The sequence below is a fragment of the Streptomyces sp. NPDC045026 genome (assembly GCF_056432625.1).
Map to the genome: position 1 here is coordinate 165,856 of NZ_JBWKIS010000014.1, position 43,651 is coordinate 209,506.

Sequence of the window (43,651 nt, forward strand, 5' to 3'; positions counted from 1 at the left end):
GTTGGGGAGAAGCGGCGCCGGGAGGCCGTCGACAAGGTCACTGCCATGCAGTTCGACCGCCACGGCAACCGCGTCTGGCGCACGGCCAAGCAGCTCCTGGACTCCGAACACGCCCGCCGCGCGATCGGTGAAGTCGCCGTCCCCTACGGCGTCTGCACTGAGCCATCGAACGTCGCGGCCGGCGGCCACGACTGCCCGGTCCGTTTCCGTTGCGTTGGCTGCGGCCACTTCCGCACCGACGTCTCCTATCTGCCCGACCTGGAGGCCTACCTCGCGGATCTCTTGCGCACCCGCGAACGGTTGGCAGCCTTCGCTGACGCCGACGCCTGGGCGAAAGTGGAAGCAATGCCCTCGGACGAGGAAATCACCCGAGTTCGGCGCCTTGTCCAGCGCGTTCGCAACGACATGGGTGACCTCACGGACGAGGATCGCGCGCAGATCCAGGAGGCCATCAAGCTCGTCCGCCGCAGCCGCGGCGCGGTTTCGCTGGGCATGCCCCGAATCCGGCAGCCCCTTCCAGACATTCGGCCGGAGAGGTCAGCATGACGAACGACATGATCGACGGGCGGCGGGCGGACTCAGCTCGTCGCCGCCAGCGAGTCCTCTCCGCTCTCGATGTCGCACTGCGGGATGGGACGGACATCACCGTCGCGAGCGTCGCTCGGGCCGCCCGCGTTGACCGCACGTTCCTCTACCGGCACCGGGACCTGCTCGAACGTGTTCATGCGGCAGCATCCGCCCCACCCGCTGAGAGCCGCCAAGCCGCAGTCAGCCGAGCCTCTCTCCAAACAGATCTCGGCAACGCGTTGGAGCGAAACCGCCGCCTGACTGCGAGGGTCCGCCAGCTGGAGAAGCGGCTCTCAGAGTCGATGGGCGAGCAGGTCTGGGCCGACTCCGGTCTCAGCACGCCTGCCGACCTGGACCAACTTCAACGCCGGATCACCAACCTTGAGCAGGAAGTAGTCCACCTGCAAGCGCAGCTGAGTGAGCGCTCCGAGGAGCTGGAAGCGGCCCGGGGCGCGAATCGTGAGCTGACCCGAGCCCTGAACCACCGGGCTTGAACGCTTAGGCCACCGGCACGTCGGGCCCGGCGGCCTTCGGCCGCCGGGCCCGCACCACCTGCGACCGGGTTCTCCCGCCGGCTGCTGGACGCGTCCACGAGCGGCTTGCCTAGAATCCCGAAATGGCACCAACTAGTTATCTCTTGCAAGGGCCACGAGTGGCCATACGCCGCATCGACCGCCAGGACTACGCAGAGCTCAGCGTGCATCAACGGGAGAGTTCGGACATGCTCCGGCGCTGGTTGGGAGCTCGTGAGATGACCGTCGAGGCATTCGAGAGCTCCCTTGAGCGGTTCGAGCAGCCGACCCACGAGGGCTTCGTGATTTGCCTGCGTGACACCGGCGCAATCGTCGGTGGGGTCAACATCAACAACATTGTCCGAGGCACTCTCCAATGCGGGACCCTGGGTTATACGTCCTATGCGTCCACAACCGGCCGCGGTTACATGACCGAAGGTCTGGGGCTTGTGCTCCAGTTCGCCTTCGGCCATTTGGAACTGCACCGGCTGGAGGCGAATATCCAGCCGGACAACACCTCGTCACTGAACCTCATCAAGCGCCTGGGCTTCCAGCGCGAGGGCTACTCGGCCGCTTTCCAGTTCATCAACGACGAGTGGCAGGACCACGAGCGCTGGGCCATCACAGCTGAAGCGGACCAGACAACGAATCACCGGATCGAGCGATAGCACCACAGGTGTCGTGATGCATAGACTCAGCCACCAGGTCGCTGAGCTGCATCAACGTGAGACTAACTCCACGGCAACTCCTCCGACCCCCAGAGAACCCGCCAGGACCTCGACGACGACCAGGTCGTGCGGGACGGTGTTGTACGAGTCGCCCCCGGCGGTGTGAGCGCGGCGGGGCGGGCCGGAGCCGGCGAGCAGCGTTCCGAGGTGAGCGGCGAGCGGACCGGGCAGGGTCTGCGACAGGGCGATACGCCCGTCCGGCAGGCGCACGGCGAGCGCCCGCGGCCGCGACGCCGGGCCGGTGAAGCCGATGACCTCCGCATCGACGGTGTCGCTGTGCCGCAGCTTCAGCCACGACCTTTTCCCGCCCCGGTACGCCCCGTCGGCGCGCTTGCAGACGATTCCCTCAACACCTTGCTCGCGGAGCGCCTCGTACCAAAGCAGTGCAGTCTCCGGATCGTTCGTCCGTGGCGGGAAGCGGCTGGATCGGTGGGCCGATGCCCTCGAGGAGGTCCAGCATCAAAGCCCTGCGGTCGCTGTACGGGCGTGGGCGGACGTCGCCGAGGGTCGGATGCTGCAAGACGTCCCAGACCGCGTACGAAGCGGGCAGGCGGGCCGCCAACTCGCGTGCCCTGGCCGGGGATGAGGCGGCCCGGGACTGCGCCGCGGAAAAATCGATCCGGCCCTCGACCCACACCACGCATTCCCCGTCGAGGACCGTGCCGGGCGGCAGCGCCATCCCGGCGAGCGCAATGTCCATCCAGGCCGCGGTGACGGTGCGGCCTGAACGGGCCTGCAGGCGCACCGTATCGGCGTCGCGCCACAGGGCCGTTCTGTGGCCGTCCATTTTCGGCTCGTACCACCAGCCCTTGCCCGTCGGCAGGACCGTGACCGGCTGGGCCAGGGCGAGCTGCACCGGGAACTCCACGCCACCAGCCTCGGCACCCGGACGCCGCCGCGCGCGGTCGGCTGCGCCATCCGCCGCGAGACCGCCCCCGCCGGCCACTCGCCCCCGGGAAGCCTCCCCAGGCCGGGCCGTGTCCCGCTGGCCTGCACCGTTCCGGACGTAAGGGTTCCGCGGCCGCCAACCCGGCGACCCCACGCCACGGGCGGAAGGGAGCTGCGTGCAACCGCACGTCACCCAGGCACTCCACGACTGATACGGAGCTTGGACGGTCCACGAACGAGCCGCCCAAGCCGCCTTCACCGCGGCGTTCCCCGCCCTCACTCCCGCCGAGAAATGCCAGCGCTTCGGGCCGACCCTCCGCTGGGAGAAGGTCGGGGAGGGCACCGGCAAGGTCTGCTTGGACGACCACGGCCGCGCCACGATCGAGTTCGAGAAGGTCCCCAAGGCCGCGGTCGGCGCTGCCATGACCGAGTGCTGGGGGTCCGACTGGTTCGACGAAGGCGCGGGTGGATTCGCCGAGGCCGAGCCCGGCAGCTACCACTACGAGGACGAGCAGCCCTACGCGGGCCTGGTGCGCGAACAGTGCCCGGAGTTCCGCGAGCGTGACTTCCATTCGGCTTAGAGATCATCTCAATTGGTGAGTCTGCGGTAGCAGATGAGGGTGCAGGCGATGCTGGCGAAGGCCAGGAAGTGGATGGCTTGCCGCTCGTAGCGTCGGTGGAGACGTCGGCAGCCGGCGAGCCAAGCCATGGTGCGTTCGATGGTCCACCGGTGGCACCCCCCCCGCTTCTGTGACGTCTCAACTCCCTTGCGGGCGATGCGGGGTGTGATGTGGCGTAGGCGGAGCCATTGCCGCAGGTGACGGTTATCGTAGGCCTTGTCGGCGTGAAGCTTGGCGGGGCGTCGGCGGCGTGGACCGCGCCGGGATCTGATCGGTGGGATGCCGCGCACGAGTGGTTCGAGCGCCTGGCTGTCGTGGAGGTTGGCGCCGGAGATGCCGACGGAAAGCGGAAGCCCAGTCCGCTCAGTGATCAAGTGGATCTTCGAGCCATACTTGCCCCGATCTACAGGATTCGGACCCGTCAGGTCCCCTTTTTCAGGGCGCGCATATTCACCGAGTCGATCGCGCATCGCGACCAGTCCAGGTCGCCTCGAGCCCCCAGCTCGTCCAGGACCAGACGATGCAGTTTCGCCCAGACCCGTTGTCGGCTCACTCCATGAACCGGCGGTGAGCCGTGGCCCCCGACGGCCCGAACACCGGCGGGACCTGCGACCACGTACAACCGGTCGTGGCCACGAAGACAATGGCCGCCAACACCTCACGGTCCCCATGACGGCGCCGACCACCTCCTTGCGGACGCGTCGGCGCCTCCGGCACCACCCGCTGGAACAACTCCCACAACCCGTCAGGGACCAGACGCTCAGTCAGCAACACGTCACCAGGCTACCGGCATCTCCAATTGAGATGATCTCTTAGGTAGGCCGTTGTGGGTACGGGAGCTGCTTGGTGAGTATCCGCGGGCCTGTCTCCGACGTTGACCCTGGCATGACTTCCAATGATCACTCCACGGTCGGCGGGCTGATTGCGGCCCACGACGCCGACGCGCGCCGTCTGGAGATCCTCACGCTCGACGAGGCGCACGATCTACTGCGTCTGCTCCAGCTCATTTCTAGTGAGGGACAGGACGAGTTGTCGCAGGAGGCGCAGTGGTTCGCCTGCGAGATCGCGGCCCGTATTCCGTCGGAGAACTAAGCCGGCCGGAAGGTGCCGCTCCGCTGGGCCAGACGCCAAGCTGGAACGCTGCGGCGTCTACCGGCCGTGCCCCGAGCGGGGAGCGGCGGAGGTGCGCCCTGCCGTGTGGGTTTGGAGGGATGTCCACAGCAGAGCTGCGGCGTGGGCGCGGCAGGGCGCCCCGCGCGGCGGCATGTGATCCCGCGCCAGTGGTCAATGCACCAATGCGGCCTCATCGGAGAGCGCCCGGTCGATACAAAGTGCGCGCCGCGGGGACCAGACGGGATCGACCTAGCCTTCCCCCGCCTCGGTCGGGCGTACGCGGGGGGACGCACGTCAACGCGCAGCCGTCGAACCGCACCGCATCTGCGTATCCCCGAAGCTGCTGATGGCGGGACGGCCAGGTCTCACGGCTCGTGATCCGGGCCGCGGTTCGAGCCGGGCATGGAAACCGGCGACGGTTGTGGTCCGCCCATGTCGGCGGCCGCGTCCAGCACGGAGCGGGCTGGACCGGTGTTGCCGGGGTGCACTTCCAGGTCGTTCGCCCGGTTGACCAGTGCGCGCCGGCCTGGATAGGCCCGCTCGGCGGTAGCGATGTCTCGCTCGTCGAACTCACCGTAGGAGTACAGGACGCCGTCGATGAGTTCGGTTTTCCACGCGCCGGTGGGCCAGCGGGCCAGGAGTGCTTCCCTTCGACCACGAGCTCTACAAGGCCCGCAACGTCGTCGAACGCTGCTTCAGTCGGCTCAAGCAGTTTCGCGCCATCGCGACACGGTTCGACAAAATCGCCGCCCGTTACCGGGCCGGTCTCCACCTCGCAGCGCTCGTCCTCTGGCTCCGCGAACCAGCCAGATGATCATTACCAGCGGACTGCACTCAGCCCGTTGCCGAGATCCGTCACCTCCGCTCCAGCAAGAACAGCCGGGACGGCACTGAGCCGGTCCGTCCGGAACTGCACTCGGTCCGGGCGCGGACCCATCGGCAGCCGGCCATACAGGACCAGCGCGTCATCGTCCTCGTCCGCTGTTTCGCCGCCCAGATCGACGAGCAGCGCGACAGTCCTGTCCAACTCCCGCTGAACCAGCCGCTGAATGGCATCGGTTGCCTGCCCCCGCTCGTTCTCGGTCAACCCGCCTAGTACGAAGGTGAGGATCTGGGTGTCCGGCGCCACGTACCTGACATCGCACACCACGTCCGTGTCAGCCGACAGCCAGAACTGCATACAGAGCGGCCCGACCGACAGGCCGACAAGCTCCAGGATGCGCCGGGGGGGCAGCTCTACCTGTTCCCCCACGACGTCCAACAGCATCCCGCAGCCCAGTGTCGGGTGCTCGACGGTCAGCCCTGACTGGGCCAAGAGGTCGGTGACCGAGCGGAACTCGGACTCGTCCATCCGGCCCTCGCGGTACCAGGACAGGTAGGTCTCCAACACCGCTGACACTCCTCGTCGTCATTGCCTGACATTTTGGAGAAGAGACGCTCCCTGATACCGGCGACCCTCCCTCAACAAGCATCTGGCTTTTCGAGCCGCACAGGTGATCATTTATCAGACAAGGCCTAGGCGAAGCCGCCACGCGGGCAACCGGGAATGCATACGGCGAGGCTGAAGGCGCGCGTGCTTTTCGGTCACCTCTTCGCAACTCCAAACCTCTGTTCCCAGTGCCCTGACAAGGTGTCAGTGCGTGCCGTCATGCTGCTCACCAGTCCAGAGCCAGTCTGGCCGAGGCCGGCTGGCAGACGGAGCAGAACAGCAGGCTCGCGGAAAGGGACGACGCAGTGGCAGTGAAGGCGACCGAGGAACAGGCGGCAGCACGAGACAGCTTCGCTGCTGGCCATGATCTTGCCCTGGTGGCAGGCGCCGGGACAGGAAAGACATCGACACTGGTGATGATGGGTGCCGCAACCAGCCGCCGCGGTATGTACATCGCCTTCAACAAGCCCATCGCGCAGGAGGCCAAGGCCCGCTTCGGCGACAACGTGCGCTGCAGCACCTCCCACGGACTGGCCTACCGCGCGCTCGGGAGCCGCTTCAAGGCCCGCTTGGACGCCTCACAGCACATGCCCCTGTGGCGCACCGCCCAGCTCCTTGGCATCGACCGCGACGTCGCTGTCGGCGGGCGCCGGCTCAAGGCGACGACACTGGCTCACCTGGTGATGGAGATGGTCAAGCACTTCTGCTACTCCACCGAGGAGCAGGTCGCAGCGCGCCACCTGGGAACCGTCAACGGCCTCGACGACCATGGCCAGCAGTACGTTGCGCGGCTCCTGTTGCCCCGGGCTTGGTGGGCATGGGACGACATCTGCTCACCGAACGGCACACTGCCTTTCAAGCACGACCACTACCTCAAGATGTGGGCACTTACCCGACCCCGGCTGCGCGCCGACTACATCCTGCTGGACGAGGCACAGGACACGAACCCGGTCCTCGAGGAGATCTTCCTCGCGCAGGACGTCCAGCGCGTCTGTGTCGGCGACCCCTCCCAGCAGATCTACGAATGGCGTCACGCCAAGGACATCATGAGCGGGTTCCCCGGCATGCGGATGGAGCTCACCCAGTCCTTCCGCTTCGGGCCGGCCATCGCGGAGGTGGCTAACCACTGGCTGCGCGCGGCCACTTCGACGATGCAGCTCACCGGCCACGCCGCTGAACCATCCAAGCTAGCCGAGGTGGAAGTTCCCGACGCGGTGCTGTGCCGAGGTAACGCTGACGCCCTCGCCGAGGTCCTGCGCTTCTTGGACCAAGACGTGCCTGTCGCCCTGGTCGGCGGCGGGAAACCCCTGCTGAACATCGCGAAGGCAGCGATTGACCTGCAGGCCTGCCGCCGAACTTCACACCACGACCTTGCGCTCTTCGCCTCCTGGGGCGAGGTACAGGAGTACACCGAACAGGACTCCGCCGCCGCCGACCTCAAAGCCATCGTGGAACTCGTGGACACCTACGGCCCCCAGCAGATCATCCGCACAGTCCAGCGTATGACCGACGAGACACAGGCCCGCGTCGTCGTCTCCACCGTGCACAAAGCCAAGGGCCGCGAGTGGAATCGTGTACGAATCGGAGCAGGCTTCACTCCGCCCGACGAAAGCTCGCCGTCCGCCCTGCACCCAGCCGCCGCACGCCTCATCTACGTCGCCGTCACCCGGGCCCGCACCGAACTCGACACCACCGGCATCAAACAGCTACAGGCCCACTCCAGTGCAGCGACAGCGGACACCACACCCGAAGGCATCTCGCTGGCCCGGCTGCCGCTAACCGGACAGCTGAAGTACCCACGCTCCCCGATGTCCACATTCCTGGCCCGCCACCTTCCCCACCCCGAACGCGTCATCGCCTCCTACCTCCAGCACATCCGCGGCCTACCGCATCCCGTCCAGCCCCTGAACGAACGTCGCCCCGACTACGCCGCACTTGGCCACACCATCGACTACCGGCTGCGCCTGAGCCTCGGCTCCGACCCAGGGCCCGCCGCGATCGCCGGCGTCGAACTGCTCGGCAGCGACCTGCCCATCGCGGGAGCACCAGCACCCGCGGTGCGCGCAAACCTTCATATGATCGGAACCAGCGTTCTGGGCCGCCTCCACTCCCACCTGGCAGACCCTTCCCGCCTGCTCGACGACGACGAACTGACCAGGCTCTGCTTCGTCGCAGGCTTCTTCGAAGCCGTCTACCGAAACGGCGCCTTCCTCCGCAAGCGCAACCTCCTCGCCCAGGTAGACGAGCACACCACCGTCAACGGCGTGACCACTGCCGTGCCGAGCTACGTCCTCGACGACATCGATGAACAGATGAAGCTCGCAGAAGAGCCCTTCACCCCCCTGCGGGGCCTGCCTGCCCAGCAGCGCGTATGCGGGCCGGTTTTCTCAGGCAGCGCCGACGTGAAGGCCGACGCCGACTTCATCACCGACGGCTTCCTCATCGACTGCAAAGCCGTCACGCGGCCCCACCGCCTCGGACGGGACGAGGTACAACAGCTCGCTGGGTACCTTCTCCTCGACTACGACGACCGTTACGACATCCGTGAGGTCGGCTTCTACCTCGCCCGCCAAGGCGCCCTGATTCGCTGGACGGTCCCTGAGTTCCTCACCGCACTCGGCGCCCACGCCACACTCCCTCAGTTGCGCGCGGCGCTACGCGAGCACCTGGGCCGCAAACGCCTCGTGTAGGGCGCCACGAGCCCAGTGGGAGGCGGCGACGAGCTCGGGCACGGTCTCATCGCTACGCCCTGCCTGCCACCGTCCTCTGATCCGCTGCTGCTCGTGGTCCTCGTGGTGGTCGTTGGAGGGCCGCAGGGGTGACGTGGGCGCAGCAGCTGACGAGGGATTGGGGAGTACGACCGATCGCAAGGTACGAGGTTGAGTCGCTACGGTCGCTTGCGTCGCTCCGCCCGACCTGCCCGCGGCGCGGACAGCGGACCGGAGTGACCGTCTCAGCGACTGAAGCGACCCTGCGTCAGACACTGGGCTGCCGCGGACGGACGATCGCGCAGGTCGGACGCTGGGTCGCTTCAGTCGCTTGCGTCGCTGCACCCTGTCTCTGCTGCCGTCACGGTCGTGGCGGTGTAGCAGCGACTGAAGAGCCAGCGACTGAGTAAGCCGCTCAGTAGCTGCACCCTCATTGCCTGATTGCCCCAGGTCACAGGCGTGGAGCTCCCGAATCAGCGACTGAAGCGACCCGCGCTCGGGTATGTAGAGACATTCCCGAGCGCGCGCCTGCGTCATATATATAGAGCTTGAGTCGCTTCAGTCGCTGATCTGTGCTTGCAGTTGCCTCTGACCTGGGGTTTTGTCGAGCGACCGGGGTGAGCGACCGAAGCCACTCGGGTCGCTGGGTAGCTTCTTGAGTCACTGGCCCATGGCCGCGCGTTGGTCTCATCATCAACACGGCCGACGGTAATTCGCAGGGCTCCCAGCCTCTGCGGTGATCCTTCGCTAATCTATGTCCGTCGTTGAGTCGCTTCGGTCGCTGATGGGGGAAGAGGATGCCTGCTGAGCTGCGGTTTTCTCGTAGCGACTCAGAGCATCTGTCCCTGGACTCCTCAGTCGCTGTGCAGCCGCTGACCACAGCGAGGGAATGCGCAGCGCGGGGCTGGCCCGTTCACCCACTGTCGCAGCGACGGAAGACCCCGGCTGGGAACTGTGAGCGCTGCCGGCAGCCTGGTCACTCTCGTACCGGTTGCCCTTGCCTGTCCGCGGGGCGCTGGTGCCACGGCTTCCATGCCGCCACGCTCGATCCGCAACGCATCACCCAGTGGTGGGGGCCCCGGCCCGAGCTCGGTGTCGGGGTGGCATGCGGCCGGGCGGGGCTGGTCGTCATCGATATCGACGCCCACCAGGCCCAAGTACCTGCCCGGGACCGAATCTTGCCAGGCATCCATATCGGTGAGCACATCGACCTCACCGGCTTGGCGAGCGGCTTTCACACCCTGGCTGTTCTCGCCGCGCTGCGCGGCATGCCGAACCCGGCGACCGATCCGTCCACACTGCGTGTACGGACGCCCTCGGGCGGGCTCCATGTCTGGTACCGGGCCGATCCTGCCGTCGGGTGGCAGTGCTCGACCGGCTCCGGCCGCGGCCGCGCACTGGCCTGGCAGGTGGACGTCCGTGCTCACGGCGGTTACATCATCGCCCCGCACACCACCACCGCTTCGGGTACCTACGCCCCGCTCGAAGGAGCCCAGGAACCGGCCGAACTCCCTCCATGGCTGGCCCATGAGCTCGAGCGCACCGGGCACAGGCCAACGCCGGTAGTACCGGCACCCCGGCCTGTCCCTCCGCGCGCCCGTCAGGCGGTCCTGGCCGCCGGCGGCGGCCGCGACTGGACCCAACGAACTCTCACCTCGGCCCTCGCCGATGTCGCGGCCTGCGGCCAAGTCACCGAAGGCGCTGGATTAGCGGACCGGCTCAACAGGGCCGCCTACACCCTCGGAGGGCTCATCGCAGCCGGCTGCCTGCCCCACGACGCCACGGAGCGCGCCCTGTTCGACACCGCGGCTGCGGCCCGCCCGGGACAGGGCCACCGGGCAGCACAGATCATCCGCAGCGGGCTGAGCGCCGGCATGCAGCGTCCCCTTCACCCGGGAAGGCGCCCGTGACCTACCCCGACGAGCCCAGCGTGCTGTTCGACTTCGACCCCGAAGCCGTCGCCGCGCAGATCCGCGCCCAGGCTGCCCCCGCGACTCTGCCTGCTCAAGTCACCAGCCCGGCAGCTCCTGCCGTGGCCGGAGGAGCGACGCCGGCCGGACTCCTGCCGGACACGCTCACCGACCGCGGCAACGCAAAACTGTTTGTCCGGCTCTATGGCAGCGACTACCGCCATGTCCCGGGCCTGGGCTGGTACCGCTGGCAGGGCACCCGCTGGCAGTTCGACGAGGACGACACCGTCATGTGGGCCGCCGGCGACCTCGCAGAGGCTTTCGCGACCACCGACCCGCGGGGCGTGTTCACGGCCTCGGCGCTCAACCAGCACCTGAAGCGGTCCATGAGCACCTCCGGCATCAACGCCATGCTCACGCAGGCCAAAGCCGCCCCGGGCATGGTCCTCAACGCCACCGCCCTGGACGCCGACCCCTACGTGCTGTGCACCCCGGAAGGCGTCGTCGACCTGCGGACCGGCCTGCTGCGCGCCCCGGACCCGAACAAGGACTTCCACTCCCGCTCCACCACGGTGGGCCCCCAGCAGACACCGACACCGCGCTGGCAGCGCTTCCTTACCGACACCTTCGGCAGCGACCCCGAAGACCAGGAAATGATCGGCTTCCTGCAGCTGCTGCTCGGCTACTCCGTCACCGGTGACGTCGGCGGCCAGGTCATGCCCTTCCTGTTCGGCTCCGGCAAGAACGGCAAGAGTGTCCTCCTGGACGTGCTGATGAAGCTGCTGGGCGACTACGCGGATGCGGCCCCGCCCGGTTTCCTCATGGCCCGCCCCTTCGAAGGCCACCCCACTGACCTTGCCGAGCTCCACGGCCGCCGGGTCATCGTGTGCTCCGAGGTCAAGCCCGGCGATAAGTTCGACGAGGCCCGCGTCAAGCTCCTGACCGGTGGCGACCGCATCAAGGCCCGCCGCATGCGCCAGGACTTCTTCAGCTTCGAACCCACCCACAAACTCTGGCTCCTGGCCAACCACCGCCCCGAAGTCGGCACCGGCGGCTTCGCATTCTGGCGCCGCATGCGCCTGATCCCCTTCGAACGCGTCGTCTCCGACGACCGCAAGATCGACAACCTGGCCGACATCCTCGTCACCGAGGAAGGCCCAGGCATCCTGGGCTGGCTCATCGAAGGAGCCCGCCGCTACCTCGCCGGCGACAAAGACCTCACCGGCCCCGCCCGCGTACGCATCGCGACCACCGCCTACGCGGAGACCGAAGACCACATCGGCCGCTTCTTCGACGAATGCTGCCTCCTCAGCCCCGACTCCCGGGCCGAACAGGCACGCCTGTATGCCGAGTACAAGACCTGGTGCCAAAATGAGGGCGCACCCGTCATCTCCTCCCGCGCGTTCGCCGCACGCGCCCGCGAGCTGGTCGGACTGGCCTCGCCCAAGGAGATGATCCTGTCCAACTCGCGGAAGTACTACCCGGGCATCGGACTGCTCGCCGACGAGGAGAGAGCATGAGCTCCCTGATCACCAAAGACGAGATCCGACACGAGAGCGACCTCGTCTGGCTCGAGGACATCACCGACCTCGACTACGTACGCCAGAGCCTGGACCGGCTGCCCACCCGCCGTGGCAAACCGGCCTACCACCGCGACGGACGCATGGTCGGCTACGCGACCCTTGCCCCCCAGGCCAAGGCCTCCCGCTCATCAGGCACCTTCCGCCGCCGCGTGTTCTGGCTGCTGCCCCATGACCGTGACACCCAGCCCGAGGGCCTGTACGAAACCGGTGCCCCTGCAGAAGCCGTCGACCCGCGCACCCTCGCCGCTGGCACCAAGGGCTACAAGACGGAACGCTCCGAAGGCGGACCGCCCTCCACGGCGATGCGGGAGCTGGGCATAACGCTTCCTCTGTGAGCGAGGGCGGCGTTCGCGGGCGTCCCGCCGGCACCCTGGAAGAGGACCTGGTCGACGAACACCGCTGTCGGCACGGCTGAGCCGGGAGATCCACGTCGGGCGACGTTGGCCAGGTCTTCCCCAACCCCGCTGCCCTCGACCGGCTCGCCGCCGCGGTCCTGCCCGAAGTCCCTTCAGCTCTTGATGGGGCCGGTGCCAGCTGCGCGGCCGTCCTCACCGTCGGGTCCGTCTTCGGCAGCGTCCTCAAGGGACAGTTGACCGTCGAGGTCGTGTTCCTTGGCCTCTTCGTCATCGCTGGCAGTTCCAGTGATTCCAGCGCTGTTGGCGAAATCGATACGCGGCAACAGTGCGGCGATGTCCAGTTTGGGCAGAGCCTCGCTGATGCTTGTCCTCAGCGGACCACTGAAGTCGATCTTCGGCATCATCTCCTCGGCCAGGCTTCGGTTCAGGCCGGTGAAGCTAACTGTCGCAGGGCGCATAGCGGCCTTGAGCGCTTCCCGAAGTTCCCTGGAGATCACGCCTTCCGTCGCAGAAGTCGCGGGGAACAACTCCCTCAAGGCCCGTCGCGTCACCCCCGCGGCGCGGTTCTTCAGGCGCTTGAGGATCTCGATGCTGGCTGGATCGGAGGTGTCGGGAGCTTCGGGTTCCTTCGGAGCGAGGAGGGTGGGTGTTTCGTCTCCGTCTCGCGCGGAGAACAGAACCCGCGTCTCCCACACACAGGCTGTATGGATTGGCCTCGATTCGTCGCCTTCGAGGGCCAGTCCGTAGAGCAGCCACCGGGCATCGGCTGTGTACCAGACGTCCCCTTCGATCTCGTGACCTGTGACCTTCGTGACGGTGAGCAGTTCGACCTCGGGTGACGCGAGCCATTCACGCCACTGCACGGCGTCGTCGGCAGCCCCCAGGCCGACGAACCCGGACGTCGAAGCGAGGACCTCCACCGCAGTCTGGGCAACGCGGGACCGTACGGGGAGAGACCGCAGGAGTTCGTCCGCGACAATCTCGGCGTCCTTGCCGGATACGGTCTTCGTGAAGCTGGAGACGACCTCATCGAAGTCGCTCAGCCGCGTGATGCGATCCTTCAGACCCACCACGTCCTCGTCCATCGGATAGGGGTAGTGGACGCCGTCACCGAAGTCCTTGGTGTTGTTCGTGACGAAGCAGACCTGCTCCTCCGGGTTCTCCTTGAGGAACTCAAGGATGGAGAACCAGATCGCCACGTCACGGGCACCCTCCGAGTGGTCCCCAGCCCGCTTGGCCGGCGGAAGAGCCAGCGCCTCACGAGCGAGAGCCCGCCGTGCGACCTCTCCGCTTGTCTCGATCACCTCGAAAATCTCGCCGTAGAGCGCCCGCCAGTGGTTCACCAGCCGCTCCACGTCGAGCGGCTCAAGTGTGCTCTTCAGCTCCCAAGGAAGCCCTTCGCGCAGCTTGTTCAAGGCCTTCACGACTGACTGGTACTTGGCGGGATAGTGCTTCGCTTGGTGCGCGGCCATCTCCTCCAGCACCATCCACGGCACCGCGACCCGGTGATGGCCGGACTGCCGCAGCTTTCGGATGATGTCTGCCCGCGGACCGTCGTGCGGCAGAAGGTTCACCGCGTTCGTATCGAAAATGATCAACTTCGCCTCCGCGCCGTGATGAGTGATATTTTCACCCGGCTTCGGTGGTCCGTGTGAGCGTTATGCGGGCTCATCCACCTGTGTCATGCAGCCGCTGCCGATTCCCTGCGCTGCCGAGCGGATCCCGGACGCAACCGGACTGGATGCCTTCAACACTGCGTGCAGGGCGGCCAGAGAACACTCCTCTGCCGGCCCCGTCGACTTCGTGCTGCACGACGTGGACAGCGAGGTACGGGCGCGTGGCTACTGACGGGCAGAGGCCTGTTCGTCGTTGGCCGTGACGGTTGCGGGCTTGCCGTCCTGTAGCTGCTGGAGGCGTTTGAGCGTGGCGGAGAGCATCGCCTGTGTCCCCGACGCATCGCCTGCGGTGCCGCCTTCGATACGGACGCGGATGTTGGCCTTGCCTGATCGGACGTATCCGTAGACGGCGTCGTCTGCGGCGCCGGGGTTGATGACGAGGTTGTTCTCGTCGCCGACCGGCTTCTTCGGGGTCTGCTGCTTGCTCGTCTCGGTGCCCTTCCACGCCGTGTACTGGCGGTGCGCGGCGTCGGCCGAGTCGAAGAGGCAGATGTCCACGTACGCCATGTTGATCGTGGAGTGGTTGTACTCGTACGACGAGTCGCCGCCACGGACCCACCCCGGCGGCGTGGAGTCGGCGTCCTTGGAGCCGTTGCAGTACTGCCCGTCCGTCACCGACTTGTCGCCGTGCAAGGACCAGCCGGGAAGACTCTCACCGTCGCCGAGCAGGGCCTGCGTGAGTTGGGCCTGGGTGAGGTCCTTCGTGATCGGTTCCGGCGCGCGGGCGGCTGCGGGCTTGTCCGCCTTCTGGGTGCCATCGCCGGAGCCGGCCTTGCCGCTGCTAGGGGAACAGGCAGTGAGCGCAGCCATTCCGGCGAGGGCGGCAACGAGGGTGACGCGTACACGTGACATGGACACAGCCTATCCATTCATGATCATGGTGCGCCCCGGCAGTCTCGCCGTGTACCAGAGTGACTGGCGCTGCTCGCGATGACGCAGACGGCCCCGCGCCCAGCGCAGGACATCAGGCATCCGCACGATCTGGACCCGCTACAAACGCATTGCGTCACAGCGAGAGCCAGGCCCAGCAGGGTACCTCTCGTCACTCACGTTGACCTGCAACGATTGATTGCCAGGTACCTGGACGATATCCTCCAGGCATGCCTGCCTTGAATGTGGAGTTCAGCGAGGAGGAGCTCGACGAGCTCCGCGAACTGGCGCGAGAGCAGGGGGTCACCCTCAAGGCCCTGGTACGCGCCTCGACCGCCGACCAGATCGCCCGCCACCGTGCGCTGAAGGAAGGCGCCGAGGTCTTCGCCCGCGTCTTCCGCGATCCGGCCCTCGCCGAGGCCATCGCGGCAGCGGGCCTCGATGACGGCCCGGCAGTCAAGGCAGCTGCGCGGGCCGCCTGACCGATGCCGCCTGTCATCCATGTCGACATGAGGTGGCTCCTGCAGCAGCAGGAGACCGCCCTGCCCGAACACCCGACCGTCAGCGACTTCTCGGCGCTGATGGCCGGCGTGGCACGCCACCGCGTCGACCCGCCCCGAGCCGGCACCGACTCCGACGCGTCCTGGCGCGCGGCAGCCCTGCTGCACACCTTCCTGCTCCTCAAGCCGCTGCCCGCATACAACATCCGCTTCGCCTGCGCCGTGACGATCGCCTACATGCACGCCAGCGGCGAAGGCATCGACGCCCCCTACGGCGAACTCGTCGACCTCGCAGGCGAACTGCTCTCCGGGAAGGCCGACGTGTTCACGGCGGCCGACCGCATCCGCGCCTGGCGCCTGTAACCGGGACTGAACCGCGGACCCCTGCGGCCGGGCACTGGCAGTGGAGTTGAAGCCTCGCAGCGGTTGGTCCGTCACCGTTGGAGTCCTCCATCGACTGCGGCTCAGGGCATTTGCCGATGTGTGACCGTCCAACCCTTCACCGGGCTGTGCGTGACTCCCAAATACCGGCCGGCCAATCAACAGCTCGGCAGCGATCGAGACTCGCGGCGATCAACTCACCGGCTCGGGCTCCATCCTCACCACGCGGAGGCATGGCACCGTGGGCCGGCGCGTTGCTGCGCTGATTGCGCGCAGCGAACGGGTAGCTGAGCGCACTGGGCAATCCGCGGCAATCACTCCCCGCCCGGCAGGCCGGCGCCGCATGCTGGACACCCAACCGGCGCAGACGGAGGACGATATGACGCTGCGGTTCATCGGCACCACCAGCGACGACGGCGACTGCCCCACCCTGTACGAGATCCCCGAGACCGACGAGTACCTCGTGCAAGGCGACCGCGAGACCGACCCCCAGCACCTCGTTGCCCTCCGCGACGTGAAGCCAAGTGAGACGTTCGTCCGCGTACCCCGCTCGCTCCTCACCCGCTACGCCCCTCGCACCCCTGCGCCCGAGCTGGTGCCGTTCTCCGACATCGCCCCGCTCTTCCGCGAGTTCCGCCACACTGCGTGGCGTCTGGAGACCCGCCGCGGCTACGCCTCCGACCGCAACAGCCCCAAGTGGGCGCGCTTCATCGCGGGCGAGGACATCACGCAGGACCCGGACAACTCGTGGCGCGAGAACGTCCGGGCCCAGACCGCGCAGGGCAAGCGCTTCGAGCGCGTCCGTCTCCTCGACGAGCCCGCCACGCAGGGCCAGGAGTTCCTCCTCGCCAGCGGACTCGGGAACGTCGCCGCGGGCGAGGACATCCGCCACTTGACCCGCACCGAGGCCGAACGTCTGCGGCTGCCGGACTACGACTTCTGGCTCTTCGACTCCCGCGTCGTCGCCCGCTTCGCGTTCGACGAGGACGACACCACCCTTGGTGTGTACGTCACTGAGGACCCCGCCGAAGTCCTCGCCGCCTGCCAGGCCCGTGATGCCGCATGGCACCACGCCACCCGTACCGAAGACGTCGTTGGGCAGGTACGTTCCACCGTGTGAGCACGGACTTTCAAACGGCACGAGAGGCCCTCGGCGTGCGGCTGCGTGAGCTGCGCGCCGATGCCTGTCTGGAGGGCAAAGACCTCGCCGCGCAACTGGGCTGGCAGCCCTCGAAGGTCTCCCGCCTACAGGGCGGCAAGCAGACCCCCAGCACCGAGGACCTCACTGCGTGGGCCGAGGGAGTCGGCAGGCCGGACGTCGCCCATGAACTGCACGGGCTGCTCGCCGGCCTGGAGATGAAACACCGCTCGCTGCGGCGCACGCTGTCGGCCGGCCAGCACGCGAGGCAGGAACTCGCGATCGCCGAGACGTCCGCCACGCGGGACATCCGGGCGTTCGAAGTCGCCCGCATACCCGGTCTGTTGCAGACCCCGGAGTACGCGCGCTCCGTGTTCGAGGCGAACGCCGAGTTCCGGCAGATCCCACGGTCGATCGATGAGGCGGTCGCAACCCGCATCCGGCGGCAGGAGGCGCTGTACGAGCCGGGGAAGTCGTTCACCTTCTTCGTCTCCGAGGGCGCCCTGTTCATGCGGCTGTGCTCGCTGGAGGTGATGGCCGCCCAGCTCGACCGGCTGTACAACCTCATCGGGATGGCGTCCGTCGAGCTCGGTGTGATCCCTCTGGGAGCGCAGCTCCGGCGTACCCCGGCGCACGGCTTCTGGATCTATGACCGGCGCCTCGTCATCGTCGAGACGATCAGCGAGGAACTGTGGCTCGACGGCAGCGCGGACATCAGTCTCTATGAGCGGGCGTGGGACTGGCTCACCGAAGCTGCGGCCTACGGCCGCGATGCGCGACGCCTCATCGGGCGGGCTCGGGCCTCGCTGGAATCCCCGTAAGCAATCCGCTGCAAGCGCGGATCGGGCTCACGCAATCCCGCGCAATCGATCAACGCAGGTGCCGGGCGCTCTCCTACGGTCCTGGTCATGGCCGCACCTACGCGCACCACCACACCCGCGCGGGAGGCAGGTGACACCTGGCTCGCCAACTGCACCCGACGCCCAGAACTCACTTTCGAGGTATGGGACATGGACGGCCTCGCGCCGATCCACTGCACCCACTGGCTCGCCGCACAGGCACAGCTCAGCGTCGCCCTCAAGGCACTCAGACGCATCCCGCAACGACACCGCGGGCCGCTCCTCCTCGACCCCGACCTCGACACCGCATGGTGGCTGGTCGCCCCGGACGCCGCCGAGGAGCTGGCCGACGTCCGCCTCCTCACCGTGCACCCGGCCGGCTGGCCCCTGCACTGCCCGCCCACGCTGCGCCCCGCGGCCGGCCGGTTCTGGTTCCACGCGCCCGACGGCCGCGGTCGGCTCACCGACCCCGTGCATCTCGCCTCCGCGCTCGGCCCCGGCGGGCCCCGCATCCTTGCGGAGGCGTTCGGATGACGGTTCTCACAGGCACTGCGTTGCCGGCGCCCACGGCAGACGAGGTGATCAGGGCGGCGCTATCCGCGCCGCGTGACTACCCCGGCCCTGACCGGCTGCGGTATCTGTACGCGGCGGCACGGCAGATGATCCAGGTACGGCTGCCGGTCGTGGCCGCTCAGGTCGAGGACACGCCCGGCGGGCCGGAGCGCGCATCACGGGAGCGCGCCGTGGACGAGGCGGAAGCGATCCTGTGTGACGGTTTGAGCCCGAGTTGCCTCGCTGCGTCCCTCACGGTGAGCGCACTGGGGCGCGCACTGCTCGGCCTCGAACAGTTCGCGGGAGACGGCCGATGAGCCCGAAGCGCACCGCCACAGCCGAGCACATCGAGATCCCCAGCATCTGCTTCATCCGCCAGCCCGAAGGAACACGGCGCTGCACCCTCTCGGCCGGCCACCACGGCGAGCACCGGCACTTCTACAGCGGCGAGCTCCGCAACGGCTTCCGCGTCGGCACGAGCTGGCCGAGTAGGCCCGGCGAGACGCAGGCCGACTGAAGACTCCCGCCGCCGGATGCTTGGAGGTGACCGGCGGCGGGGCGGGGGCGGCCGCTCGATGGCGGCGTTGGTGTCTCCTGCGCCCAGCTGACCTCGTCGTCCTGGACGTGGACGCCCATTCCGTGCAGGTCCCCGACCGGGGCCGCCTCCTGCCCGGTGTCCCGATCGGTCCCCACGTCAATCTTGCAGGCCTCGCTACCGGGTTCGACACCCTCGCGCTCCTGGCTGCGCTCCGCAACGAACCCAACCCGGCCGACGACGAGAACACGCTGCGCGTACAGACGCCCTCCGGGGGAGTGCACGGACAGTTCGTCCGCGGCCTGGAGCCGGCCCGCGAGTTCCAGGCGCTCGGACCAGGCCCGCCGGGTGAGCGGCAGCGTCAGACGTTCCCCCACGCATCGCACGCGACTGGTCTGTTCGCTCTCCCCGTGAGCAGCCTCTGCTGGGAGCCACCCGCCCCGAACTCCGTGGTAGCTGCAGTGAAGGTGCTGTCTGGCTGTTTCGGCGGCAGTGATGTCACCTCTCGCGGCGTCTGGTGAGGAAGTGGAAAACAGGGACGGGGCCGCAGAGGAAGACGGCGCTGGCCAGCAGATACCAGCCACCACCCATTGTGGTCACCGCCCAGGCTAGTACTGCGACCAGGCTGCACAGCGCACCGGCGAGCAGCCAGAAGAGTCCCTTCAGGATGGTCGTGCCGCGTGTTCGGCGCTGTTCAGTTCCAGCCAGTAGCGGCTCTCCGGGCTGATCTTCTTCCTGGGCAAGCCCACGCCCGGGAGCGGCAGACTCGCTTATCCGGTTGGTCGGGATGGTTTTGTCTCGCATATCTGAGATACCCCCGTGCGGCGATGCGAATATTTGCTGCAGTAACTGATGGTGTACCGGCTCCGCCAGAGCGCACGTGCCGAATGCCCCTGCCTGCGGTTGTCGCCAGCCCATCGAGATGACCGGCGGACTAGGTCGGCGGTCATCTTGGCACGGCTTCAATTGGCGACTGCATGGTCGATTCCATTCGGGGAGTTGGGTCGATGATGAGCACTTCCGCCGACTTTGGGTCTAGACCACTCCCAGTCGGCGCAGGCCAGAGATGGCCAACTCGCCTTCCTTTACTGTCTCTTGGTTGTTGGTGGCCTGTCACTGGCAGTTAGCTCCATGTTGCTTCCTGTGTGGAACTTGTGAACCTGGGGTGGGGCTGTGGTTTCAGCAAGGTGGAAACGCCGTGACGGCGCATGGCGAAGATCGAGTGGTCTACGCGCGACAACTCTGGTCACGACTGGCGCTGTGCTGGCTTCATTCGTGCCTGTTTTGGGAATGTCTGTGGCATCTGCGGCTGCGAAGATCGCGAACGTGGATTCGCCGCGGTCAGCCTCTGCGCGGGCAGCAGCCACCGGAAAACCGGTCGAGGTGGTGTCCGAGCGGAGTGCCTACACGCAGACCATGGCGAACCCGGACGGCACCTACACCCTGACGCAGTCGACGACTCCGCAGCGGGCAAAGGCACACGACGGCAGCTGGCGGGACATCGATATCACCCTGGAACGCCGTCCGGACGGCAGCGTCGGACCCAGATCCGCAGTGGTTGACCTGGCGTTCTCCGGCGGAGGCAGCGGCAAAAACCTCATCCGCGTCGGCAACGAGCGGGGCGCACTGAAACTCGGTTGGCCGGACCGTCTACCGGAGCCACACCTGGACGGCGCCACGGCCACATACCCGGAGATCTTCAAGGGCGTTGACCTCGAGCTGACCGCCACAGCCGAGGGCTACCGCGAGGTGCTTGTCGTCAAGTCGCCCCAGGCAGCGGCAAATACGAGGCTCGACGAGGTCAAGCTCACCATCCAGGGGAATGGGCTGCAGGTCATCCCCGGCAGGGACGGCGGCTTCCGGGCCGTCGACGAGGACGGCAACGACGTCTTCAAGGGGCCGGCCGGAGTGATGTGGGACGCGGCCAGCGACAAGGCATCCGCTACCGAGCCGAGCGCCAGGACCGCGCCCGCGCCTGCGGCCGAACCCGGAGCACCCGCCGAGCAGAACCGCACGCAGCCGAGCGCAGGCGATTCCAGCGCCAGGATGCCGGTCACAGTCGAGCCCGGTGCCATTAGCGTGAAGCCGGACCTGAAGCTGCTGCGTGGCAAGGACACCGTCTACCCGGTGCGCATCGACCCCTCCATCGGTTTGGGCGCTTCGGAGCGCACCGTGCTCTCCGATGACACTGACGTGTTCTGGCAGTTCGACGGTGACATGGGGGTCGGCAACTGCAGCCGGCTCGGCCCGTATTACTGCGACAAGGACCACACCAACCGGATGTACTTCGAGTTCGGCCCCTCGAAGTTGTCCGGCAAGCAGGTCATCGACGCTACCTTCCGGGCGAAGGAGACCTGGTCGTTCACCTGCGATGCGAAGTGGGTGGACCTGGAGCGTACGGACAACATTTCCAAGACTAAAAAGTGGCCGGGCCCCACGCAGCGGGATCAGATGGGCGACCGGTACGTCTCGGCGGGCCGCGGGGACTTGTGCAGTCCCGACCAGCCGGATGAGTGGATCGAGTTCAACGACAACCCGGACGAGCCGGATGAGAACCTCACCTCGTCCGTACGCAACCTCGCCTCGGGCAAGTTCAGCGCCCTGACTTTGATGCTGCGCGCTCACGATGAGGGCGACCCGGCCGCCTGGAAGCGGTTCGATGACAACGCCGAACTCCAGGTGATCTACGTGCCAAAGCCGGGCACCCCGTCCTCGGTGGGCCTGATCCCGGGCAATGGGAGTACCGCCTACTGCGCCAAGTCCTCTTCGAGCCCGACCATCGTCACCCGTCTGGACCCGATGGCGCAGGCACGGGTCCAGACGCAGGTCAAGCCGAAGGCCGACGAGGAGAAGGGGGAGCTGCAGGCGGAGTTCGTCGTCCAGCGGGGCGACGATGCCGACTGGCACCAGGTTTGGTCTGATTACCGGCCCAAACCCGGCTGGGTCAAGGACGGCACCCTGCAGAGCGCGCGGATGGACAACCGGGCCGACGGCGGTCTGTACCGGATGAGGGCGCGCACCCAGTCGCACTGGACGTACGGCACGAAGTCCGGTGACCTGTGGTCGTCGTACTCCTCCTGGTGCTACTTCAAGATCGACTCTACGGCGCCCAAGGCCCCGCAGATCACCCCGACCGGCACCTACACCGAGTGCAGCGCCGATCTCTGCGAGGGCAAGGGCGGACCGGGCATCGCGGGCGCCTTCCAGATCAAGCCGAACGCCGCGGACACGGACGTCACCGCCTACCGGTGGCGCCTGCTGACGCAGAAGAGCGCCACGACAACCACCGGCTCGACCATCACCATCAACCCAGTGCCCTCCTTGTCCGGCCTACAGGTACTCACCGTCGAGGCCAAGGACGTCCGCGAGCGCTGGGGCACGCCCAGCGAGTTCGCCTTCAAGGTCGCCCCCGCAGCAGGCCCCATCGGCACCTGGCACTTCGATGACGCCGCACCGGGATCCACGGTGACCACCGCCAAGGACAGCGCGAGCGAGGGCACACGGCACGATGCCACGCTGCATCCGCAGACTGACGGCACCGCCGCCTCCTGGTCAGTGCTGGGCCGGCGCGGCACGAACGATTACTCCCTGCGCCTCAACGACGACGTGAGCGACACGGCCAAGCAGACGGGCTACGCCTCTACGACCGCACCCGCGGTGAACACCGGAGACTCCTTCACTCTATCCACCTGGGCGCTGCTAACGGATGATTCGGCGAACCGAGTCGTCGCAGCCGCCCCCGGTACGAATGGTTCGGCGTTCACGCTGTACTACTCCTCGACCTACAAAAAGTGGATCTTCAACCGCACTGCAGCCGACGTGAAGACCAGCCCCGTCTACATCCGCTCCATGGCCGACATCGCCAGCCCCACCAAGGAAGTGTGGACCCACCTCGCAGGGGTCTTCGACACCAAGGGCGACACTGACAAGACCAACGACACCATCCAGCTGTTCGTCAACGGCCGCCCGCAGGGCCAGCCCGTCAAGCTGTACGCCACCTCCACCGCCTACATGCCCTGGACGTCGACCGAAGGTCTGCTGATGGGTCGCTCCAAGGTTGGCGGCTCCTACGGCGAGTACTTCCAGGGCCGGGTGGACGAACTCAGCCTGTGGCAGCGGGCGCTGACCGCGGACGAGATCCGTCAGGGCGCCCGTCTGGAGACCGACAGCGTCCCGGCCACCGAACTGGTCGCCTACTGGGACTCCGCCACTGCGGAGAACGGCAAGGTCGCCGAGTTCACGTCATACGCACTCGGTTCGATGGACATCTCCGCTACCGGGGCGAGCGCCGACCCGGATGACAATGAGCTCGAACTGGACGGCACCTCCGGCTACATGGCCACCACAGGGCCGGCCGTGGACGAGACGGGATCCTTCACGGTGACCGCCGACGTCAAGCTGGACGGGGCCAAATTCGCCGCACTGAAGGTCGGCGACCGGGCGCAGGTCTTCGGGCAGGCCACCCCGGATGGCAAGGAGTCCTCCTGGGCCCTGTGGGTGGAGAAGGTCTCTGACGATGGCTATTTGTGGCGCTTCGGCCGTACCGCCACCGACGCCACAGGCAAGGTCCTCGCCAGCGCATCGGTCCCCTCCGAGACCTCGGCCGAGATGGACACCTGGGTCCAGGTGACCGGCGTCTACGACGCTACCGAGGACGTCGGCGGCGGCTACGGCAACACCCACTTGTATGTCAGTGAGTCCGAGCAGGCCCAGGAGGGCGGCGCCGCCTTCACTGCACTGGAGCAGGGCGGTGGCGAGATCGCCGCGGGCCGCGGCCCCGCCGGCGGCGCCGGCGGACACTACCTGCCCGCCTCTCTCGACGAGGTACGGGTGTGGGCCGGTGCGATGACCGCCGACCAGGTCCGCTCCAAGGCGCTGGGCGCACCAGGCGACGAGTAGGCGAACCCGGCCGGGTGGCAGCTTGCTTCTGCCGCCCGGCCCGGCACAAATGCCGATTCACACATCCACTACCCAGGTGCACAAGCACGGCTGGGCGTTCGGCACCCCCAGGTGGCGGTGCTTAGGGGAGCGGGGAACATGAGGTTTGCACCAGGCACCACACTGGGCAGCAGATGGGGACGGCGGCTTGCCGCCACTGTGGGCCTCGCCCTCCTGTCGGGGACGCTGACCCCTGTCGCCTTCGCCGCGGACACCGGGCCACTGGGCCAGCCGCACCTGAAGGCAGCGCCGTCAGCCAAGGTCTCGCCCTTCACCGCCCAGAACACCAAAAAGACCGCCGCCCGGGTCAAGAAGGCAGACGAGGCTGACCGCGCCTCCGCAGCGCGTGCTGCCACCGACCAGCACCGCCGCGTCACCTGGCCGGCACACGCTACCGCCAGGCTGAACGTGCCGGCGAAAGGCACAGCCAGAGCCACGCCAGGCTCGCTTCCCCTCAGTGTCTCGCCGCCCCGCACAGGCAAGGCGGCACAGTCACTCACGGTCAAGGTCCTGGACCACAAGAGCGCCGGCAAACTGGGCGTCAAGGGCGTCGCCCTCCAGGTCAGCGGGCCCAAGGGCGGCGGCAAGGCCCGCTTTGCCCTGAACTACTCCGCGTTCGCCGCCGCCTACGGCGGCGACTGGTCCGGGCGACTACAACTGGTGCGCCTGACCAACTGCCCCTCCCCGACGACCTGCCACACCCGCGTACCCCTCGACTTCACTAACCACCGCACAGAGCAGAGCCTTTCGGCCCCCCTGGCACTCCCCGCCAGCGGGGCACCCATGACTCTGGCCGCGGTCGCATCCACCCAGTCCGGATCCGGCGACTACAAAGCCACACCACTGTCCGCAGCTTCCACCTGGGAAGCGGGCGGCTCCTCCGGCAGCTTCACCTGGTCCTACCCCCTGCGCATGCCCCCAGCCGCGGCCGGCCCCAAACCAGACCTGTCGATCGCCTACGACTCCGGCGCGATCGACGGGCAGACAGCCTCAACGAACAACCAGGGCACCAGCATCGGCACAGGCTTCAGCCTCACGTCGTCCTACATTGAACGCAAGTACGGCTCCTGTGACGACGACGGGCAGGACGGCAAGTACGACCTGTGCTGGAAATACGACAACGCCTCACTCGTCCTCAACGGCAAAGCGACCGAACTCGTCAAGGACGACACCAGCGGAAAGTGGCGGCTCAAGAACGACGACGCCAGCACCGTCACCCACTCCACCGGCGCAGAAAACGGCGACGACAACGGCGAATACTGGACCGTCACCGCCGGCGACGGCACCGTCTACACCTTCGGTCTGAACAAGCTGGACGGCGCCGGCACAGCTGACCGCACCGACTCGGTATGGACCGTCCCGGTCTTCGGAGACGACTCCGGCGAGCCGGGCTACGCGGACGGCACCAGCTTCTCCGACCGGGACAAGAATCAGGCCTGGCGCTGGAACCTCGACATGGTCCAGGACACCCACGACAACGCCATGTCCTACTGGTACACCGCCGAGCACAACAACTACGACAAGCTCGGAGACGACAACACCGGCACCGACTACACCCGCGGCGGCTACCTCAAGGAAATCCGCTACGGCCAGCGCGCCAACTCCCTCTTCTCCGCCACGCCAGCCGCCTCGGACAAAGTGACCTTCACCTACGCCGAACGTTGCCTGGCAGCCGGCACCGGCTGTGACTCGCTGACTGAGGACACCCGCGACAACTGGCCCGACGTCCCCTTCGACACCGTGTGCAAAGACGGTGACAAATGCACAGGCATGAACGGGCCGTCGTTCTTCACCCGCAAGCGCCTGACCGACATCACCACCTACGCCTGGGACGCGGCCGCAGCCACCCCCGGATTCTCAGCCGCTGACGCATGGTCCCTCAAGCAGCAGTACCTCGACCCCGGTGACACCGGTGACTCCTCGGACCAGTCACTGTGGCTGGACGAGATCAAGCACACCGGCAAGCGAGGCACCGACCTGGCCCTGGACCCGGTGAAGTTCACACACGTCATGCGCCCAAACCGGGTCGACGGCACGGCCGACAACATCCTCCCACTGAACAGACCTCGCCTGTACACGATCACATCCGAGGCAGGCGCAGTCACAACGGTCAACTACGCGGACCAGGAGTGCGCCGCGGGCGGGGCCAAACCGAAACTGGACGAGAACACCAAGCGCTGCTACCCGGTGTACTGGTCACCCAACGGCGAGAAAGACCCGGTCCTGGACTGGTTCCAGAAGTACCCCGTCACGTCCGTGTCCACCTCGGACCAGACCGGCGGCTCGGAAGCAGTACAGGACACATACCAGTACTCCGGCGGCGGAGCCTGGCACTACAACGACGACCCGATGACTCCTGCCAAGGAGCGCACCTGGTCCATATGGCGGGGCTACGGCAAGGTCACCCACCTCGCCGGCCTTGCCGGGCACACTCAGTCCAAGACGGTCACCGTCTACCTGCGAGGCATGAACGGCGACCGTGTACTCGGCACGGACGGCAAGAGCCCCGACCCGGACAAACGCAGCACAGTCAAGGTCACCGGCATGAAGGCCGGCGAAGTCACCGACTCCGACCAGTACGCCGGCTTCACCCGCGAGTCCGTCACCTACAACGGAACCGACGAGATCTCCGGACAGATCACCGATCCCTGGTCGAAGAAGACAGCAACCCAGCACAAGTCGTACGCGGACACCGAGGCCTACTACGTGCGCCCCGCCGCGACACACGCCCGCACCAACATCACAAGCAAGCTCACCCCGTACGACCGGGTGCGCACGGTCAAGACGACCTACGACGACTACGGCATGGCCGAAACCATCGAGGACGACGGTGACGACGCCGTCCAGGGCGATGAGACATGCACCCGGACCTGGTACGCACGCAACGACGACAAGGGCATCAACTCCCTCACCTCACGCGCCCGAACAGTCGCCAAGCCCTGCACCGTCACCGACAGCGCACTAGACCTCCCCTCCGACGCCGGACGACCAGGCGACGTCATCACAGACACCGCAGCCGCCTATGACGACACCACCGCGACCTCGTGGTCCACAGCGCAGAAGCCGACCAAGGGCGACGTGACGTGGACAGGCCGGGCCAAGAGCTACGGCAGCGACGACACCCCGGCATGGCAGAAGACCGCCAGTTCCACCTACGACAGCCTCGGCCGCCCGCTCACCGCTGCGGACACCAACGGCCTTACCACCCTGGCTACTGCCTACACCCCTACAGCTTCCGGACCCCTGACCTCCAGCAGCGTCACTGACGCCAAGCAATACAAGACCACCACCACGGTGGACTTCGCCACCGGCTCCCCGCTGAAGATCACCGACCCCAACAACAAGATCACGGAAACCGAGTACGACAGCCTCGGACGCACCACCAAGGTCTGGCTGCCCAACCGGTCCCATTCCCTCGGCAAGACGCCCAACTATGTCTACGACTACAAGCTCAGCAGCTCAGCCATGTCCTGGGTCTCCACCAGCACCCTCACCGGCGACGGCGCCGGCTACAACACCGCCTACGCCTTCTACGACTCACTGCTGCGCTCCCGCCAGGCCCAGACACCGGCACCGACCGGTGGCCGGAACATCTCCCTGACCCTGTACGACGACCGAGGTCTCGCCGTCAGCACACAGGGTGACATCTGGGACGAGACCTCCGCTCCGTCCGGTACACCGGTGCAGACGGACGGCGACCAGGCCCCCATCCAGACGGACACCGTCTACGACGGCGCGGCTCGCCCCGTCACACAGACCACCACGTCACGTGACCTGTCGACTGCCGACAAGAAGATCCTGCACACCTGGACCACGGACACCACATACACCGGCGACACCGTTGCCACCTCCGGTGTGAGCGGCGGACAGGCTGCCGCGGTCGTCAGCAATGCGCTCGGACAGACAACCCAGCGCCGCGAGTACGGCGGCCCCGAGCCGACCGGCACCAACTTCACCACAATCGACTACACCTACACGCCCGGCGGGCAGCAGAAGAGCGTCACGGGCCCCGATCAGTCGAAGTGGAGCTACGAATTCGACCTATTCGGCCGTCAGACCAGCGCGACAGACCCTGACAAGGGCAGGACCGTCACGCAGTATGACGCACTGGACCGCGTCGACTACACCAAGGACGCCGAAGACAGGACTCTTCTCTACGGCTACGACGTCCTGAACCGTAAGACGGACCTGTGGCAGACCTCAAGAACAGACGCCAACAAGCTCGCAGCCTGGACATTCGACACCCTTGCCAAGGGACAGTCGGACACCGCCGTGCGCTACGACGGCGGTATCAACGGCAACGCCTACACACAGAAGGTGAACTCGTACGACAGCCTGTACCAGGTCACCGCCAGCCAGCTGACCCTGCCCGACAGCGACCCGCTCGTCAAAGCAGGAGTCCCGAAGACTCTGGCCACATCGACCGGCTACAACCTGGACGGCACCGTCAAACAGGCCACCCAGCCAGCCGTGGGCGGCCTCGCCTCCGAGACGATCCAGTACACGTACAACACAACAGGCCAACAGGTGAAAGCCACCGGAGCAACCGGCTATCTCCAAGGCGCCTTGTTCTCCCCCCAAGGAGACCTGAGACAACTCCGGCTGGGCACCGACGGCACCTCCTCGGCGAAACTCGCCTACATCACCAACGACTACGAGCCCGGCACCCATCGCCTGACCCGCTCCTACGTCACCGACGACGTGCACGGCTACATGCCGCAAGAGCTCAAGTTCACCCAGGACGAAGCAGGCAACGTCACCTCGATCTTCGACGCCACCACCCAAGGCGGCACAACGAAGCCGGACTACCAGTGCTTCACCTACGACGGCCACAGCCGCCTCTCCGAAGCATGGACTCCGAAGACGGCAGACTGCGCGGCCGCAGGCCGTGCCCAGTCCAACATCGACGGTCAAGCCCTGTACTGGAGTTCGTACACCTACAACGACGCCGGCCAGCGCAAAACAGAAACCCAACACACCAGCACCGGCGCCCCCACCACCAACTACACATACGGCACCACGAACGGCCAGCCACACCCACTGACCAGCACCACCGGCCCCAAAACCAACACCTACGAATACGACAAAACCGGCAACACTGAATCCCGCCCCGGCCCGGCAGGACAACAGAGCCTGACCTGGAGCAGCGACGGCAGACTCGCCACCACCACCGACACGAAAACAGACACCGGATACCTCTACAACGCGGACGGCGATCTCCTGATCCGCCGCGCCAAGGGCGACGGCGACACGGTGCTGTACCTCGGCTCCAGCGAAGTGCGCCTGACAGTCAAAGGCACCGCCAAAACTCTGTCCGGCACGCGCTACTACCCAGCCAACGGCCAAACCATCGCGGTGCGCACCGCGGCCGCCGGCACTACCAAACTCAGCTTCCTGGCGGCCGACCACCACGGCACCTCCACCCTGTCCCTGGAGGCCACTACCTACGCAGTCACCAAGCGCTACACCAGCCCATTCGGCGCAGAACGTGGGCAGAAGGCGACCAACTGGCCTGACGACAAGGGGTTTCTGGGCAAGCCAGCGGACACTTCCACTGGCCTGACCCACGTAGGGGCCCGTGAATACGACCCTGATACCGGCCAGTTTCTCAGCGTTGACCCCGTACTGTCCGTCGACGAAGTCCAGTCTCTCAGCGGCTACAGCTACGCCAACAACACTCCGGTAACCGAGAGCGACCCCACCGGCCTGGACCCGTGCGGCGGTCTCACGTGCGGCCACCCTGGAGACAAGTGCAGCGACCCGGACATCTACTGCTACGGCTCGAAAGATGACGGAACTGCCGACATCACCGGCGTCGTCCCGACGGGTGGCACCGCATCCACTAACAGCTCCGGTCACACCGGCGGACACGGTATTGCAAGCCGCCTCATCGACCTGGGGCCGAAGACAGACGACCAAAACACTCTCATTCGGTACTACTACACCTATAGCAACGGAAGCAACGGGACAGGCGACTTCTGGGATACCCACGTCGGCGAAGGTGACCGCCTCTCCATGGCCTGCTACGGCCGGGACGGGTGCCAGAAGGCGTATGCGTATCTCCTGGATACCGGTGACACCGAGGGTGCCAAGCGCATCGCGGCTACCTACTGCCTAGACCACGCCAAACGCTGTGCGTCGAACGCCAGCAACGAGAAGCTGACGTCCGACCTCATGCAGGAAGCGCTAGGGCTCATCGCGCTCGGCATGGGCGGAGGCAAGTACGGCTGCAACTGCTTCCTGGCCGGCACGGACGTCCTCATGGCGGACGGTACGTCCAAGGACATCGAAGACGTCAAGCTCGGAGACAAAGTACAGGCGACTGACCCTGAAACCGGCAAGTCCAAGGCGCGAAAAGTAACCCGTCTGATTCGAACGCAAGGCGACAAGTACTTCAACAAGCTGTCCATCGCCACCGTCGATGGTATCGAATCGCTGACAGCAACGCACGAACACCCCTTCTGGTCGCCGTCCGAGCACCACTGGATCGAAGCGGGCGACCTTAAGCCCGGGATGACCCTGCTGAGCAACGATGGATCCACTGTCATCGTCACAGCCAACCACGCTTTCAGCAGGCACACGCGCACCTATAACCTCACCATCGAGAACGTTCACACCTACTATGTACTTGCTGGAAAAACAGCAGTACTGGTGCACAACTCAACGTGTACTACTGTCCTCGGCACGAAGGGGGCGATCGAAAAATATATGGAGGACAATCCCGGAGGCAATCACACCGCAGACTTCCTGAACATTCGCGGCACAATGGCGGATGGGAGAAAGGGGGTTGGGGGGTGGAACTGGACTCGAAACAAGCGTTTTATAGATAAAGCCCTGGAGGGCGGTACTCCGGTGCGCCTGGTTACCGACCCGAATGTCCCACTCTATAAAAAAGGGAACACCTATCAAAGGGAGCTCAAGTACCTTAAGGATAAGGGGTATTCTTGGCGGGAGGATGGAGAGTACTGGGTAGTGTATAAGGTTCGGCCATAATGTCGACTGAAGTATTCGCCCAGGAGGAATGATGATTCCAGTCGCAAAAGTCTTCTTCATGGAGGTCCGTGCGGCCTACGCAGAAACGGTGGCAAGCCTGCAACTGGCTGGCCCAGTCGAAAGTGATGTGGTCGGACCGAAATCCGTCTACAAAGGGGGGCGGGTCAAGTATTCTGTCTTCTTTGACAAATCGGACGGCATGATGGAATGTGAAGTCGTGTTCGATGCGGGATCGGCGGAGCTTCGCGCGGACCTTGAAAAGGTGGCTGTTGCGTCGGGGGCCGTAGAAAGAAGTGGAGGGCTTTCGGACAGTGCGCGTAGCCTGAAGCAGATGAAGAAGTCCCTGGCGGGTCAGGCCGAATACGTTCGGCTGGTGCACCCATTGCTGGCCGGTGATGGTGCAGCAGGTATTATGCGTGCAGCGGGCGCACGTGAATGGGATAAAGGTGCTTAGCGGCGGCACGTGCCACCGTGGTCGCCGGCGGCGCCTGCGGGCCCGGGATGCTGAAGGTTCTCGGTCGGCCGCCCTTGTACTTCGGGTAGAGCGAGTCGAAGCCGTCGGCGTTGAGGTTGTGGATCACGTCCCGGATCCGGTCCGGGCTGGTGAACGTCACCTCGGCGACCTTTGCCACGGGCATGCCCTGATCCCGTCGCCCCCGCGCCCGCGGGGATGGTCCCCAGAGCATGGCCACGTTCGGCGGTCTTCTGCGGTCGCCGCCGGTCCCAGGGGAAGAAGTGGGCCGACGTAGTAGGGCCTGCTGTACGAGATCGGGTCGATGTCCTGCCCAGGCACGAAGCCGAGTACCTCCACGACGTGTCTGGTCGCAAGGGGCAGACGCTCCAGGTCCTGATCGGTCAGCGGCACCAGCTGCCCGTCGGGCAGCTCCCAGCCGCGCCCGACCTCCTCGTACGGGATCTCACGGTCTTCGGCCTCACAGAACCGCCGGTGCTGCACCCTGCCGCTGTCCGCGGCATGGATCTCCTGCAGCCGGACTTTGTGTTCCTCGGTCGCCGAGAACAGCTTCACGGGCAGCACGACCAGCCCGAACTGGATCACGCCGGACCACAGGGCCCTCATGCCTCCAGCGTCCATCGCCACCGCTCAGGGTGCACCTTGGCCAAGTGGGACGGCCCACTGAGCCTGCCCAGCCGATGGGTGACACCGGGCTCTGTCGTTCGTTGATTCCACATGGCTTGTACTGCCGTCACCGGAAGAGATCGCCGCCGCCCGTAGGTCCAAGGGAGCGTGGATCATGAGCCGTACGAGACGCCCAAAACTTTGTAAACCGCCCTCAGCGGCGGCTCGCTGCGTCGATGTACATCTTGGTGACGTCGGTGATGAAGTCACGGCTGTTGTCGGGGCTGAGGGCCTGGGCCTGGAGGTGGTCGTACATCACGCTGTAGTGCTGCACGTCGGACGGCTTCTCCAGGTAGAGATCGCTGGAGAAGCGTTCCAGGTACACCACTCTCTCGGGGCTGTCGGCGCACTTCAGGATGGAAAACTGCCCTGCTAGGCCCGGGTGGGCGCCCGCGGTATAGGGGAGGATCTGCACGGTGATGTGGGGCTCGGTGCCGAGTGCGTTCAGGTGCTCCAGTTGTTCGCGCATGATGTCTGGGCTGCCGACGACGCGGTGCAGTGCCGATTCGTCCAGGACGACCCACAGGCGCAGGGGGCAGGTCGGATCGTAGATCCGGTGCTGACGGCGTAGCCGCACCTTGAGGCGGGTGGCGGCCTGTTCGGTAGTGAGCAGAGGGATCGTTTCCTCGATGACGGCGTGGGCGTAGGTGGGGGTCTGTAGCAGGCCGGGGATCACCAGGGGTTCGTAGGTGTGGATGGTGGCGGCGTTCGCCTCCAGGCCGATGTAGACGCTCTGGGGAATGTCCCCGTAGACGTTCCACCAACCGAGCTGTCCGGATTCCTTGGCCATCTGCATGAGCGCCTCGATGACCTGCTGGTCCGTCACTCCGTAGATCACGCATAGATCGCGTACGTCGCGGGGGCTGATGGCGCGGCGGCCGTTCTCCATGAGACTGATCTTGGGCTGCGAGACCATGAGCCGCTCGGCCGCTTCTGTGCTCTTCAGCCCGCTGGCCAGGCGGAGCCGGCGGAGCTCGGCTCCCAGGCGGCGCCTTCGGACGGTGGGGTTGTTGTTCGCCACCACGAGCGGTGTACCTCCGGCTCCAAGTCATTGTTCCGGCCCGCAGGTTGCCATGGAGCAGGGCTTGTTGATCAAAGGCCGTGCCGTCGTGTTCCTGGGCAGCTGAAACGGACGGTTACGTTGGCAATTGCCCCAAGGCAGGAACCGTCAGGCGTCTACCGGGAGCGATAAGGAACAGGCGCTGAAAGGCACACACGCGTGTCCGAACTCGGCAACCACCGCCACGCCGACTACCACCTTGAGGGCGATACCTGCCGCTACGGGGCAGACCTGAAGCCCGGCGACAAGATCGGTCTCGTGACCGGTGCGCAAGCGGTCGTCCGCGATGCCCGCCTTCCCGGACGCCCCCACACGCATCGCTTCCGACGCGATCCTTCCGGTACGCCCCGCCGACGGCCTGGCCTCGAAAAGGGGCTGCGTGGGCATCGACAGCGATGACCGGCCCTGCCGCTCACGTTCGGCCTTCGCAGTCACCGCGCCCGCGAAACCCGAGGCGCTCGCCTGTGAGTGGCACGTCCCCGATCTGCTACACGCCATGACCGGTCCGGAGCGCGTCACCGCCACGATCACGGCGTACGAGGGGGCCTGATCGAACGAAACACATATCCGCAGCAACGAAACACATATCCGCAGCGTCGAAGGTACATGAATGCATCGCGCCGAGTCGCTGTCCTGCTCTTGAGCGCCGGGCTGTTGCTCTCCGGCTGCTCGTCCTCGTCCGACAACCCGGGCGACGAGGGGTACACCGTCCCCACTCTGCCCGCCCGCACCGCCACGATGGACAAGTGGCAGGAAGGGCCAACAGAGCCCAAGCAGCACAAGCCGTATCCGTACGACATCTATACGCACTGCGGGATCAAGTGGGTTAAGTTCGGCGGCCGGTGGTGGGTCCTCGACTCCGTGTTCCCCGGTGTCGAGCAGGTCAAGGGGGAGCCCTCGCAGGACAGCCAGATGCTCGCCGGCTACATGACCCTGATCGGCCCGGACACTGCCAACTTCGACGCCGCCGGGATGCCCACGATGCAATTCGTACCGACCAAGGACGAACCGCCGGGCTGCGAATAGAAGGGCGTCCGCCCGCAGGCCACACCCGCGACTGACATCCACGGCTGACATCAACGAAGCCGGACAGTTGCGCACACCAGCGTCCCCGTTCAGCCGCCGCATCACTCACCCAGGGCCGCCAAGTCAAGCCCCGCTAGATCTAGCCGGTCAGATGTCGTCTGGGGCAGACGTTTGCCTGTCAGCTCACGAACGCGTGCTGCGCGGACGTAATCCGTGACCAGCACACCGGTGTGGTGACTCAGGCCGTGGCCGGATCTGGTCTTTGAGAACCACAACTCACCACAATTCCTGATGTGTTGTCAGTGGTGGCTGCTTTCCTGGTGGGTCCGGTGCGCACAGGAGCGCACCGAGTCTGGACGGGGGAGTAGCCGGTGGTGCGTGGGAGGGAGTACGTACGCGCAAACGGCACGAGGGTCCGGGCGCACTCGCGATGGGCGGCCGGCGCGCGGCGGGAGATGAGTGTCCTGGCCGTCATCGCTCTGGTGGTCGTCGGCTTCGCCGGCACCACAGGGAGCGGCAGCGCGGAGGGCTCCGGGAAGAAGGTGCCCCGGCCTCGCTCGACCGCCGTGTATCCGGTGAAGTTCCCGGACTGGGACAAGCCTCGGCCCCGGCCGACGCCGACGGTCTCGTACCCGATCCCGTGGGACCGGAGCCACTGAGCGACACGTGGAGGCATCCCACGGGTGACCTCAGCCGGATGTGCGCGTTAGAAGTGTGTGACCACGACGACCCGGCCCGCTCCGGTCATTGGCCGCGAGGAAACGGTTCCGCCTTCGTCTGGTGAGCCGATTTTCGCGGCGGTGGCCGCCCGCTGGAGTGAGCAGGGGCGTGTCGTGCCGGGGCAGGTGGACCGGGAGTGGGTCAGGCAGGCGGGCAGCTGTCCGTGGCCCACCCGATAGGCCAGCGTGGTGCGGGTCCCTTTCCCCCCATCCCCGCACCCGCTGTACCGGCCGGCAGCCTCGCCGACCTGCCCGGTTCCGAGGCTGCTGGACCGGCTGGTCAGGTTGGGCCCCTCCCGGTCCGGCAACCCCACCCCAGGCCTCTAGGCGGTGTTTGCGATGAACAGGTGCTGGGCCTGCGTGGTGGCTCCGGTCAGGCTGAGGGGGATGTCGAGGTTCTTGCACATGCGGTGGGCGCGGACGACGACGCTGAGGGTGGCGGGCGTGGGTTCCCCTGTGGTGACCTGGACGGTGACGTGGCGGGGCGTGTGGGTGTGGACGAGGGCCTCGATCTCTGCGGCGGCTGCGGCCCGGGTGTGGACGTCGAGGCTGTGGTGCAGGGTCAGGCGCAGGGTGTCGCCGTCGACGCTGTGACTGATCAGCATGATGGCCTCCGCTCGCCGTGTCTTTGGGCCGTACTCCTTCCGGCGGGCTGGAGGGACGGAGTACGGCCCTTAAGGATGGCAGTTGGGCGGCGTTGTCGCAGCTCACGGCCGCTCTCGGCAGGTCGCGTCGCACTCCCGGGCCGCGCCGAGGCCGGTGATCCGGACGCCGAGGGGCGGCTGTTCAGGTTGGGTGCGCGGCGTTAGCCGTCCGCGCGGTGCGGGCGTGGCCCCCACCGCGCCCGCACCGCCCCCCGTGGAGCTGCGAGGCGCCCGTCGGCGCCGCGCTCCAGGCTGCACGTTGGCGGCACCGGGGTTGGGGCCCCGCCGCTGCGGCAGCCCCATCAGTTCATCATCTCGGCCGGTTCGCCAGAACACCGCCCCCACCACAAAACCCCGGCCATGGACACGCTCCGTGCCACCGAACGGCGCCTGCGTCCGTCTCCTGGGAGGATGCTTGGCATGGAGCCGCTGCCGACGCCGTGTCCCGCGGACCTGATCCCGGACGCGACCGGTCTGGAAGCGTTCGAGGCCGCCTGTCAGGCGGCCAGGGATCAGCGCGTCGTTTTCATCGCGGTCGAGCAAGTGGGCGGGCCCGGCCCGCGGTGGACGGTCAAGGCCGACGCGCTCACCGCCCCGCAGCACACCATCGACCCCACCCTGTGCAACGCGGTGCGCGAGGCCGTCGCCCTCCTCATCAGAACCCGGGAGATCCGCCCCGATTCCTCCGCCGGCCCCGTCGACTTCGTGCTGCACGACGTGGGCAGCGAACTGCGGGCACGCGAACTGGCCGCCGCTCTGCACGCCGCCCTCTACGGCGACCTCAACCCCCTGACCCGCGCCGTGCCCCCAACTACCTGACGACGCACCCGCGCCCGGGCGCGGGTGCCGGCACGCACCCGATCCTGTGCGAACGGGCCGGTGCCGAACCAGCTGGTTCCCCGACGGGCCGCCGCAGGGTGCGCACGCCCGCCCTGGAAGACCCCTCTGAATGGCCCTGGGCATGGAGATGCCCCCTCCGGAGAGGGGGCATCTCCATGAGGCCGACCATGGTGTTTTCGCTGTTCAGAGCATCGTACGCGTGTGCCGCTACTCTCTTAGAGGTCCTAACGAAATGATCTTCGAGGTGGTTGGATCACTCCGGGACCGTTGATCCGGGGGTGTGGGGTGGCTCGGCCAAAGCCGTGGCATGTTGATGACGAGCTGTGGGCGGTGATCGAGCCGCTCTTGCCGAAGGTGGAGCGGCGGACGCAGCATTCCGGGCGTAAGCGTCTTCCGGAGCGACTGGTGTTCCAGGGCATCCTGTTCGTGCTGCATACCGGGATCGCCTGGGAACACCTGCCGCAGGAGCTCGGCTTCGGCTCGGGCATGACGTGTTGGCGCCGCCTGGCCGAATGGACCGAGGCCGGAGTGTGGCCCCGGCTCCACGAGGTCCTCCTGGCCAAACTCCGCAGCGCGAACGTGCTGGACTTCTCCCGTGCTGCGGTCGACGGCTCCCACATTCGGGCATTAAAGGGGGCCCCAAGACGGGACGAAGCCCTGTCGACCGGGGCAGGGCGGGCAGCAAGCACCATCTGATCACCGACGCTACCGGCATCCCGCTCGCCGTCACCCTGACCGGCGGCAACCGCAACGACGTCACGCAACTCATCCCGCTCCTCGAAGCGGTGCCGCCTGTGCGGGGCAAACGCGGCCGGCCCCGGCGGCGCCCAGGCGTTGTACTCGGTGACCGCGGCTACGACCACGACAAGTACCGCCGCCTCGTCTGGAACCTCGGTGTGAAACCGGTGATCGCCCGCCGGGGCACCGAGCACGGCTCCGGCCTCGGCACTCAACGCTGGGTCGTCGAGCGCGCCTTTGCCCACCTGCACTGGTTCCGCCGCTTGCGGATCCGCTGGGAGATCCGCGATGACATCCACGAAGCCTTCCTCGTTCTCGGATGCGCACTCATCTGCTGGCGGCGTTTGAACTCATCCCGATGAAAGTGCGTCAACGCGTGCAGGGGAGGTCACGGGCTGGGAGCTCACCCGCCCATTCGTTCCCGGGCGGCCATGACCTCATCGCCGTGCTCGAAGGCCCACGCGCCGAATGCGTCGATCGGGCCGAGCAGCGTCCGTCCCAGAGCGGTGAGTTCGTACTCGACACGGGGCGGCGCTTCGGCATAGGCGTTCCGTGTCACCAGCCCGTTGAACTCCAGCCGCCGCAGCGTCTCGGTCAGGACCTTGGGGCTGATGCCGCCGATGCGCTCGCGTAGTTCGCCGGGGCGCCTGGGACCGTCCCGCAGGACCCAGATCAGCACGGCGTTCCAGGTGTTGGAGAGGAGGTCGAAGGCGAGGCGGGCGCGGCAGTCGGCGAGGTAGGCGTCGGTCGTCACGTACCAAATGGTGCCTGACGGGTTTCCTAGTGTCGTCCCGAAAGTGGTTGGAGCAGATACGGAGAGGGGCGGATCGATGAAGATCGGTGTGCTGGGAACGGGGAACATGGCGGATGCACTGGCCACGCAGTGGGTGCGAGCCGGGCACGAGGTGTTCGTCGGAGGCCGGGACGAGCAGAAGGCCCAGCGGCTCGCGACGCGTATCGGGGGCGGTGCGGGGCACGGGAGTCTGCAGGCGGCGGCCGGCTTCGGCGAGGCGGTGCTGGCCGCACTGCCGTACGGCGCGGGAGCGGACATCGTCAGGGAGCTTCAGCCGGCGCTGAAAGGGAAGGTCCTGCTCGACTGCGCCAATCCGGTCGGGCCCGGCTTCCGGCTGCTGACGGAAGGCGGCCCCTCGGCGGCGCGCCGACTGGCTGCGGCGGTACCGGGCGTGCACGTCGTCAAAGCATTCAACCTCTGTCACGAGGGCGTGTGGCGGATGACCCCGCCGATCTTCGACGGTCAGCGCCTGACCGTTCCGATCTGCGGGGACGACGAGGCGGCACTCGCGCTGGCACGTAAGTTGGTGCGGGACATGGGCTGCGAGCCGGTGGCCGGGGGCGGGCTGGACCGCGCCGGACTGCTGGAGGCGACCGCCGCGCTGTTCATCGGGCTGTGGGTGGCGGAGCGGGCGGACGTACGGGCGATCGTCCCGCCGCTGGCCTATGCAACAGGTCCACGAGCCGAGAGTGCGTGAGGCATCCAGGGCATTTCGTTAGGAGTTCTTAGGCTACCTCTGGCGAGGAGCACGCGCAGAGCGACTACGCGCGCCTTTCGACCCCTCCCGTCAGGTCAGGCGCCGCGGGCGCGAGGCTCAGACCGTGTCCGCACCGGCACACAATCCGTTCCGCGAGAGCCAACTGCGTAGATAGCAGTGGGTGATTGATCGAGATGCAGAGGGTGACGATGCCTGTTTCGCTGGTGTGGCCCGCTCTTCCTCGTCACCCTAGGAGTGATCATGAGTGCTGCAGGCGAGTCCGGTCGTGCCCAGCAGAAGCAGATGCGTGCTCGGGCTGCGGACCTGGAACAGGCCGCGGAACGTGCCACTGACCCGCAGGAGCGTCAGCGCCTGAAGGACAAGGCCCGCCAGCTCAAGGAACAGAGCGAGCACGCAGGCGGCACGGGCAAGCCGGACATCGACCCGATGTAGTCCCGGCAGTACCCGGCAGTTCCGGGCATAGACACCGGCCGGTGGCCGGCCTCCGTGACTTCCCATCCGGCACGCGAGAGGCCCCCGGCCGGTCACCGCTGTCGCCACCGGCAACATCTTCCGCACAGAAGCACACCGGTCAGTCCTGGGTGGCTTTGTTCATGAGAATGGCCATTCTCATGAACAAAGCCAGTCCTGGCGACCCTCGGGAAAGCTGAACTCCATGAGGAGGTTCTCGGCTTCGCTCGATACCTGCCGGAAGCCGGCCTTCTCCCAGGCGCGCACTGCCCGCACGTTCTGTCTCGCGGGATCGACTGTCACGCGCCGCCATCCAAGATTCCCGCCCAAGTGCGCAAGGAGCGCGCGAGCCGCATCCGGCCCCAAGCCCCGGCCGCGCGCCTGCGGTCCCAACACCATGTCGATGCCACCTTCAGCCGCGCCGGCGTGCCAGTACTGCGCGTAGCCCACCGGTGTGTTCTGTGCCAGTACAAGGAAGGACTCCACACGCGGGCGGCGCCGCCCGACGTACTTGTCGGCCACCTCGTCACGCGATATCGGTACGCCGCCCCAGTGCTCGACGAAGTCCGGGGAAGCGAACCATTGGGCCAGCAGGTCCACATCATCCTCGGCCGTCGGGACAAGACGGGTCAGCACCCCGTCGAGAACCACTCCGTCGGCCATCAGTCACTCTCCCATTCGACTTGCAAGCGCAGGCATGACACGACATCACGGAAGTTGACCGGAACCTGTTCTCGTAAACAGAGCCAGCCGCGCTGTCCCGCCAACTACTCAGCCCCCGTGGTGCGCGTGTGCGGCTCGTACCGATTCCTCCAGTGCGGCCATCAGGTCCACCGCGGGCCCGGGCTCGGTTGGCGTGGCCGGCTGGCCGCCGGACACCTTGGCCTCGACCAGTTGCTCGAGTGCGTGACGGTACTCGTCCCTCAGCTGGTCGACCTCGACACCCGGGAGTTCGCGCATGAGTGCCTCGGCGAGTTCCAGTTCCCGGTCGGTGACTGGTGCGGACGGGGCGAGGTCTCCGGGATCGCGTAGTTCGTCCTGCCAGAGCAGCGTCTGGAGGATGAGGATGCCGTGGCGTGGCCGCAGCAGTGCGATCCGTTCCCGGGAGCGGATGGCGACCTTGCACACGCGTGCTGCACCCGGCCGCTGTCCGCGGCATGGATCTCCCGCAGCCGGACTTTGTGTTCCTCGGTCGCCGAGAACAGCTTCACGGGCAGCACGACCAGCCCGAACTGGATCACGCCGGACCACAGGGCCCTCATGCCTTAAGCGTCCATCGCCACCGCTGCGGATGCACCTCGGCCAAGCTGATCACTGCGACCTGATCTAGCCGGTCAGATGTCGTCCGGGGCAGACGTTTGCCTGTCAGCTCACGAACGCGTGCTGCGCGGACGTAATCCCTGACCAGCACACCGGTGCACCGGTGCGGGGGCTCAGGCCGTGACCAGATCTGGCCCCTGAGAACCACACCCACGATTCCTGATGTGTTGTCGGTGGTGGCTGCTTTCCTGGTGGGTCCCGTGCGCGCAGGGGCGCACCGGGCCTGGACCGGGGGAGCAGCCAGTGGTGCGTGTGAGGGAGTACGTACGCGCGGACGGCACGATTCCGGGAGCACTCGCGATGGGCGGCCGGCGCGCGGCGGGAGATGACCGTTCTGGCCGTCATCGCTCTGGTGGTGGTCGGTTTTGCCGGCATCACGGGGAGCGGCAGCGCGGAGGGCTCCGGGAAGCAGACGCCCCGGCCTGGGTCGACTGCCGTGTATCCGGTGAGGTTCCCGGACTGGGACAGGCCGCGGCCGAGGCCGACGCCGAGGGCCTCGTACCCGGTCCCGTGGGACCGCGGGCGTTGAGGGCCTGGGATACACAGGCGCCCGCCCCTGGAATCGCCGTTCGGGGGCGGGCGCCGGGTGTGAGTGGGCGGTCGGGGAGGAGGCCGGCTGCCGCGCTCACGGGTATCGCGGGTGCAGCTCCCCGTTGGTTGGAGGGGCTGTCCGGGATGTGGGTGTCACTTGTTGACGCAGGTGTTGCCGAAGGTCGGGTTGAGCAGGCCGATGACGTTGACGGTGTTGCCGCACGCGTTGATCGGGATGTGGAGCGGGGCCTGAACCAGGTTGCCCGAGAGCACGCCGGGGGAGTGCGCGGCAACACCGTGGGCGCCGGAGTCGGCCGCGGCCAGGCCCGCGCCGCACAGGACGACGGTGGCCGTGGTGGCGGCGATGGCGAAGCTCTTCTTCACTGCGGACATGAGGTGCTCCTAGAACATGCGGGAGGGGTGGGATCCCCGCCCCTGGGGGCAGGGCAACGGGTGCCGTCCCCGGGCGCAGCTGCCCGCCTCGCCCGGGGACTCAACCGACTCCCCTGCAACGCGCACCACCGGCTCTGGGACACGGCCACTCGCCCGGCCGTGTGGACCGCACGCCGAAGCGATCGACGGGGCGGTTGCTCACCCGTTCGAGTGACCTTGAGGTCCTGGTGTCCGGGTAGCTGCGGGAAGTGACCGTGTTACCTGGACCGGGGGATGCCGCCGGACCGCTGATCGAGCAGATCGTGTCGGCTGTCCGTGAGGGAGACGACACCGGCTTGCCCGCCCTGCTCGGCCGCTTCGCACGCGAGGCCGATGTGGGTGCAGCGTTCGCACTGCGGGAACGGCTGCTGGGGGACCTGCCGGACGAACCGCAACCTACGTGGGCCGCCGACCGCGCCGGCGTCGCTAGATCGGCAAGGCGGTAGGTGGCATTCCCCACCTACCGCCCTTGGGGTAAGGGCCCAGCATGTAATCCGTGCGCGGATCAAGTGTCGGCTGGCAGGGCCATGTGCGCCCTGCTACACCAGAGGGATGGGAGGTGTGCATGCCTCGTGATCTGATCAGGTGGCTGACCGCGCTCCTTGCGGCAGCGGCGGTCCCGCTCGCCGTTTGTCTGCTCCTGATACCCGTCCGAGAAGCCCTGTCCGACACCAACGTGGCCCTGATCCTGATGTTGGTCGTCGCGGTGGTGGCCGCCTCTGGCAACCGGGGGGCCGCGGTCTTTGCGGCCCTGTCCGCCGCCGTGTGGTTCGTGTTCTTCTTCGCCACTCCGTACGGAAGTTTTATCCACATACAAGACAGGGACGAGGCCATCATCGCCGGGTTGCTGCTCGTCGTCGGCCTTGCGGTCTCTCAGCTGGCTCGCCGCTACAGCCGTGAGCACGCCATCGCCACCACGTTGCAGCGCAGCCTGCTGCCCCGAGTGCTGCCGGACACCAGCGCCGTCCGGGCGGCGTGCCGGTACGTGCCGTCCGAGGCCGACGTCGGCGGGGACTGGTTCGACCTGATCCCTCTCCCAGGATTCCGCACCGCCCTGGTGGTCGGGGACGTGGCCGGGCACGGCCTGCACTCTGCGGTCACCATGGGCAGGCTGCGCACCGCGGTCCGTAATTTCTCCACCCTTGACATGCCGCCGGACGAGCTGCTGGCCCGCCTCGACGACGTGGTGAGTCAGCTGGATGCGGAAGCGGGCGCCGGCGAGGATGGGACCGTCCCCGTCACGTGCCTGTATGCGGTCTACGACCCGGTCTCCTGTATCTGCACGATGGCAACGGCCGGTCACCTTCCGCCCGCCATCGCCTATCCGGACGGCCGTGTGGAGATCGTCGACCTGCCGGTGGCCCCGCCGCTCGGTGTAGGCGGCGCGCGCTTCGAGGCCGTCGAGCGGCGGCTGCCGGAGAACACGCAGCTCGTGCTCTACACCGACGGACTCATCGAGGACCGCCCCCGCGGCGTCGGAGCCGACCTGAACCTGCTGTGCGACGCGCTCTCCGGCGCCGGCCTCGACCCGGAGGAAACGTGTCAGACGGTCCTGGAGGCGGTGCTGCCCGCCCGTCCAGTCGATGACGCCGCTCTCCTGATTGCCCGCACCCGCGCCTTTCCACGCGACCGCATCGCCGAATGGGACATTCCAGCCTCTCCGGCCGCAGTGCCTGCCGTGCGCGCCGAGGTGCTCGCGAAGCTGGCCGACTGGAACCTGGGGGAGACGGCATTCGCCACCGAACTGATCCTCAGCGAGCTGGTCACCAACGCCATCCGCTACGGGACACCCCCTGTCCACCTGCGCCTTCTGCACGAGACCAACCTGGTGATGGAGGTCAGCGACGGCAGTAGCACCTCCCCACACCTGCGCTACGCAACGACCATGGACGAAGGCGGCCGCGGAATCTTCCTCGTCTCCCAGTTCGCCGAGCGATGGGGCACCCGCTTCACCCCCACCGGGAAGATCGTGTGGGCCGAGCACGCAGCCCCACCGGTTCCCCGCGCTCCCGTCCCGACACCGGTTGCGTGACGGGTCTGGACTGCCTGACGCCCACCCAGGGGCCTGCCCAAGCCAGCGTGTGACGGTCGGCTCCGTAGCCCCGCTACCTCAACGTGTACATCGACGACCGCCTGAAGACCTCGCGGTGGCGTGGCCGTCCGCCGAAGCTGACCGACGCGGAACTGGTCACCCTGGCCGTGGCCCAGGCGATGCTGGGCTTCCACTGCGAGGCCCGCTGGCCGCGCTTCGCCCACGCCCACCTGCCGCCCCGACCTGGCCGGCTGGGCCGTGGCTTCGTTCACTTCAAACGGTTCTGGCTCACTTTCCGTGAAAGGGACACGCTGAGTGACATTCGGACTCGGATAAGCCTCCAGGAAGTTGCCTGAAAATGACCAGTGCCGATC

Annotated in this window: 40 protein-coding genes and 4 pseudogenes (1 of these 44 cut by a window edge); 30 read left to right on the plus strand and 14 right to left on the minus strand. The window is 66.9% G+C overall.

Annotated elements, in window-relative coordinates:
* The 3 genes from AC07EJ_RS27670 to AC07EJ_RS27680 all read left to right on the plus strand — a co-directional run.
* On the plus strand, positions 1-546 hold the 3' end of the coding sequence (locus AC07EJ_RS27670; RefSeq protein WP_478885224.1) for a tyrosine-type recombinase/integrase. Its footprint begins 645 nt before the window's first position; the window shows 546 of its 1,191 coding nt (coding positions 646-1,191); its start codon lies off the left edge, out of view; its stop codon occupies positions 544-546.
* Positions 543-1,061, plus strand: a complete 519-nt coding sequence (locus AC07EJ_RS27675; RefSeq protein ID WP_478885225.1) for a DUF6262 family protein — start codon at positions 543-545, stop codon at positions 1,059-1,061. Before AC07EJ_RS27670 ends, AC07EJ_RS27675 begins: the two co-directional genes overlap by 4 nt.
* Before the next feature lie 122 nt (positions 1,062-1,183).
* Complete coding sequence (locus AC07EJ_RS27680) at positions 1,184-1,747, plus strand: GNAT family N-acetyltransferase (RefSeq protein ID WP_478885226.1); 564 nt, start codon at positions 1,184-1,186, stop codon at positions 1,745-1,747.
* 51 nt (positions 1,748-1,798) lie between these two features.
* On the opposite strand, the gene AC07EJ_RS27685 is transcribed toward AC07EJ_RS27680, so the two are convergent.
* Complete coding sequence (locus AC07EJ_RS27685) at positions 1,799-2,191, minus strand: hypothetical protein (protein WP_478885262.1); 393 nt, start codon at positions 2,189-2,191, stop codon at positions 1,799-1,801.
* The gene (locus tag AC07EJ_RS27690; RefSeq protein WP_478885227.1) at positions 2,154-2,675 is read right to left on the minus strand and encodes an ATP-dependent DNA ligase; all 522 of its coding nucleotides are present in this window, start codon (positions 2,673-2,675) and stop codon (positions 2,154-2,156) included. Before AC07EJ_RS27690 ends, AC07EJ_RS27685 begins: the two co-directional genes overlap by 38 nt.
* 376 nt (positions 2,676-3,051) lie before the next feature.
* On the opposite strand from AC07EJ_RS27690, the gene AC07EJ_RS27695 reads away from it, so the two are divergent.
* Positions 3,052-3,276, plus strand: coding sequence for a hypothetical protein (locus tag AC07EJ_RS27695; RefSeq protein WP_478885228.1), 225 nt, complete (start codon positions 3,052-3,054; stop codon positions 3,274-3,276).
* A gap of 8 nt (positions 3,277-3,284) precedes the next feature.
* On the opposite strand, the pseudogene AC07EJ_RS27700 reads toward AC07EJ_RS27695, so the two are convergent.
* Positions 3,285-4,083: pseudogene (locus AC07EJ_RS27700) on the minus strand (IS5 family transposase).
* A gap of 117 nt (positions 4,084-4,200) precedes the next feature.
* On the opposite strand from AC07EJ_RS27700, the gene AC07EJ_RS27705 reads away from it, so the two are divergent.
* Together AC07EJ_RS27705 and AC07EJ_RS27710 are read left to right on the plus strand one after the other, a co-directional pair.
* A complete protein-coding gene (locus AC07EJ_RS27705) occupies positions 4,201-4,407 on the plus strand; it encodes a DUF6417 family protein (RefSeq protein ID WP_478885229.1) in 207 nt (68 codons plus the stop codon).
* Between the two features lie 670 nt (positions 4,408-5,077).
* A pseudogene (locus AC07EJ_RS27710) lies at positions 5,078-5,242 on the plus strand (IS5/IS1182 family transposase); the annotation flags it as partial.
* A 3-nt stretch (positions 5,243-5,245) separates the two neighbouring features.
* Here AC07EJ_RS27710 and AC07EJ_RS27715 read toward each other — a convergent pair.
* Entirely contained in the window at positions 5,246-5,818 is a 573-nt protein-coding gene (locus AC07EJ_RS27715; protein WP_478885230.1) for a hypothetical protein, read from the minus strand.
* Positions 5,819-6,168: 350 nt separating this feature from the next.
* Here AC07EJ_RS27715 and AC07EJ_RS27720 point away from each other — a divergent pair, with 350 nt between their 5' ends.
* From AC07EJ_RS27720 to AC07EJ_RS27735, 4 genes are all read left to right on the plus strand, one after another.
* Positions 6,169-8,547, plus strand: a complete 2,379-nt coding sequence (locus AC07EJ_RS27720; RefSeq protein ID WP_478885263.1) for a UvrD-helicase domain-containing protein — start codon at positions 6,169-6,171, stop codon at positions 8,545-8,547.
* 815 nt (positions 8,548-9,362) lie between these two features.
* On the plus strand, positions 9,363-10,475 hold the full coding sequence (locus AC07EJ_RS27725; protein ID WP_478885231.1) for a bifunctional DNA primase/polymerase: 1,113 nt from the start codon (positions 9,363-9,365) through the stop codon (positions 10,473-10,475).
* The gene (locus tag AC07EJ_RS27730; RefSeq protein ID WP_478885232.1) at positions 10,472-11,995 is read left to right on the plus strand and encodes a DNA primase family protein; all 1,524 of its coding nucleotides are present in this window, start codon (positions 10,472-10,474) and stop codon (positions 11,993-11,995) included. The genes AC07EJ_RS27725 and AC07EJ_RS27730 overlap by 4 nt, the downstream gene beginning before the upstream one ends.
* A complete protein-coding gene (locus AC07EJ_RS27735; protein WP_478885233.1) occupies positions 11,992-12,393 on the plus strand; it encodes a DUF6009 family protein in 402 nt (133 codons plus the stop codon). Before AC07EJ_RS27730 ends, AC07EJ_RS27735 begins: the two co-directional genes overlap by 4 nt.
* Positions 12,394-12,566: 173 nt before the next feature.
* Here the strand turns inward: AC07EJ_RS27735 and AC07EJ_RS27740 are convergent, their stop codons facing one another.
* Positions 12,567-14,012 (minus strand): PIN domain-containing protein, encoded by a 1,446-nt coding sequence (locus AC07EJ_RS27740; protein WP_478885234.1) that lies wholly within the window; start codon positions 14,010-14,012, stop codon positions 12,567-12,569.
* Between the two features lie 243 nt (positions 14,013-14,255).
* Entirely contained in the window at positions 14,256-14,942 is a 687-nt protein-coding gene (locus AC07EJ_RS27745) for a hypothetical protein (RefSeq protein ID WP_478885235.1), read from the minus strand.
* 248 nt (positions 14,943-15,190) lie between these two features.
* Here AC07EJ_RS27745 and AC07EJ_RS27750 point away from each other — a divergent pair, with 248 nt between their 5' ends.
* From AC07EJ_RS27750 to AC07EJ_RS27800, 11 genes and pseudogenes are all read left to right on the plus strand, one after another.
* Entirely contained in the window at positions 15,191-15,442 is a 252-nt protein-coding gene (locus tag AC07EJ_RS27750; protein WP_389946326.1) for a hypothetical protein, read from the plus strand.
* A gap of 3 nt (positions 15,443-15,445) precedes the next feature.
* Positions 15,446-15,823 (plus strand): toxin Doc, encoded by a 378-nt coding sequence (locus AC07EJ_RS27755; RefSeq protein WP_478885236.1) that lies wholly within the window; start codon positions 15,446-15,448, stop codon positions 15,821-15,823.
* Between the two features lie 397 nt (positions 15,824-16,220).
* On the plus strand, positions 16,221-16,961 hold the full coding sequence (locus AC07EJ_RS27760) for a DUF6879 family protein (RefSeq protein ID WP_478885264.1): 741 nt from the start codon (positions 16,221-16,223) through the stop codon (positions 16,959-16,961).
* The gene (locus tag AC07EJ_RS27765) at positions 16,958-17,800 is read left to right on the plus strand and encodes a helix-turn-helix domain-containing protein (protein WP_478885237.1); all 843 of its coding nucleotides are present in this window, start codon (positions 16,958-16,960) and stop codon (positions 17,798-17,800) included. The genes AC07EJ_RS27760 and AC07EJ_RS27765 overlap by 4 nt, the downstream gene beginning before the upstream one ends.
* 87 nt (positions 17,801-17,887) lie before the next feature.
* Positions 17,888-18,352 carry a hypothetical protein gene (locus tag AC07EJ_RS27770; RefSeq protein WP_478885238.1) on the plus strand — a complete coding sequence of 155 codons (465 nt, stop codon included), beginning with the start codon at positions 17,888-17,890 and terminating at the stop codon, positions 18,350-18,352.
* Positions 18,349-18,687 (plus strand): DUF6415 family natural product biosynthesis protein, encoded by a 339-nt coding sequence (locus AC07EJ_RS27775; RefSeq protein ID WP_478885239.1) that lies wholly within the window; start codon positions 18,349-18,351, stop codon positions 18,685-18,687. The genes AC07EJ_RS27770 and AC07EJ_RS27775 overlap by 4 nt, the downstream gene beginning before the upstream one ends.
* On the plus strand, positions 18,684-18,887 hold the full coding sequence (locus AC07EJ_RS27780) for a hypothetical protein (protein ID WP_478885240.1): 204 nt from the start codon (positions 18,684-18,686) through the stop codon (positions 18,885-18,887). The genes AC07EJ_RS27775 and AC07EJ_RS27780 overlap by 4 nt, the downstream gene beginning before the upstream one ends.
* Before the next feature lie 63 nt (positions 18,888-18,950).
* A pseudogene (locus AC07EJ_RS27785) lies at positions 18,951-19,189 on the plus strand (bifunctional DNA primase/polymerase); the annotation flags it as partial.
* Between the two features lie 1,132 nt (positions 19,190-20,321).
* The gene (locus AC07EJ_RS27790; RefSeq protein ID WP_478885241.1) at positions 20,322-23,804 is read left to right on the plus strand and encodes a laminin G domain-containing protein; all 3,483 of its coding nucleotides are present in this window, start codon (positions 20,322-20,324) and stop codon (positions 23,802-23,804) included.
* 138 nt (positions 23,805-23,942) lie between these two features.
* Positions 23,943-30,836, plus strand: coding sequence for a polymorphic toxin-type HINT domain-containing protein (locus AC07EJ_RS27795; protein ID WP_478885242.1), 6,894 nt, complete (start codon positions 23,943-23,945; stop codon positions 30,834-30,836).
* A gap of 28 nt (positions 30,837-30,864) precedes the next feature.
* Positions 30,865-31,290, plus strand: a complete 426-nt coding sequence (locus AC07EJ_RS27800; RefSeq protein WP_478885243.1) for a hypothetical protein — start codon at positions 30,865-30,867, stop codon at positions 31,288-31,290.
* On the opposite strand, the gene AC07EJ_RS27805 is transcribed toward AC07EJ_RS27800, so the two are convergent.
* The 3 genes from AC07EJ_RS27805 to AC07EJ_RS27815 form a co-directional block, all read right to left on the minus strand.
* Positions 31,247-31,474 carry a hypothetical protein gene (locus tag AC07EJ_RS27805; protein ID WP_478885267.1) on the minus strand — a complete coding sequence of 76 codons (228 nt, stop codon included), beginning with the start codon at positions 31,472-31,474 and terminating at the stop codon, positions 31,247-31,249. The genes AC07EJ_RS27800 and AC07EJ_RS27805 overlap by 44 nt on opposite strands.
* Positions 31,447-31,929 carry a Ku protein gene (locus AC07EJ_RS27810; RefSeq protein WP_478885265.1) on the minus strand — a complete coding sequence of 161 codons (483 nt, stop codon included), beginning with the start codon at positions 31,927-31,929 and terminating at the stop codon, positions 31,447-31,449. The genes AC07EJ_RS27805 and AC07EJ_RS27810 overlap by 28 nt, the downstream gene beginning before the upstream one ends.
* 199 nt (positions 31,930-32,128) lie before the next feature.
* Positions 32,129-32,998, minus strand: coding sequence for a helix-turn-helix domain-containing protein (locus tag AC07EJ_RS27815; protein ID WP_478885244.1), 870 nt, complete (start codon positions 32,996-32,998; stop codon positions 32,129-32,131).
* 322 nt (positions 32,999-33,320) lie between these two features.
* On the opposite strand from AC07EJ_RS27815, the gene AC07EJ_RS27820 reads away from it, so the two are divergent.
* From AC07EJ_RS27820 to AC07EJ_RS27830, 3 genes are all read left to right on the plus strand, one after another.
* Positions 33,321-33,584, plus strand: coding sequence for a hypothetical protein (locus AC07EJ_RS27820; protein ID WP_478885245.1), 264 nt, complete (start codon positions 33,321-33,323; stop codon positions 33,582-33,584).
* A 56-nt stretch (positions 33,585-33,640) separates the two neighbouring features.
* A complete protein-coding gene (locus tag AC07EJ_RS27825; protein WP_478885246.1) occupies positions 33,641-34,060 on the plus strand; it encodes a hypothetical protein in 420 nt (139 codons plus the stop codon).
* Positions 34,061-34,431: 371 nt separating this feature from the next.
* Positions 34,432-34,719 (plus strand): hypothetical protein, encoded by a 288-nt coding sequence (locus AC07EJ_RS27830; RefSeq protein ID WP_478885247.1) that lies wholly within the window; start codon positions 34,432-34,434, stop codon positions 34,717-34,719.
* Positions 34,720-35,102: 383 nt separating this feature from the next.
* On the opposite strand, the gene AC07EJ_RS27835 is transcribed toward AC07EJ_RS27830, so the two are convergent.
* Positions 35,103-35,384, minus strand: coding sequence for a hypothetical protein (locus AC07EJ_RS27835; protein ID WP_478885248.1), 282 nt, complete (start codon positions 35,382-35,384; stop codon positions 35,103-35,105).
* A 459-nt stretch (positions 35,385-35,843) separates the two neighbouring features.
* On the opposite strand from AC07EJ_RS27835, the gene AC07EJ_RS27840 reads away from it, so the two are divergent.
* Positions 35,844-36,242: a hypothetical protein gene (locus AC07EJ_RS27840; protein ID WP_478885249.1), complete on the plus strand. Its 399-nt coding sequence runs from the start codon at positions 35,844-35,846 to the stop codon at positions 36,240-36,242.
* A gap of 306 nt (positions 36,243-36,548) precedes the next feature.
* A protein-coding gene (locus tag AC07EJ_RS27845; RefSeq protein WP_478885266.1) for an IS5 family transposase occupies positions 36,549-37,363 on the plus strand; the annotation gives its coding sequence in 2 pieces (ribosomal slippage) (positions 36,549-36,894 and positions 36,894-37,363; 816 coding nt in all).
* Positions 37,364-37,404: 41 nt separating this feature from the next.
* Here the strand turns inward: AC07EJ_RS27845 and AC07EJ_RS27850 are convergent.
* Positions 37,405-37,755 carry a winged helix-turn-helix transcriptional regulator gene (locus AC07EJ_RS27850; protein ID WP_478885250.1) on the minus strand — a complete coding sequence of 117 codons (351 nt, stop codon included), beginning with the start codon at positions 37,753-37,755 and terminating at the stop codon, positions 37,405-37,407.
* Positions 37,756-37,831: 76 nt separating this feature from the next.
* On the opposite strand from AC07EJ_RS27850, the gene AC07EJ_RS27855 reads away from it, so the two are divergent.
* Together AC07EJ_RS27855 and AC07EJ_RS27860 are read left to right on the plus strand one after the other, a co-directional pair.
* Entirely contained in the window at positions 37,832-38,491 is a 660-nt protein-coding gene (locus AC07EJ_RS27855; protein WP_478885251.1) for an NADPH-dependent F420 reductase, read from the plus strand.
* Positions 38,492-38,752: 261 nt separating this feature from the next.
* Positions 38,753-38,944, plus strand: coding sequence for a DUF6381 family protein (locus AC07EJ_RS27860; protein ID WP_385127956.1), 192 nt, complete (start codon positions 38,753-38,755; stop codon positions 38,942-38,944).
* 177 nt (positions 38,945-39,121) lie between these two features.
* Here AC07EJ_RS27860 and AC07EJ_RS27865 read toward each other — a convergent pair whose 3' ends face one another.
* The 3 genes from AC07EJ_RS27865 to AC07EJ_RS27875 form a co-directional block, all read right to left on the minus strand.
* The gene (locus tag AC07EJ_RS27865; RefSeq protein WP_478885252.1) at positions 39,122-39,625 is read right to left on the minus strand and encodes a GNAT family N-acetyltransferase; all 504 of its coding nucleotides are present in this window, start codon (positions 39,623-39,625) and stop codon (positions 39,122-39,124) included.
* 108 nt (positions 39,626-39,733) lie between these two features.
* Positions 39,734-40,090, minus strand: a complete 357-nt coding sequence (locus tag AC07EJ_RS27870) for a Ku protein (protein ID WP_478885253.1) — start codon at positions 40,088-40,090, stop codon at positions 39,734-39,736.
* An 876-nt stretch (positions 40,091-40,966) separates the two neighbouring features.
* The gene (locus tag AC07EJ_RS27875) at positions 40,967-41,206 is read right to left on the minus strand and encodes a chaplin (protein ID WP_478885254.1); all 240 of its coding nucleotides are present in this window, start codon (positions 41,204-41,206) and stop codon (positions 40,967-40,969) included.
* A 604-nt stretch (positions 41,207-41,810) separates the two neighbouring features.
* Here AC07EJ_RS27875 and AC07EJ_RS27880 point away from each other — a divergent pair.
* Complete coding sequence (locus AC07EJ_RS27880; RefSeq protein ID WP_478885255.1) at positions 41,811-43,277, plus strand: ATP-binding SpoIIE family protein phosphatase; 1,467 nt, start codon at positions 41,811-41,813, stop codon at positions 43,275-43,277.
* Positions 43,278-43,360: 83 nt separating this feature from the next.
* Positions 43,361-43,516: pseudogene (locus AC07EJ_RS27885) on the plus strand (IS982 family transposase); the annotation flags it as partial.
* Positions 43,517-43,651: the final 135 nt, after the last annotated feature.

Excerpts from the sequence above, each read along its gene's own strand:
- AC07EJ_RS27675 (WP_478885225.1), top strand. The coding sequence starts at position 543 with ATGACGAACGACATGATCGACGGGCGGCGGGCGGACTCAGCTCGTCGC.
- AC07EJ_RS27680 (WP_478885226.1), top strand. The coding sequence starts at position 1,184 with ATGGCACCAACTAGTTATCTCTTGCAAGGGCCACGAGTGGCCATACGC.
- AC07EJ_RS27705 (WP_478885229.1), top strand. The coding sequence starts at position 4,201 with ATGACTTCCAATGATCACTCCACGGTCGGCGGGCTGATTGCGGCCCAC.
- AC07EJ_RS27725 (WP_478885231.1), top strand. The coding sequence starts at position 9,363 with ATGCCTGCTGAGCTGCGGTTTTCTCGTAGCGACTCAGAGCATCTGTCC.
- AC07EJ_RS27735 (WP_478885233.1), top strand. The coding sequence starts at position 11,992 with ATGAGCTCCCTGATCACCAAAGACGAGATCCGACACGAGAGCGACCTC.
- AC07EJ_RS27745 (WP_478885235.1), bottom strand. The coding sequence starts at position 14,942 with ATGTCACGTGTACGCGTCACCCTCGTTGCCGCCCTCGCCGGAATGGCT.
- AC07EJ_RS27750 (WP_389946326.1), top strand. The coding sequence starts at position 15,191 with ATGCCTGCCTTGAATGTGGAGTTCAGCGAGGAGGAGCTCGACGAGCTC.
- AC07EJ_RS27755 (WP_478885236.1), top strand. The coding sequence starts at position 15,446 with ATGCCGCCTGTCATCCATGTCGACATGAGGTGGCTCCTGCAGCAGCAG.
- AC07EJ_RS27760 (WP_478885264.1), top strand. The coding sequence starts at position 16,221 with ATGACGCTGCGGTTCATCGGCACCACCAGCGACGACGGCGACTGCCCC.
- AC07EJ_RS27770 (WP_478885238.1), top strand. The coding sequence starts at position 17,888 with ATGGCCGCACCTACGCGCACCACCACACCCGCGCGGGAGGCAGGTGAC.
- AC07EJ_RS27775 (WP_478885239.1), top strand. The coding sequence starts at position 18,349 with ATGACGGTTCTCACAGGCACTGCGTTGCCGGCGCCCACGGCAGACGAG.
- AC07EJ_RS27780 (WP_478885240.1), top strand. The coding sequence starts at position 18,684 with ATGAGCCCGAAGCGCACCGCCACAGCCGAGCACATCGAGATCCCCAGC.
- AC07EJ_RS27790 (WP_478885241.1), top strand. The coding sequence starts at position 20,322 with ATGGCGAACCCGGACGGCACCTACACCCTGACGCAGTCGACGACTCCG.
- AC07EJ_RS27795 (WP_478885242.1), top strand. The coding sequence starts at position 23,943 with ATGAGGTTTGCACCAGGCACCACACTGGGCAGCAGATGGGGACGGCGG.
- AC07EJ_RS27800 (WP_478885243.1), top strand. The coding sequence starts at position 30,865 with ATGATGATTCCAGTCGCAAAAGTCTTCTTCATGGAGGTCCGTGCGGCC.
- AC07EJ_RS27805 (WP_478885267.1), bottom strand. The coding sequence starts at position 31,474 with ATGCCCGTGGCAAAGGTCGCCGAGGTGACGTTCACCAGCCCGGACCGG.
- AC07EJ_RS27810 (WP_478885265.1), bottom strand. The coding sequence starts at position 31,929 with ATGGACGCTGGAGGCATGAGGGCCCTGTGGTCCGGCGTGATCCAGTTC.
- AC07EJ_RS27820 (WP_478885245.1), top strand. The coding sequence starts at position 33,321 with ATGCCCGCCTTCCCGGACGCCCCCACACGCATCGCTTCCGACGCGATC.
- AC07EJ_RS27825 (WP_478885246.1), top strand. The coding sequence starts at position 33,641 with ATGAATGCATCGCGCCGAGTCGCTGTCCTGCTCTTGAGCGCCGGGCTG.
- AC07EJ_RS27835 (WP_478885248.1), bottom strand. The coding sequence starts at position 35,384 with ATGCTGATCAGTCACAGCGTCGACGGCGACACCCTGCGCCTGACCCTG.
- AC07EJ_RS27840 (WP_478885249.1), top strand. The coding sequence starts at position 35,844 with ATGGAGCCGCTGCCGACGCCGTGTCCCGCGGACCTGATCCCGGACGCG.
- AC07EJ_RS27855 (WP_478885251.1), top strand. The coding sequence starts at position 37,832 with ATGAAGATCGGTGTGCTGGGAACGGGGAACATGGCGGATGCACTGGCC.
- AC07EJ_RS27860 (WP_385127956.1), top strand. The coding sequence starts at position 38,753 with ATGAGTGCTGCAGGCGAGTCCGGTCGTGCCCAGCAGAAGCAGATGCGT.
- AC07EJ_RS27865 (WP_478885252.1), bottom strand. The coding sequence starts at position 39,625 with ATGGCCGACGGAGTGGTTCTCGACGGGGTGCTGACCCGTCTTGTCCCG.
- AC07EJ_RS27875 (WP_478885254.1), bottom strand. The coding sequence starts at position 41,206 with ATGTCCGCAGTGAAGAAGAGCTTCGCCATCGCCGCCACCACGGCCACC.
- AC07EJ_RS27880 (WP_478885255.1), top strand. The coding sequence starts at position 41,811 with ATGCCTCGTGATCTGATCAGGTGGCTGACCGCGCTCCTTGCGGCAGCG.